Raw genomic sequence first — 57,068 nt, 5'->3', positions numbered from 1 at the left:
GGTTGGCCTGGTCCACAAACTGGGCGCCGGTGTAGGCCAGGTCGCCGACCAGGGTCAGGCCCTCAAGAGCGGGCACATCCCATTCCACGCCCAGGTTGGCCAGCAGGCGCGAGGTGCCGATGGGCCGGTTGCCCACCAGCGCAGGCGTGGCCGAGCGCGTGATCTCGGGCTTGAGCCAGGTCACGCCACCGAGCAGGCGCAGGCCGCGCGCGGCCTCGCCGTAGGCATACAGCTCCATGCCCAGGTTGCGCTGCTCGCCATTGGTCTTGTAGACGCCCTGGTCCAGGCCGCCGCTGGGTTTTTCAATGCTGAACAGGGCGGCCGTGGCCATGAAGCTGCCGAAGTCGTACTTGCTGCCCACTTCGTACTGGCGGCTCTTGTAGGGGCGCAGCACCTCGCCGTAGTTGCTGGCCGCAGGCGGCGCGATGTCGCCCTTGCTCAGGCCTTCGATGTAGTTGGCGTAGAGGCTCCAGTTCGGCGCCTGGCGCCAGACCACGCCCACGGCCGGCGTGGTCACGCGCTCGTCGTAGACATTGGCGGCGCCGCCCGTGAGCACGTTGTAGTTGGTGGACTTGATGGCCTGGTGGCGCAGGCCCAGCGACAGTTGCAGCCTGTCCTGCAGCAGCGAGAGCGTGTCCACCAGCGCCAGGCTGGTGTTGCGGTTGTCGTGGATGCGCGGAATGGCCGAAGGCCGCGCAATGCTCTGCGGCGCGTGGGCAATGGGCGCATAGATGTTGGACACCACGGTGGAGCCCGCCTGCAGCGCGCGGTGAAAATCCTCGCGGTAGCTGGCCAGCTGCAGCGTGACCGAATGCTTGACACCGGCCAGCGCAAAGCGCGAGCGCAGGCCCGCGTCGATGGTGCTGCGGTCCACGTCGAACACCGCGTAGGTGGGCGTGATGCTGGTGGCGCCTGCCGCACTGGTCAGGCGCGGGGCCGAGTCGTAGATGCGGTCCACATCGGCGCGCGACTGGCCGATGTTGGCGAACAGCGTGAGCTGCTGCGTGAGGTCCAGTTCGGTGCGCAGCAGCACGGCGCGCTCGCGATTCTTGGACCATTCCCAGGGCTGGGTCACGTTGCGCCGGCCATCCGGCGCGGCGGGCATGGAGGTGAGCCCCGTGGGCATGATGGGCCGGCCCACGCCGTCGATGCGCTCGTCCTGCGAGAGCAGGTCCAGCGTGGCACGGAAGCGCTCCACCTCGTAGTCCAGCGCCACGGCCAGCACATGGCCATCGGTGCTTTGATGGTCCATGGACGTATCGCCGCCGTACTTGCTGGCATTCACGCGGATGCCGTACTGGGCCTCGTCGCCAAAGCGCCGGCCCACGTCGGCGTGGGCACGCCAGAGGCTGTCCGAAGTCCAGCCCGTGGTCAGCCGCGCCACATCTTCATTGGCGCGCTTGGGCGCGATGTTGATCACCCCGCCCACCGAGCCGTTGGGCGACATGCCGAACAGCAGCGCGCCCGGCCCCTTGACCACCTCGATGCGGTCCACGTACTCGGTGCGCACGCGGTAGTTGGGGGCAATGCCGTAGATGCCGTCAAAGGCGATCTCGCCCGAGTTGCCTTCCCAGATCGGAAAGCCCCGGATATAGAGGTTGTCCACGTTGCCGCCCGGCAGCACGGTGTAGCGCACGGAAGGGTCGCGGTTCACCGCCTCGGCAATGGTGCCGGCCTGCTGGTTGCGCACGGCCTCGGACGTGTAGCTGGTGGTGCTGAACGGCGCCTGCATGTTGCCGGTATTGCCCAGCACGCCCAGGCGCACGCCCTTGGCCACCTGCCCGCCGGCGTAGGGTGCGGGCAGCAGGCTCACATACTGGTCGCCGGCCGTCACGGTGATCTCGGACAGGCGGTGCGCGTTCTCCGGCAGGTTGTCGGGCGCATGGGCCGCAGCGGGAAGCAGGGTCAGCGTGCCGCCCTCGATGCGCCCCTGCAGGCCGCTGCCCTGCAGCAATGCCGCCAGGCCCTGGCGCACATCGTGGCTGCCGTTGAGCGCCGGGGCCTGCCGGCCCTGCACCAGTTCGGAGGAGTAGGTGAGCTGCAGCCCCGCCTGGCGCGCAAACTGGCTCAGCGCCTGGGCCAGCGGCTGGGCCGGCACGTCGAAGGACACCGATTGCGCGGCGGCCAACTGCAGTTGCAGGCCCAGCACCAGGCCTGCACATGCATGAAAAACCGCTGTGCGGCGGAGACGGAGGCGGAATCGGGAGGACTTGGGAGCGGACATAAGGACTTTCTGGAAGACAGGCTCATTGCGAATCGCCGGCACAGGCAGGGCGCCCGGCCTTTCATATGCAAATACGAGTCACTCCCAAAAACCCTGAAAAAAACTTCACGGCTCCGCGCGCCCGCCGCGCCGCGCAATCCGCAGGCCGCCGTCGTCCAGCACGCTGACCTGCACCGGGGCGAACTGCGGCAGCCCGCGCAACCATCGCTCGGTCTGGGCAATGCGCACATGGCCGCTGATGGCCAGTTGCGCCGCGCCCTCCTCCATCACCAGGCGGCGCCGCGTGTAGCGGCCCAGCCGGTGGACGACGCGGCCCAGCGGTTCCTGTTCGAAGACCAGTTCGCCCTCGCGCCAGGCCGCAGGCCGTTGCTGGAGCTGCGGTTGCCATGCAGCGCCATCGGCATCTCCTTCGCCGCCGTCCAGGGGAATGCGCAGCGACTGGCTGTCCTGCAGCAACTGGCTGCGTCCGGTGGCCGCATGCTCCACCCGCACCTGGCCCGACTCCACCTGCACCCGCACCGCATCGGGCTCCAGTTCCACACCAAAGCGCGTGCCCAGCACGGTCACGCGCAGGGGGCCGGCCTCCACCACAAAGGGCCGTGCCGCATCGCGGGCCACGGCAAAGAAGGCGGCGCCTTCCAGCAGCCGTGCCTGTCGCAGGTGGGCACGGTAGGTCAGCGCCACGCGGCTGGCGGCGTCCACGCGCAGTACGCTGCCATCGGGCAATTCCAGGCTGCGCTGCACGCCCGTGGCGCTGGCCAGTTCACCTTGCCACAGCACGCGGCGGCTCCACATCTGCCAGGCGGGCCAGGCCGTGCAGGCCATGCCGGCCACGCCCAGCAGCGCACCCAGGGCACGCCGCCGCCGCTTTCTGGAAGAGGCCTGCAAGCCCGCCTCCACCCCGCCGCGCCAGCGCAGCAAGGCGGCTTCCAGGCAGGCATCGGCCTGCATCAGGTCGCGCTCCACGGTGTTCAGGGAGACCTGCAGACGCCGGGCGATGTCGGCCTGCCGCTCGCCATGCAGGCGGTGTGCCAGCAAGGCGGCCTGCATGCGCTCGGGCAGGCCGGCAATCGTGCGCTCCACCACGGCCAGCGCTTGGCGGTACATGGCGCGGTCGGCCACATCGCCTTCGGCCCCGGGCTGCAATTGCGCCCAGTCGTCCATGCAGCGCTGCTGCGCACCGCGCTGGCGCAGCCTGTCTATCGCCAGATGCTTGGCCGTTGCAAACAGGTAGGCCCGCGCGGCTTCGAGCGTGGGCGAGCTGCCATCGGGCAGTTGCGGCGGCGCATCGGCCAGGCGCAGCCAGGTTTCCTGGGCCAGTTCCTGCGCCTCATCACGGCTGCCGGTCTTGCCGGCCAGATAGGACACCAGTTGCTGCTGGCAGGCACAGAAAAGCTGGTGCCAGCGCGCAGCGGTCCAGGAGGCGGAAGGGGTGGGCATGGCCGGGGGGAGGTGAGGAATCGACAACGAGAATGACTATCATTCTAGTTTTGTTTGATCCAGGCCGGCCCGGCCGCCGGGCCATCGAAGGCAAACTGTCCCCTATCAACATCCGGACCACATGCCCATGATCTTCCTGGCGATCACATCTACCGGCTTGGCACAGGCACTTCGCGCCGCCACCGAAAACGACGCCACCTGGTGCGGCAGCGACGCGATTTCCGAGGCCGACTACGCCGCCCGACAATGGCCCAACCTCAGCCGCTTTGCCTACTCGCTGGAGGACCGCGTTTTGATCGACGATGCCGTGTCCACCATTGAGGAACACCATCCGGGGCAGACGATCTGGGTCGAGGCATCTTCCCTGCGATAGCGGGTTCTCTGGTCACCACCTTGAGGGCTTCAATTGAAAGCTTTTCTTCAATTCATGGCAGCCATACTTTTGTCCACTGCAAGCCACGGCATGGAACACATTGCCAGCCAAAGTGCGCTACCGCATCAAAACAAGGACGCGGAGTATTTATCTGCCTACGAGTGGAACCTGCAGCAGGCTTTCGATGCCGTAGGCAAAGAGAAAAAGAATTGGAAAACACCAGACAGCCCCTCAATAAAGCTCTGGTTCTCCAAAGATGGAGATTTCGGCACACAGATATGCAATTTCATGACCTGGAAATATGAGATGGATGCCGATGCAAGCCTCCAGATCAAGCCCGGAATCTACACGATGGCCGGGTGTCCCGAGCCATTGATGGAGCTCCAAAAATGGGCAAGTGACTTGCTGTCAAGGAAATTTCACTACACATTGACAACGGCAATCGCCGACGCACCGCCCCATCTGCAACTACGCTTTGCCGATGGTAGCCGCTGGGAACTGAAAGGCGAACCCACACCAAAAACGAAGTACGGAAGTGAGGGCCAGCCGATTCTTCTGGAAGTCGAAGCGCAACATGTGCCATGCAAGGACAGCACAGCCAAGGGCAGCGAGTGCCTGCGCGTTAGAGAGGTCAACTGGCATGTTCGCAACGGGAAAGGCGAATTCCACAACCATGGAAAATGGCAGACCGTCGGATTGACGGCGATTGATGGCTATTCACATCCAGCGGGCTGGCACGGTGTTCTGAATGTCACTCGCTTCAATTTGAAGAATCCGCCTTCCGACGAAATGGCATTTGCCTATCTATTTCAAGGAGAAACAACCCGATTCTCCCAATAGAAACGCCATGCCCGCCTACGCGCCCAATCCCAAAGTCATTTCCCGAGCCACCTGCGCAGCCTCCCTGCGCCTGACCTCGGCCTGATCGACAAAGCCGCAATCCAGCGATTCGGCGCTGGTGCACATGGTTTGCAATGCGCGGGAGATGGCTTCCAGGCACTGGCCGCTACCACCTCAACGCCGCCACCCTCAGCGCATCCACCGCCATGTCGATGAACGCCCGCACGCGATGCGCGGCGTGCCGCCCTTCCCTGTGCACCACATGAATCGGCAGCGGTGGCCGCTCGAAGGGCTCCAGCACCAGGCGCAGTGCGCCGTCCTGCACGGGCTTGGCGATCTGGTAGAGCGGCAGGCGCGTGATGCCCTGCCCGGCCAGGGCGCAGTCTGCCGCAGCCTCGTTGGTCATGGACATGAGGCGCGGCTGCAGGCGCACGGCCAGGGCCTTGTCGCCTTCGAGAAACCGCCATTCGGGTGTGGAGGTGAGGCCGGATGCGGTGATGGTGGTGTGCTGCGCTAGCTCCTCGGGCCGCTGGGGCACGCCGTGGCTGGCCAGGTATGCGGGCGAGGCGCATAGCACCTGTCGCACGCTGCCCACGCGGATGGCCTGCAGCGAGGAGTCGGGCAGATCGCCGATGCGCACGGCCACGTCCACGCCCTCGTCCACCAGGCTGACCACGCGGTCCACAAACCAGCAGTTGACGTCCACCTCGGGAAACCGGCCCAGGTAGTCGTGCACCACGGGCAGCACGTGCATGCGCCCGAAGTTGACCGGCGCCGTGAGCGTGAGCCGGCCGCGCAGTGCGGCATGGGCGCTGGCGGCATGCTCGTCGGCCTCTTCCAGCTCGGCCAGGATGCGGCGGCAGCTGTCCGCATAAGCGGTGCCGGCCTCGGTCACGCGCACGAAGCGCGTGGTGCGCGTGAGCAGGCGCACGCCCAGGCGCTCCTCCAGGTCGGAGACGGCCCGCGTCACCACCGAGGGCGAGACCTTGAGCCGCCGTGCGGCCGAGGCGAAGCCGCCCATGTCCACCACCGCGAGAAATGCCGTCATGGACTGGAAGCGATCCATCTGTGCCTGCCTTGTCTGTGTCGTATTTCTGCCCGGCTGCGAGCGGCCCGCGCAGGACTGCCCAGGTTTTCGCCGGCGCTTTGTTCGCGTTCCCGCAAGAGTGACTTGCCGCCGCCAGGGATTCTAAAGATGCGGGCGGAGAAGGAGGATACGTCCCGTGGCGCCGACAACCGGCGCCTTCACCAACCCCAAGGAACCGCAATGAAGCTCTACCACTTTCCCCTGTCCGGCCACGCCCATCGCGCCCGCCTTTTCCTCGGCCTGCTGGGCGTGGAGCATGAGCTGGTCCATGTGGACCTGGCCAACGGCGCGCAGAAGAAGCCCGAATTCCTGGCGCTGAACCCACTGGGCCAGGTGCCGGTGCTGGACGACAACGGCACGGTGATTGCCGACTCCAACGCCATCCTGGTCTACCTGGCGCGCAAGCTGGACCGCCAGGACTGGATGCCCCTGGGCGCACAGGCCGAGGCCGAGATCCAGAAATGGCTGAGCATCGCCGCCGGCCCTATCGCCTTCGGCCCGGCGGCGGCCCGGCTGGTCACGGTGTTCAAGGCCCCCTTCCAGGCCGAGGAAGTGATAGCCCGCGCCCACGCCATCCTCGGCAAGATCGAGGCGCAATTGACCACCCGCCCCTTCCTCACCGGCGCTACGCCCACGATTGCCGACGTGGCCCTGTACAGCTACATCGCCAGCGCGCCCGAGGGCAATGTGGACCTGCAGCCCTACCGCGAAGTGCGCGCCTGGCTGGGCCGCATCGAGGCGCTGCCGGGCTTCGTGGCATTCGCCCAGACACCGGCCGGCCTGCGGGCCTGAGTGCCTGAGCCACACCTCCCCTGAACCCCCGGCAAAGGAGCGCACCATGCAACCGCAACCCCTGCAAAACCCTGCCTCGCCCTGGCATGCGGGCGAACTGGCGATCCAGCAAAGCGTTGGCGTCGTGGGCCGCATGGACATGCCGGGCCGCAAGTTCCTGCGCCCCTTCCTGCTGGACCAGCACCGCGAGTTCTATCCGCTGCTGCATTTCGTGGTGCTGGGCAGCGTGGATGCGCAAGGCGACGCCTGGGCCACGGTACGGGCCGGCGAGCCGGGCTTCCTGCACTCTCCCGATCCATCGACCCTGCATGTGGCAGCGGGCCGCGATGCGGCCGACCCGGCCGAGCCGGGCCTGGCTGATGGCCATGCCGTGGGCCTGCTGGGCATGGACCCCATGACGCGCCGGCGCAACCGGCTCAACGGTACGGTGCGGCGCAAGACAGGCGTTGATGGGGCGGGCGCCTTCGACATCGGCGTGGTCCAGAGCTTCGGCAACTGCCCGCGCTATATCCAGAACCGCAGCGTCCGGTTTGTCCGGCCTGCGGACGAGCCCACGCAGGTGCCGGCGGTCGAACTGGCATCGCTGGACCAGCGCGCACAGGCACTGATTGCGCAGGCGGATACGTTCTACGTGGCGTCCTACGTTGATGGGGAGGATGGCCTGCGGCAGGTCGATGTCTCCCACCGTGGCGGCAAGCCGGGCTTTGTGCGGATCGACGCCGATGGAACGCTGACCATCCCCGACTTCTCGGGCAACCTGTTCTTCATGACGTTGGGCAACTTCCTGGTCAATCCCAAGGCGGGCCTGCTGTTCATCGACTCCGAAACCGGGGAGATGCTGCAGATGACGGGCGAGGCCAGCGTCATCCTCGACTCCCCGGAAATCGCGGCCTTCGAGGGCGCCGAGCGCCTGTGGACCTTCAAGCCCCGCCGCATCGTGCGCCGGCCCGACGCCCTGCCGCTGCGCTGGAGCATGGCAGCCGACGGCTGGTCGCCCCACCTGCAGATGACCGGAAGCTGGGCCGATGCCAGCCAGCGCCTGGCCGCCGCCCGGCTGGGGCGACAGTGGCGGCCGTTCCGGGTGGCGCAGGCCGTGGATGAGAGTTCCACCATCCGCTCGCTCTACCTGGAGCCGGCCGATGGCATGGCCACGGTGGCCCCCCTGGCCGGCCAGCATCTGCCGCTGCGCCTCACGCTGGCGGACGGCAGCCATCTGCAGCGCACCTATACGCTGTCGCTGGCGCCTTCGGACGGGCGCTTGCGCATCAGCGTCAAGAAGCAAGGCCGTGCGTCCAGCCATCTGCATGGCCTGAAGCCAGGCGATCTGGTCGAGGCCCGCCCGCCCGCTGGCAGCTTCACCGCCGATGCGGCCCTGCGCCGCCCCGCCGTGCTGCTGGCCGCGGGCATAGGCATCACGCCCTTGCTGGCCATGCTGCGCCACATCGTCCACGAAGGCCGGCGCACCCGCAGCCTGCGGCCCACCTGGCTGTTCCAGGCGGCTCGCACGCGCAGCGAACGGGCCTTTGACACGGAGATTGCCGAACTGGTGAAGGCCGGCAATGCCGAGGTGCATTGGGTGCGAACGCTCAGCCAGCCCGGCACGGCAAAGGCCGGCCGCGACTACGACCATGAGGGCCACATCGACATGGCCCTGTTGAAAGCCACCCTGCCCTGGGACGACTACGACTTCTACCTCTGCGGCCCGGACGCCTTCATGCAGGCCACCTATGACGGCCTGCGCGAACGCAATGTGCCCGACGAGCGCATCCACGCAGAAGCCTTCGGTCCCTCGGCCCTGAAGCGCTCCATGGCCGGTGCAGCCCCCGCCGCCGAACTGCCTGCACCCGCCACGCAGCCTGTCCGCATCATCTTTGCCGACTCGGCCAAGGAAGCGCGCTGGAAGCCCGGCGACGGCAGCCTCCTCGAAGTGGCCGAGGCCAGGGGGCTGGAACCCGCCTTCGGCTGCCGGGGCGGCAGCTGCGGCGACTGCCGTGCTCGCGTGCTGGAAGGCGGCGTGACCTATGCATCCCCGCCCTCCTTCGCCGTGCCGGCGGGCGAGGCCCTGATCTGCTGTGCGGTGCCTGCGCAGGGGACGGGGGAGGCTTTGCATCTGGCGTTGTGAGGGACGGCCGCCTGGCGTAGATACACTCGACGCCATCGCCGCTCTCACCCTCGCCCCATGAAGCCTGCCACTCACCTGCCGGCCCTGCTTGCCGCAATCCTCGCCTGCCACATCGGCGTAGCCAGTGCACAGCAAACCACACCAGCGCCAGGCACCTATGTCCGCAAAGGCGGGGGCGGTGATCTGGTGGTGCAGGCTGGCGGCAAGTTCCACATCCAGACCGTGGGCGCCAATGGCCATACCTGCGAATTGGAAGGCACCATCACCAACGGCCGGGCCAGGATGGCGAATTCGGCCTGCGCCGTGGACTTCACGCCTGCCGGTCAGCGCGTCGGGGGCGACACGGCCACCGCTGATGCATGCAGGGACTTCTGCGGCATGCGGGCCTGGTTCGGTGGCGATTACCTTCGGCCCACGCCCGGCTGCACGGACAAGGCCATTGCCGCATCGCGCAGAAACTTCAAGCGCGCGTACGACGCCAAGGACTACCGCCTGGCGCTGACCACGCTGGCGCCGGTGCTGCAGGACTGCGATGAGGTGCTGACCGGCGTCGCCAAAGGCTGGCTGCGCAACGACCTGGCGCTGGCGCAGCTTCGCTCGGGCGACGCAGCCGCCTGCCGCCAGACCCTGGCCCCGCTGGCCGAGGAAGCCGGCAAGACGGATCAGGAACTGCGCGAGGCCTATCCGCCCACCGATGCCGATGTGGTGCTGCCCATGCTCAAGGCTGCGCGCACCAATCTGCGCTTGTGCAGTTGAGCGGAGCCATCGCCATGAAAGATCCCGCATCGCCCAACGCAGGAATCTCCGGGCATTTCCGGCGTGAGGCGAAGTGGATGCTGTGGGTGCTTGGCGTGCTGCCCTTGGCGCTTGCCGTGCTGGCAGCGTGGCTGGCGCCGTTGATCCTGAACCATGTGGAGAAAGACAAATGCCTGAAAGCTGGAGCACAGATCTCCAGGCAAACCGGCAGGTGCGAACGCACTGAACAGGCGCCCCTGAAGGAGTGACTTGCGGGCTATCCCGCGTTGCCCGCCCGGCCTAAGACGATGCCCTGTGCTTGGGCGTGGTGCCCATGCTGTAGCGGATCGGCGGCGGCCCGGGCGTCTTGCCCTATCCTTGTGCGCTTTCATTCCAACTGAGTAGCGCCCTTGAACAGGGCTTGACCCCTTGCCACCCATGACCGATATCCGTCCCGCCCACTTTCCCGAAGACCTCGACGCCGTGGTCCGCATCTTCCGGGAATACGTGGCCAGCCCCACCGTGAGCCTGGACTTCCAGGACTTCGAGACCGAGTTCGCCGCCCTGCCCGGCAAGTACGCCGCACCCGAGGGCTGCGTGCTGCTGGCCTGGAAAGACGGCCAGCCCGTGGGCTGCGCCGCCCTGCGCCAGGTGGATGCGCAGACAGGCGAAATGAAGCGTGTCTACGTGCGCCCCACGGTACGCGGCGAAAACCTGGGTCGCCGTCTGGTGGAAGGCATCCTGGACACCGCGCGGCATGCGGGCTACACCCGCATCTGCCTGGACGTGCTGCCCGAGTTCCAGGCCGCGCAGCGGCTGTATGAGTCCCTGGGTTTTGCGGATGCAGAGCCGGTGAGCTTCAATCCCGTGCCGGGCACGCGTTATCTCGGACTGGATCTTTGAGGCATGCACCCTCCGGCAGGCGGCCTTCAGCGCCTGCACGGCTTCCGATGCGCTGAAACCCGGTCCCTGAGTCCTCGTCTGCAAGCATTCAGCACGGTGAGACCGTAGCCCATACCCCGGTCCAACAGCCTGCCCGCAAGCGCAGCGGCGGTACGGACCACCTCTCCCCGCATCCTTCATCCGCAAATGCCCGTGGCCGAGCCGGGCAGCCTGCGCTTGTGCCCCGTGAATACCGCCCATGGCGAATGGCGCTGCCTGGGACCAAACGCTCATTGGCAGCACCTCTATTCACCTGACATTTCAAACCTGATTTTAGGAATTGTCCTAAGGATAATTCTGAAAATGATCTGTGGGCGACTTCTTTGATTGACCTCGTGCAGGCCATGAAATCAAATGAGGACTCTTCGCAAAGCAAACATCAGAAACCCGCTTGGACACTGACAGCGGATTATTTTCCTGCTTGCAACCACTCATTTCCGTCAGATTGCCTTTATTGATCAAGGCGCATTGGCTGGAATCCTCTATTCCGCTTCTGATCCAGCGTCTCCATACACCATGCCAGCCTCCATTGCCGCCACCTTCTATCAGATCGGCTATGCCGACATGCTTGCTCGCCAAATGGAGCAAAAACAGATAGATGCCATTGTGCTCAAGCCACAGGAATATGCAGACATACTGAGCGACAAGGCGCGTAACAATCCTCGCCTGGCGGCCACGCTGCATGCCATGCTGGCCCACAGTGCGCTTGGGCGATACTGGACACACACCGCCAGCCCGAATGCAGGCAAACCCTGGGTCGCTCCCGCCTCTCTGATGGTCAGCGACGCGTACCTGATCACCAAAACGCTGATTGCATTGGGCCTGGCCGGTGCCCGCTCCTATATCAAGACAACCGCCACAGGCACCTATATCATCATCACGGGCTACGCGGGACTTCGCCGCCAGCTGCTGCAAGGCACGCGATTCCTTGCCGCCAATCCACGCATGGTCCAGATGGGCCTGGGTATTCGCGGTCTGCAGAATGTGGCCAAGGGCGGGTTTCTTCTGAGCCTAGTGGTGGGCACCGGGATAGAGACAGTGGACTTCATCTTCAATGACGAGAAGACCATGCATGATCTTGTGGGAGGGATTGGGGTGGAGGCAGTCAAGGCGGGATTGGCGACGATGGTAGGCCTTGGCTTGGGAATAAAGCTTGCAACGGCAACGTCCCTTGCAATTCTTCCTTTGGCTGCTGTGGCAGTGGCCGTACTTGTCACAGGAATCATCTTGAATCAAATAGACGATGATTTAAAAATCAAACAACGTGTGATCAATATGCTGCGCATTTCCACCAGTAGCATACCTCAAGGCATATATCGGATAAATATCGACAAACTCAATTTTGATAATCAGAAACCTTATCAGCAGATAGAGTATAAATTTAACAATTGTTCCACAGAAATTTTCAAAAATGAATTTATGTGCCGCACAAATCGTAAAAACTAATCAAGAAAATGTTGGACGCAGAAAAAATAAGGAAAACCTTGATATGGGGCATTCCATTAAATGTTTTCATTTTTGTTCTTTGCATTTGGTACATTAAGCATGCAATATTTAATGATATTAAAGATCTCATTGAACTATCAGCGTCAATAAGAATAACACCCGGTGCACCAGTCGTAGCATATTTTCCCGTAATATTGGCAGTCGGTCTAATTTCCTCATTATCTAAGGCAATACCATGCAAAACATCAATTTTAAAGGTAACCGAACGCACCTTTAACGCAACCATGCTGGCAGGATTAATAATCATGGCTTCTTGCCTTGCACTCATAACTCCTTTGCAATACTATGCAATGCCCAAACTTGGTTATACACGCTGCAATATCCTGGAAGGGCATCCCACCATATATTTCACAGACTGGGTCAAAAACCCCGAATGGTGCGTTCGCGGAAAATCCAGAGAATGGGTCAAGGATCAAGCCCTTCTGACCGGCAATTCAGAAATAAATCCATGAAATAGAAAAGTGGGGACCGCTTGGCCTTCGCTTTTGATATGTCTCTTGTCAGACAGGTGCTTTGCCTGCTTGCGCAGAATGCCTCCTCGCTATCACGAGCCACGCGGGACTTCGCCGCCAGCTGCTGCAAGGCACGCGATTTCTTGCCGCCAATCCACGTATGGTCCAGATGGACCTGGGCATTCGCGGTCTGCAGAATGTGGCCAAGGGCGGGTTTCTTCTGAGCCTGGTGGTGGGCACCGGCATAGAGACACGGGACTTCATCTTCAATGACGAGAAGACCATTCATGATCTTGTGGCCGGGATTGGGGTAGAGGCCGTGAAAGCAGGACCGGGAACACTTGCTGGGATAGTGGCGGCCACCATAACCGCTGGAATGACGACCGTGGCAGTGATGCCGCTCTTTGCCATGGCTGTAGCCGTACTCATCACCGGCTTTGCGCTCAATCAAGCCGATAAATATTGGCGAGTCAAATTCAGAAAAAAATAAAAACAATTAAAGAAGATGAAAAATCGCACAATCACAAACAGAAGAAACTCCATATGGGGAATTCCATTCCTAATTCTCATATTCATTGTCAATGTTCTCATTTGTATTAATGATACGCTTCCTAATATTAGGGACCTTCACAACAATGAAGCAATTGTAAAAATAGTCCCAATCACACCACTATTAATCTCTTCACTTCCAACACCAGTGATTCTCTTACTAACGATGATCGCAAATACAATTCCTTGCAAAGAAAGAGTGCTAAAAATTATGGAGCGCATTTTGATAATTATGCTTTCCATTAATTTTGCAAGCATAGCCATTTCATTTATTATATTAATTCCATTGCAGTACTATGCATTGCCAAAGCTTGGATATACCAATTGCAGCATCCTAAGGGATCACCCAACCATATATTTCACAGACTGGGTCAAAAACCCAGACTGGTGCATTCGCGGAAAAACCAGGGAATGGGTCAAAGAGCAGGCCAGGCTCTCCGGCAACCTTGAAAATCCCTGAAATAAAAAAAGCGCAGACCACATGGTCCGCGCTTTTTTGCATCCTCCGGCAGCCGTGCTGCCAACTCCCTCAGAACGCCTCTTCACTCATCTGCGCACAGGTCATGTCGCGCTCACGCACGACCTTGAGCCAGGCGCCGATCTTCGGCAGTTCGTAACCGAAGAAGTAGCGCATGGCGGCCATGCGGCCAGCGTTGGCGGGAGCGGTCAGGCCCGGGTCTTTGTCCAGCACGGCCAGGGACACGTCCAGCCAGGTCCAGGCCAGTACCGTGTGGCCGAAGGCCTGCATGTAGGGCACGGCATTGGCCAGGGCCTGTTGCGGGTCGTCGGTGGCCCATGCGGCCTTGGTGGTGGCGCCGACTTCCTGCAGGGCCTTGGCCAGTTCATTGGCATAGCCGGCCAGTTCGGGCCGGGCCATGGCGCGCTGGATGGTGTCGTTGATGCGCGTGGCCAGCAGCTGCAGGCCCTTGCCGCCTTCCATGAGCACCTTGCGGCCCAGCAGGTCCATGGCCTGTATGCCGTGCGTGCCTTCATGGATCATGTTCAGGCGGTTGTCGCGCCAGTATTGCTCCACGGGGAAGTCGCGCGTGTAGCCGTAGCCGCCATGGATCTGGATGGCCAGGGAGTTGGCCTCCAGGCAGAACTCGCTGGGCCAGCTTTTGGAGATGGGGGTGAGCACTTCCAGCAGCAGCCTTGCCTCGGCCACGGATTCGGGCGTGCCGGTGTGCTGCTCATCGACCAGGCGCGCGCAGAACAGGTTCAGCGCCAGCGCGCCTTCGCAATAGGACTTTTGCGCCAGCAGCATGCGCTTGACGTCGGCGTGCTCGATGATGCGCGACTGGGGGCGCGTGGCATCCTTGCCGGCTGCACCCGGCGCCCCCTTGATCGGCCGGCCCTGCGGGCGATTCTGCGCATAGTCCAGGCTGGCGTGGTAGCCGGCCAGGCCCAGCATGGTGGCGGCCATGCCGATGGAGATGCGGGCCTCGTTCATCATGTGGAACATGCATTTGAGGCCCTCGCCGGGCTTGCCGACCAGGTAGCCCACGGCCCCGGCACCGCCGCGCACGGGAAAGCGGCCTTCCCCGAAGTTCAGCAGCGTGTTGGTGGTGCCGCGCCAGCCCAGCTTGTGGTTGAGGCCGGCCAGGGCCACGTCGTTGCGCTCGCCGGTGAGTTGGCCTTCGGTGTCCACGAGCTTCTTGGGCACGATGAACAGCGAGATGCCCCGCACGCCGGGCACGGGCTTGCCATCGGGCCCGGGGATCTTGGCCAGCACCAGATGGACGATGTTCTCGGTCAGCTCATGGTCGCCCGCGCTGATCCACATCTTGTTGCCCTTGAGGCGGTAGCGCGGACCCAGCGCATCGCTCTCGAAGTCGGCGCCATCGGGCTCGGCACGGGTGGCAATGTCGCTCAGCGAGGAGCCGGCCTGGGGTTCGGACAGGCACATGGTGCCGGCCCAGCGGCCATTGAATTCATTGGTGGCGAAGACCTGTTTTTGCATGTCCGTGCCGTGGGCCATGATGGCATTGGCATTGCCCGAGGTCAGCATGTTGGAGCCGATGCTGATGGAGGCCGCCGCGAAGAAGCTGTTGGCTGCCGCCTCCACGGTATAGGGCAGCTGCATGCCGCCGATGTCGTAGTCCTGGGCGGCGCTGAGCATGCCCGAGTCGGCATAGGCCTGGCGCGCATCGTGGGTGCACTGGGGCAGGATGACTTTCTCGCCGTCGAACTGCGGCTCCTGCGTGTCCACGGTGCGGTTGAAGGGGGCGTATTTCTCGCGGGCGATGCGCTCGCAGGTGTCGAGCACGGCATCGAAGGTGTCGCGCGAATGGTCGGCAAAGCGCTCGCGCTCGCCCAGCGCATCGGCGCGCAGCCATTCATAGAGCAGGAAATCGATGGTGGAACGCAGGCGCATGGTGATGTCCGGAATCAAAAAAGAAGCCGCAGGCGCCGCCAGAGGGAGCGCGTGCGGCCAACAGGAGTAACGGGAACAGGCGGTGGCGGCCGCAGCCGCCACCTGCACTTACAGCACTTCGAACACGCCGGCGGCACCCATGCCGCCGCCGATGCACATGGTCACGCAGACACGCTTGGCACCGCGGCGCTTGCCTTCGATCAGGGCGTGGCCCGTCAGGCGCTGGCCCGACACGCCATAGGGATGGCCCAGGGCGATGGCGCCGCCGTTGACATTGAGGCGATCGTTGGGGATGCCCAGCTTGTCGCGGCAGTACAGCACCTGCACGGCAAAGGCTTCATTGAGCTCCCACAGGTCGATGTCCTGCACCGTCAGGCCCAGCTTCTTGAGCACCTTGGGCACGGCGAAGACGGGGCCGATGCCCATTTCGTCGGGCTCGCAGCCGGCCACGGCAAAGCCCAGGAAGCGGCCAAGAGGCTTGAGGTTGTTGCGCGATGCATAGTCCTCGCTGACCACCACGCAGGCGCCTGCGCCATCGGAGAACTGGCTGGCATTGCCGGCCGAGATCACGCCGCCGGGCAGCGCGGGGCGGATGCCCGAGATGCCTTCCTTGGTCGTGCCTTCGCGCACGCCCTCGTCCTTGCTGCAGGTCACTTCCTTGGTGATCAGGCCGCGCACCTTGTCGGCCACGCCCATGGTCACGGTAATGGGCGCGATCTCGGCGTCCAGCAGGCCGGCGGCCTGGGCCGCGCAGGCCTTTTGCTGGCTGGCGGCGCCGTATTCGTCCATGGCGTCACGGCCGATGCCGTAGCGCTTGGCGACCTGTTCGGCGGTCTGCAGCATGCTCCAGTAGATCTCGGGCTTTTGCTTGGCCAGGGCCAGGTCCTGGATCATGTGCAGGTTCATTTCCTGCTGCACACAGGAGATGGACTCCACGCCGCCGGCCACATAGACATCGCCCTCGCCCGCGATGATGCGTTGCGATGCGGTGGCAATGGTCTGCAGGCCCGAGGAGCAGAAGCGGTTGATGGTCATGCCCGATGCGGTGATGGGCAGGCCGGCCTTGAGCGCGATCTGGCGCGCAATGTTCATGCCGGTGGCGCCTTCGGGGTTGGCGCAGCCCATGATCACGTCATCGACGGCGGCAGGGTCGACGCCTGCGCGCTGCACGGCGTGCTGCACGGCATGGCCGCCCAGCGTGGCGCCATGGGTCATGTTGAAGGAGCCCTTCCAGCTTTTGGCCAGGGGCGTGCGGGCGGTGGAAACGATCACGGCGGATGTCATGGATATTCCTTGTATGGCGGGTTTGCGGTGGTTCGCAAAAAGTTCGTGCGCCGCACGTCTCAGCTGAATTGCTTGCCTTCGGCCGCCAGCTTCGCCAGCAGCGGGGCCGGCTGCCAGAAATCGGCGTCGTCGTTGGGGTTCTTGGCGAAGCGGTTCATGGCCTGGACCACGTTGAACAGCCCAACCTCACCCGCGTAGTGCATGGGGCCGCCGCGCCAGATGGGGAAGCCGTAGCCGGTCAGGTAGACCATGTCGATATCGCCCGACTTGCCGGCGATGCCGTCTTCCAGGATGTGGGCGCCTTCGTTGACCAGGGCGAAGACCAGGCGCTGGACGATTTCCTCATCGGAGATCTTGCGCGGGGTGATGCCCAGCTCCTTGCGGTGAGACTCGATCATCTGGTTAACCAGCTCGGACGGGATGGCGTCGCGCTTGCCCGCCTGGTAGTCGTACCAACCCGCGCCGGTCTTCTGGCCGAAGCGGCCCAGCTCGCACAGCTTGTCGGCCGTGCGGCTGTACTTCATGTCGGCGCGCTCGACGGCGCGGCGCTTGCGGATGGCCCAGCCGATGTCGTTGCCGGCCAGATCGCCCATGCGGAACGGTCCCATGGCGAAGCCGAACTTCTCGATGGCCTTGTCCACCTGGGCGGGCGTGGCGCCTTCGTCCAGCAGGAAGCCGGCCTGGCGCGAGTACTGCTCGATCATGCGGTTGCCGATGAAGCCATCGCAAACGCCCGAGACCACGGCGGTCTTCTTGATCTTCTTGGCCAGCTTCATCACGGTGGCCAGCACGTCCTTGGCGGTGTGCTTGCCGCGCACCACTTCCAGCAGCTTCATCACGTTGGCGGGGCTGAAGAAGTGCATGCCCACCACGTCCTGCGGGCGCTTGGTGAAGGCGGCGATCTTGTCCACGTCCAGCGTGGAGGTGTTGGAGGCCAGGATGGCGCCGGGCTTGGCAACCTCGTCCAGTTGCTTGAACACGGTTTCCTTGACGCCCAGCTCCTCGAACACCGCCTCGATGATGAGGTCGGCGCTCTTGAGCGCGTCATACGACAGCGTGGTGCTCAGCAGCGCCATGCGCTGGTCGTACTTTTCCTGGGTGAGCTTGCCCTTCTTGACCTGGGCTTCGTAGTTCTTGCGGATGGTGGCCACGCCACGGTCCAGCGCTTCCTGCTTGGTCTCCAGAATGGTCACGGGAATGCCCGCGTTCAGGAAGTTCATGGAGATGCCGCCGCCCATGGTGCCGGCACCGATGACGCCCACGGTCTTGATGTCGCGCACAGCCGTGTCCGAGGGCACGTCGGCGATCTTGGAGGCCGCGCGCTCGGCCATGAACAGGTGGCGCAGCGCGCGCGACTCGGGCGACCACATCAGTTGCATGAAGGCATCGCGCTCCAGGACCATGCCCTCGTCGAACTTCTTGCGCGCGGCGTTCTCCACCGTGTCCACGCAGCGGGCCGGGGCCGGGTAGTTCTTGGCCATGCCCTTGACCATGTTGCGCGCGAACTGGAAGTAGGCGTCGCCCTGGGGATGCTTGCAGGGCAGGTCGCGCACGCGCGGCAGCGGACGCTTGTCGGCCACTTCCAGCGCAAACGCCTTGGCCTCGTCCAGCAGGGACTCGGGCGAAGCGGCCATCTTGTCGAACAGCTTCTGGCCGGGGATGGAGGCCAGCAGCTCGCTCTTGACGGGTTCGCCGCTGACGATCATGTTCAGCGCGGTCTCCACGCCCAGCACGCGCGGCAGGCGCTGCGTGCCGCCTGCACCGGGCAGCAGGCCCAGCTTGACTTCCGGCAGGGCCACCAGGGTGCCGGGAGCGGCCACGCGGTAGTTGCAGCCCAGCGCCAGCTCCAACCCGCCGCCCATGCAGACGGTATGGATGGCGGCCACCACGGGCTTGCTGCCCTGGTCCAGCGAGTTGATCAGCGAGACCAGGTGCGGCTCGCGATACGCCTCTTCCTTGCCGAACTCGTTGATATCGGCACCGCCCGAGAAGGCCTTGCCGGCACCCGTGATGACGATGGCCTTGATGGCCGGGTCGGCGTAAGCCTTGTCCAGCCCCTCGACGATGCCGCGGCGCGTGGAAAGGCCCAGGCCGTTGACGGGGGGATTGTTGAGCGTGATCACGGCAACCGAGCCGTCGACCTTGTATTCAGCCGTCATGCAATGTCTCCTGAGGTTTAAGCAAATAGTACGGACGTGCTTTTTCCATTCTAGGAAGGCTTGACCGGCAGCGCCATGCCGTTGGCGGTGCAAGCTGTCCCGGTCGGGACAAGTTTTGCTGCGCTGCAGCGTCCAGCGGGTCTCGCCGGGGTCCGCGCCCGCGCCAGCTTACGGGGAGGCGGTCTCGCAAAGTCATGCAAGCGCCAAGGCGCCAGTGTTTGTACCGACAGGGAAATCCAGCTTGAGGACTTGACCTTCCCACCGTAGCAATGCCCAGACTGCATGGACCTTCAACTCCCAAGGAGTTTTCCATGCAGTTTTTTCTTGAAGACATGACCTGTGGCGGCTGCGCCCGTTCCGTGACCAAGGCCATCAAGACCGTCGATCCGGATGCCAGGGTGGCCACGGACCCGCTGACCCGTGGGGTGGAGGTGCAGACCAGCGCCACCGAGGAGCAGATCGCCACCGCACTGCGCCAGGCGGGCTACCCGCCAGGCAAGGGATGACACGCCGCCGCAATCCGTCGGCAAGGCCGATGGATTGCGGCCCTCCCACGGACGCGAGCCCCGCGCCAGCCTCCTCGGAGGGTCACCGGCCCTCCTTGGCGTGATTGATCGTGTAGCGGGGAAGCTCCACGGTCAGATCCTCCCGCCCCACGATGGCCTGGCAGCTCAGGCGCGATTGCGCCTGCAGCCCCCAGGCCCGGTCCAGCATGTCTTCCTCCTGCTCCTCGACGTCGTTCAAGGAGCCGAATCCCTGGCGCACGATGCAGTGGCAGGTCGTGCAGGCGCCGACCTGCTCGCAGGCGTGCTCGATGGCAATGCCGTGGTCCAGCAGGGCTTCGCAGATCGACGTGCCCGCAGGCACCTGCAACACCGCCCCCTCCGGGGCCAGTTCGGCGTGCGCGATCACGGTCAGTTGTGGCATGGTGGCGGCCCTCCCTTCAGTGCGGGCAGGCGCAGCGGCCCGCAACTTCGTTCGTCTTGCCGCACGCATGCGGGTGGTTCTTGCGCGGTACGGCGCCTGTGCGCCGCGAGGGTTCCCTCTTGCCGCTATCGGGCTGCTGCAGTCCCTGCAGGATAGGGCAGGCCGGCGACTGATCGCCTGCGCAGGATCTGGTCAGCGCCTTCAGGGACGAGGCCACCTGCCGCATGTCATCGATGCGCTGCTCCAACGCCGCGATGTGCTGCTCGGCCACGCGCTTGACGTCCGCGCTGCGCCGCGATGGATCGGTCCACAGGTCCAGCAGGTCCTTTATCTCGTACGCCGAAAAGCCGAAGTCGCGCGCGCCGCGGATGAAGTGCAGCCGCAGGATGTCGGGACCGCCATAGACGCGGTAGCCCGCTTCGCAGCGATTCGCCGGGGGTATCAGCCCGATCTGCTCGTAATAACGAATCATCTTGGCCGAGATACGAGATGCCTTGGAGGCTTCTCCGATGTTCATGGTCTATCTCCTGTTTCAAAGTGCCGTGGCGTGGCCTGCCCCGCAGGACCAGCCTCACGGCGTGCACAGCTTGATCCTTCACACAACGTCAAGGTCAAGTGCCCTCGCGGCCCGGAGTTCTTTTGGCAAAGCTTGACCTTGCCGCCGTTGTAAGCCCCAGCCTTTGCGCATGTCGATGCAGCGACGCGCCGGATGGTCCGGGGCCCTGCAGCCGAGAAAGGGGCACTTCCATGCGTGAAAAAATCAGAATCGCCGCGCTTGCCGGCGCCATGGCGGGGGTACTGGGCATAGCCCTCGCCACCCGCGAGGCCTCGGGCGACCAGCCAAAGGCGGCCGCACCCGCCGGGCCGCAGGTGCCGGTGGCCGAAGTCATTACGCGCACGGTCACGCCATCGGCCGAGTTCACGGGCTTTCTCGCCGCGCCCAAGACGGTGGAGCTGCGCTCGCGCGTGGGCGGTGCGGTCGAGGCCGTGAGCGTTCCCGAGGGCAGTCTGGTGCGCAAGGGCCAGTTGCTGTTCCAGATCGACCCGCGCCCCTTCCATGTTGCGCTGGACAATGCGGCCGCACAGTTGCGCCAGGCCCAGGTGCTGGCCAGCCAGGCCCAGGCCGATGTCGAGCGCGCCGAACGGCTGGCGCCCACGGGCGCCGTCTCGCGCAAGACCCATGACGATGCCGTCTCCGCGCACAACGCCCGCCAGGCGCAGGTGCAGGCGGCCCAGGCCGCCGTGGCAGCGGCGCGGCTGGACCTGTCCTACGCGCGCATCACGGCGCCTATCTCGGGCCGCGTGGACCGGGTGCTGGTGACCGAGGGCAACCTGGTCGGCGGCAGCTCGGGAGGTTCGGCGGGCGCGGCCACGCTGCTGACCACCATCGTCTCGGTCGATCCCATGCACGCCTATTTCGACATCGACGAAGCCACCTATCTCACGGCCGTGCGCCAGGCCCGGCCCGAGGCGCGTGGCGGCAAGGCGGCGCCGCGCGTGGCGCTGGGGCTGGTCACGGACCAGGGCTTTCCCCATGAAGGCGTGCTCGACTTCGTGGGCAACAGGATGGACCGCGCCACCGGCACCATCCGCGCGCGCGCCGTGGTGCCCAACCCCAAGGGTGTACTGGCCCCGGGCCTGTTCGTACGGGCCAGGCTGGCCACGAGTGCTGCGCGCGAGGCCATCCTGATCGATGACCAGGCCGTGGGCACCGACCAGGGCAAGAACTATGTGCTGGTCGTGGCAGAGGACAACCAGGCCCAGTACCGCCCGGTGCGGCTGGGGCCGCTGGTGGATGGCCTGCGCGTGATCGACGAGGGACTGAAAAGCGGCGAGAAAATCATCCTCAAGGGGCTGGTGCGTCCCGGCATGCAGGTCACGCCCCGCCCGACCCCCATGCAGCAGACGGCCTCCGCTGCCGCCTCACCCGCAGCGGCTGGCGCCGCCAATGACCGGGTGGAGGCACGCCAATGAACTTTCCCCGCTTTTTCATCGCGCGGCCGATCTTCGCCATCGTGCTGTCGCTGCTGATGCTGCTGGCCGGCGCCATCGCTTTCTGGCAATTGCCGCTGAGCGAGTATCCGGCCGTCACGCCGCCCACGGTGCAGGTCACGGCCAGCTACCCTGGCGCCAATCCCGAGGTCATCGCCGACACCGTGGCCGCGCCGCTGGAGCAGGTCATCAACGGCGTGGAGAACATGCTCTACATGAGCTCCCAGATGACCACCGACGGCCGGATGGCGATCAGCATCGCCTTCAAGCAGGGCACCGACCCGGACATGGCGCAGATCCAGGTGCAAAACCGGGTCTCGCGCGCCCTGCCCCGCCTGCCGCAGGAGGTGCAGCGCATCGGCGTGGTCACGCAAAAGACCTCGCCCGACGTGCTGATGGTGGTGCACCTGGTCTCGCCCGGCAAGCGCTACGACCCGCTGTACCTGTCCAACTTCGCCCTGCGCCAGGTGCGCGACGAACTGGCGCGCCTGCCCGGCATCGGCGATGTGCAGGTCTGGGGCGCGGGCGAATACTCCATGCGCGTGTGGCTGGATCCGGCCAAGGTGGCCACGCGCGGGCTCAGTGCCAGCGATGTGGTCGCCGCCATCCGTGAGCAGAACGTGCAGGTCGCGGCCGGCTCGGTGGGCCAGCAGCCCGACACCTCGTCGGCCTTCCAGGTGACGGTCAATACCATGGGCCGCCTGGCCAGCGAGGAACAGTTCGGCGACATCATCGTCCAATCCGGCGCCGACGGCCAGGTCACGCGCCTGCGCGACGTAGCCCGCATCTCGCTGGGCGCCGACGCCTACACCCTGCGCAGCCTGCTCGATGGCGAGCCGGCACTGGCCATGCAGATCATCCAGAGCCCCGGCGCCAATGCCATCGACGTCTCCAATGCCGTGCGCGCCAGGATGCAAGAGCTGCAAAAGGGCTTCCCGCAGGACATCGAGTACCGCATCGCCTACGACCCCACGGTCTTCGTGCGCGCCTCGCTGCAATCGGTGGCCGTCACGCTGCTGGAGGCCATCGTGCTGGTGGTCATCGTGGTGGTGCTGTTCCTGCAGACCTGGCGCGCCTCCATCATCCCGCTGGTGGCCGTACCGGTGTCACTGGTGGGCACCTTCGCGCTGATGCAGATCTTCGGCTTTTCGCTGAACACGCTGTCGCTGTTCGGGCTGGTGCTGTCCATCGGCATCGTGGTGGACGATGCCATCGTGGTGGTCGAGAACGTGGAACGCCACATCGCCCTGGGCGAATCGCCGCGCGACGCGGCGCGCAAGGCCATGGACGAGGTCACCGGTCCCATCCTGGCCATCACCTCGGTGCTGGCGGCGGTCTTCATCCCATCGGCCTTTCTGTCGGGCCTGCAGGGCGAGTTCTACCGCCAGTTCGCGCTGACCATCGCCATATCGACCATCCTGTCGGCCATCAACTCGCTGACACTGTCGCCCGCGCTGTCGGCCATCCTGCTCAAGCCCCACCACGGCGGGGCAAGGCCCGACCGACTCACGCGCGCCATGGACGCCGTGTTCGGCGGGTTCTTCCGCCTGTTCAACCGCTTCTTCGACGGCGCCTCCAATGCCTACGTGGGCACGGTACGCCGCGCAGTGCGCGGCAGCGCCATCGTGCTGCTGCTGTATGGCGGCTTCGTGGCCCTGGCCTGGCTGGGCTTCCAGCAGGTGCCCGGTGGCTTCGTTCCGGCCCAGGACAAGTACTTCCTGGTCGGCATCGCCCAGTTGCCCACCGGGGCCTCGCTGGACCGGACCGAGGCCGTGGTCAAGCAGATGTCCGAGATCGCGCTGGCCGAGCCCGGGGTGGAGAGCGTGGTGGCCTTCCCGGGCCTGTCCATCAACGGCTTCGTGAACGTGCCCAACTCGGCCGTCATGTTCGCCATGCTCAAGCCCTTTGCCGAGCGCAAGGACCCATCGCTGTCCGCCAATGCCATCGCGGGGAAACTGATGGGCCGGTTCAGCCAGATCCCCGACGGTTTTCTGGGCATGTTTCCGCCGCCGCCCGTGCCGGGCCTGGGCAGCATGGGCGGTTTCAAGATGCAGATCGAAGACCGCGCGGGCCTGGGCCTGGAGGCGCTGGTGCAGGCCCAGGGCGCCCTCATGGCCAAGGCCATGCAGACGCCCGAGCTGGCCAGCATGTTGGCCAGCTTCCAGACCAACGCGCCGCAGCTGCAGGTGGACGTCGACCGGACCAAGGCCAAGTCGCTGGGCATCTCGCTGACCGACGTGTTCGAGACGCTGCAGATCAACCTGGGCTCGCTGTACGTCAACGACTTCAACCGCTTCGGCCGCACCTACCGCGTCATGGCACAGGCCGACGCGCCGTTTCGCATGCAGGCCGAGGACATCGGCCGGCTCAAGCTGCGCAACGCGGCCGGGGACATGATCCCGTTGAGCGCCTTCGTGCGCATCACCCGCAGCTCGGGCCCGGACCGGGTGATCCACTACAACGGCTTTCCCTCGGCCGACATCAGCGGCGGGCCGGCGCCCGGCTACTCCTCGGGCCAGGCCACCGACGCCATGGAGCGGATTGCGCGCGAAACCCTGCCCGAAGGCATGACCTTCGAATGGACGGACTTGGTCTACCAGGAAAAGCAGGCCGGCAACTCGGCGCTGTACATCTTCCCACTGGCCGTGCTGCTGGCCTTCCTGATCCTCGCGGCCCAGTACAACAGCTGGTCGCTGCCCTTCGCCGTGCTGCTGATCGCCCCCATGGCGCTGCTGTCGGCGATCGCCGGGGTGTGGCTGACCGGCGGCGACAACAACATCTTCACGCAGATCGGCTTTGTGGTGCTTGTGGGGCTGGCCGCCAAGAACGCCATCCTCATCGTGGAGTTCGCACGCGCCAAGGAAGACGAAGGGGCCGACCCGCTCGCCGCCGTGCTCGAAGCGGCGCGCCTGCGCCTGCGCCCGATCCTGATGACCTCGCTGGCCTTCATTGCCGGAGTCGTGCCCCTGGTGCTGGCCAGCGGCGCCGGTGCCGAGATGCGCCATGCCATGGGCGTGGCCGTGTTCGCCGGCATGCTGGGCGTGACGCTGTTCGGCCTGGTGCTCACGCCTGTGTTCTACGTGCTGGTGAGGCGCTGGACCACGCGCCGCCAGCGCCCTGCGGCCACGCCATCCACCTCACCCGCGCAGCAGATCGGAGTACGCCATGCGGACTGAACGCCCCCTGAAAAAACTGTCGCTGCTGGCCCTGGCCAGCCTGCTGGCCGGCTGCTCGCTGGCCCCCAGATATGAGCGCCCGCCAGCGCCCATCGACACCATCTACCCCAGCGGTCCCGCCTATGGCGATGCCGATGCGGCCCCGCAGGCCGTGGCCGACATCGGCTGGCGAGACTTCCTGCGCGACCCGCTGCTGCAGGAACTGGTGGCCCTGTCCCTGGCCAACAACCGCGACCTGCGCAAGGCCGCGCTGAACGTGGAGATGGCGCGGGCCCAGTACCGCATACAGCGCGCCGACCTGCTGCCGCGCATCGGCTTGGGCGCCGACGGTTCGGCACAGCGCCTGCCAGCCGACCTCAACCCCAGCGGCACAGCCGGCATCCGTCGCAATTTCCAGTTCGCGGGCGTCGTCTCGTGGGAGCTGGACCTGTGGGGCCGCATACGCAGCCTCGGCGAACAGGCGCTGGCCGCCTACCTGGCCCTGGACGAAACCCGCACGGCCGGGCAACTGAGCCTGGTCGCCGAAGTGGCCAACGCCTATCTGGCGCTGCGCGCAGACCAGGAACTGCTGGGCCTGACGCAGCAGACGCTGGAGGCCCAGCAGCGCTCCTTCGCACTGACGGCCCAGTTGGTGGAGGCTGGCAGCGCCAACCGCATCGACCTGCGGCGCGCCGAGATCGCCCTGCGCACGGCGCAGGCCAACCGGGCGCTGTACACGCGCCAGGCGGCACGGGACCGCAACGCCCTGGTGCTGCTGCTGGGCCAGCCGCTGACACCCGAGCTGTCACACCAGCTCGACAGGGCCCTCACGCTGCCAGACGACCTGGTGCCCGCCAATCTGCCCGCAGGCCTGCCCTCGGACCTGCTGATGCGCCGCCCCGACCTGCGCGCCGCGGAGCACCGGCTGCGCGCAGCCAACGCCAGCATCGGCGCCGCGCAGGCAGCGTTCTTCCCCACCATCGGGCTGACGGGCGTTGCCGGCACGGCCAGCGCCAGCCTGGGCGGCCTGTTCGACGCAGGCTCGGGCACCTGGAGCTTCATTCCGCGCATTGGCCTGCCCATCTTCCAGGGCGGCTCGCTGCGGGCCCAGCTAGACGTCGCCCGGGTGCGCCAGCGCGCCGAGGTCGCCAGCTACGAGCAGGCCATCCAGACCGCCTTCGCCGAAGTGGCCGATGGTCTGGCCGGCAAACGCACGCTGGACGAGCAGATGCAAGCGCAGCAACTGCTGCTGGACGCCAGCGAACAGGCCGAGGAACTGGCCGCCCAGCGCTTTGCCGAAGGCCTGGACGACAACCTCAGCCTGCTGGATGCGCAGCGCACGCGCTACGGATCGCAGCAGGCGCTGGTGCTGACGCGGCTGGCGCGCCTGGGCAACCTGATCGATCTGTACAAGTCATTGGGTGGCGGCTGGACGGAGCGTACGCAGGCAACGAGCGCCCTGGCCAGTGCACCCTGAGCAGAGAACAGGCAGGTATCAGACCTCCAGCCACTCCTTGCGTACTTTCTGATCGGCGCGCAGCCCGTCGGGCGTGCCGTCGAAGACGATGCGCCCATGGCCCATGACCAGGGCCCGGTCGGAGATGCTCATGGCAATGGTGAGCTTTTGCTCGATCAGCAGCACGGACACGCCGCGCTGCTTGATCTTTTGCAGGTACTCGCCCACCAGCTCGACGATCTTGGGTGCCAGGCCCTCAGTGGGCTCGTCGATGATGATCAGGTCGGGGTCGCCCATCAGCGTGCGGCACAGGGTCAGCATCTGCTGCTCGCCGCCCGACATCACGCCGGCCTCGGTGTGCTGACGCTCCTTCAGGCGCGGGAACATGGCGTACATGTCGTCGAAGCCCCAGCGGCTGTCCCGGCCCTTGCCCTTCTGTCCCAGCAGCAGGTTCTGGTGCACGGTGAGGTTGGGGAACACGTCGCGGCTCTCGGGTACGTAGCCCACGCCCAGGTGGGCGATCTCGTAGGCCTTGCGGCCGGTCAGGCTCTGGCCCTTCCAGTCCAGCGAGCCCTCCCAGTGCACCAGGCCCATGATGGCCTTGGCCGTGGTGGAGCGGCCCGAGCCGTTGCGCCCCAGCAGCGCGACGATCTCGCCGGGCTGCACCGAGAAATCCACGCCATGCAGCACATGGCTTTTGCCGTAATAGGCATGCAGGTTGTTGATGTTCAGCATCCGTGCTCCCTCAATGTGCGCCAGCTTGTTGATCCGCCACAGACGAGCCCAGATAGGCCTCCTGCACGCGCGGATTGGCACGCACGGCCTCGGGCGTGTCGTAGGCGATGACTTCGCCGTAGACCACGACGGCGATCTTGTCGGCCAGGCCGAAGACCACGCCCATGTCGTGCTCCACGGTCAGCAGGGTCTTGCCTTCGGTGACCTTCTTGATCAGTTGGATGAAGTGGGCCGTTTCGCTGTTGCTCATGCCGGCCGTGGGTTCGTCCAGCAGGATGACGCCAGCGCCGCCGCCGATGGTGATGCCGATCTCCAGCGCACGCTGCTCGGCATAGGTCAGGTTCACCGCCAGCGTGTCGCGCTTTCTGTGCAGGCCGATCATCTCCATCAGCTCATCGGCGCGGGCGTTGGCGTCGCGCAGCTTCGACAGGAAGCGCCAGCAGCTGTAGCGGTAGCCCAGGCTCCACAGCACGCTGCAGCGCAGGTTCTCGAACACGCTGAGCTTGGGAAAGATGTTGGTGATCTGAAAGCTGCGCGACAGCCCCATCCGGTTGATTTCATAGGGCTTCTTGCCGTCGATGCGCTGGCCGTTGAGCAGCACCTGCCCGCTGGTGGGCTCGAAGCGGCCACTGATCAGGTTGAACAGCGTGCTCTTGCCCGCGCCGTTGGGGCCGATGATGGCCACGCGCTCGCCCGGCTTCACGGCCAGCTGGGCGCCACGGATGATCTCGGCCTTGCCGAAGCGCTTGTACAGGTCGCGCAGCTCCAGCGCATAGGTGGCCTCGCCAGCCACGGCGGCGGCCGCGGTGCCCGGACGTTCGATTGCAATGCTGGACATGGTTCAACCCTCCCCGCGCTTGATGGCTTCTTCGATTTCTTCCTGGATGCGCTCCCAGCGGCGCAGGCACCAGCGCCTGGCCACTTCCAGCAGGCCCAGGCCCACCACGAAGATGGCAACGGCCACGGTCCAGGTCGATGCCGAGCTGGTATCGAGCTGCACGCCCATGAACGAGACCTGGGGACCCAGGGCCGCATTGAGCTGCAGGTGGTAGATCATCTCGACGATGGCCGCGCCGCCCACGATCATGACCAGGGCGCTGGCCGCGATGGCCAGGTAGGGCTGGGCCAGCCGGCGCCACTTGCCGAAGCGCGCCACGCGCAGGTTCATCATGATCAGGCTGGCAACGCCGCCCGGTGCGTACATCACCATCAGCAGGAACACCAGGCCCAGGTACAGCAGCCAGGCCTTGGTCAGCTCCGACAGCAGCACCGAGGCCAGCACCAGCAGCACGGCGCCGATGATGGGCCCGAAGAAGAAGGTGGCGCCACCCAGGAAGGTGAACAGCAGGTACGATCCCGAGCGCATGACGCTCACGCTGTCCATGGCCGTGATGATCTCGAAGTTGATGGCTGCAAGCCCCCCGCCCACGCCTGCGAAGAAGCCCGCGATGATGAAGGAGAAGTAGCGCACGCGCTGCGTGTTGTAGCCAACGAACTCCACGCGCTCGGGGTTGTCGCGCACGGCGTTGAGCATGCGCCCCAGCGGCGTGCCCGTGAAGGCGAACATGGCGGCCGTGCAGATGAAGCAGTAGGCGGCGATCAGGTAGTACACCTCCATGCCCGAGCCGAAGGTCAGCCCGAAGAAGGGCTTGCCATAGACGCGGTCGGTGGTGATGCCGCCCTCGCCCCCGAAGAACTCGGGGAACATCAGCGCCATGGACGCCACCAGCTCGCCGATGCCCATGGTGATCATGGCGAAGGTGGTGCCCGACTTCTTGGTGGTCACATAGCCCAGCAGGGCCGCGAAGAACATGCCGCCCAGGCCGCCGATGATGGGAATCAGCACCAGCGGAATGCCCCAGTCGCCGGAGCTGGCCCGGTTCATCGCATGGATGGCGATGAACGAGCCCAGCCCCGTGTAGACCGCATGGCCGAAGCTCAGCATGCCGCCCTGCCCCAGCAGGATGTTGTAGGACAGGCAGATGATGATGAGATAGCCGATCTGGCTGAGCATGGTCAGCGCCAGGCTGCTGGTGAACACCAGCGGCGCGACGATCAGCGCCAGGGCGAAGGCGCCCCAGATCAGGATGCGGCCGATGTTGAGCGGCTGGAAGCTGTAGTGGCGCCCTGCGCCCGCAGCCCCCGAAGCGCCCGGAACGCCTTTTGCGGCAGTGGATGTCATGGTCGTTTTGGTGATCGAGGACATGGTGTCAATCTCCCCGCGTGCCCAGGAGGCCCTTGGGCCGGAAGATGAGGATCAGCACCAGGAACAGGTAGGGCAGGATGGGCGCGACCTGGGAGATGGTGAGCTTGAGCAGCGGCCAGCCAAAGGTCTGCTCGCCGACCGGGCTGCCCAGCGAGGTCAGCAGGCTGGCCAGCGACCAGTCGATGGCCACGGCAAAGGTCTGCACGACGCCGATCAGCAGCGAGGCCACGAAGGCCCCCGCCAGCGAGCCCATGCCGCCGACCACCACCACCACGAAGATGATGGAGCCGACCGACATGGCCATGGCCGGCTCGGTCACATAGGTGTTGCCGCCGATGACGCCGGCCAGCCCCGCCAGCGCGCAGCCGCCGCCGAACACCATCATGAACACGCGCGGCACGTTGTGGCCCAGCGCCTCCACCATCTCGGGGTTCTTGAGCGCGGCCTGGATGACCAGGCCGATGCGCGTGCGCGTCAGCAGCAGCCAGACGGCCACCAGCATCAGCAGCGCCAGCAGCATCACGAAGGAGCGCGAGCGCGGGAACTGCGTGCCGTACAGCGTGAACAGGGGGCCCTGCAGCGCGGGCGGCAGTCCGTAGGGCACGGTGCCCCGGCCCCAGACCAGCTGCACCACCTCGAGGATGAGATAGGACAGGCCGAAGGTCACGAGCAGTTCGGGCACATGGCCGTACTTGTGCACGCGGCGCAGGCTGTAGCGCTCGAACATGGCGCCCAGTGCGCCCACCAGCAGGGGCGCGACGAACAGCGCGCCCCAGAAGCCGATGATGCCGCTGAGCGTGTAGCCGAAGTACGCGCCCAGCATGTAGAAGCTGGTGTGGGCGAAGTTGAGCACGCCCATCATGCTGAAGATCAGCGTCAGCCCCGAGCTGAGCATGAACAGCAGCAGTCCATAGCTCACGCCGTTGAGCAGCGATATGGTGAAGAACTCAAGCGTCATCGAAAGGCCTTGGTCTCGGTGCGTTGGGAACAGGAAGCGGTGCGGACCGCTCTCAGGACGGGCGCTTCATCTGGCAGGAGGTGGGCGTGCTGGCCACGTAGGGCTCGTAGTACTTCACCGGGGCGAAGGTGTAGCCCGTGTTCTCGGCGTCATACGGGCTCTTGCCGCCGGCCTTTTCCCAGCGCGTGATGTACAGGCCCTGCTGCAGCTGGTGGTCGCTCTTGCGCATCTCCACTTCGCCGTTGAAGCTCTTGAGCTTCATGCCCTCCAGCGCGGCCGCCACCTTCACGGGGTCCGTGCCGCCGGTCTTGACGAAGGCCGCGTCCAGCAGCGCGAACACGTGGTAGATCGAGCTTTGCGTGAGGTCGTCGTTCATCTTCTTCTTGAACTCGGCCATCAGCGGCTGGATGGGGCCGCCCATGTTGTAGTGGCCATAGCCCACGGTGTAGACCTTGCCGTCGGAGGCCGCGCCCATGGCCGTGGGCGAGCCCGAGCCGAAGGCGTAGTAGGTATAGAACTTGACGTTGTTCAGGCCCGCGTCGTTGGCCGCCTTGAGCAGCAGCGACAGGTCCGAGCCCCAGTTGCCCGTGATCACCGTGTCGGCCCCCGATTGCTTGATCTTGGCGATGTAGGGAGCGAAGTCGCGCACCTGGGCCAGGGGCGCGAAGTCGTCGCCCACCACCTGCACGTCGGGCCTCTTGGCCTTGAGCATTTCCTTGGCGTACTTGGAGACCTGCTGGCCGTGCGAGTAGTTCTGGTTGATCAGGTAGACCTTCTTGACCTCCGGCACGTCCTTCATGTACGTGGTCAAGGCCTCCATCTTCATGGAGGTGTCGGCATCCAGGCGGAAGTGCCAGTAGCTGCACTTGCTGTTGGTGAGGTCCGGGTCCACGGCCGCATAGTTGAGGTAGACCACCTCCTTGCCCTTGTTGCGTGCGTTGTGCTTTTCCAGCGCATCCATGATGGCCAGGGCCGGGCCCGAGCCGTTGCCCTGCACCACGTAGCGTGCGCCCTGGTCCATGGCCGAGCGCAGCACAGCCGTGGTCTCCTGCGGGCTGAGCTTGTTGTCCAGCGGGATGATCTCGAACTTCACGCCCGAGGCATTTTTCCTGTTGAACTCCTCGGCCATCAGCTGGAAGGTCTTGAGCTGGTTCGTGCCCACGGCGGCCATCAGACCCGACAGCGGATCGATCCAGCCGATCTTCACCGTCTCGCCCTTTTGCGCCCAGGCGCCCGATGCACAGGCCAACATGGCCGAGGCGGCCACCGAATGCACGATCCACTTCATTTTTCTGTCTCCTTTTTCCGGTTGATTCGGATATCTGTATTGGCGCCAGACTAACGCCTGAATGACAATTTCCCTCTGGGGAATGCCTTAGAAACTATCGCGCATGCGACTTGGCTGCGGCCCTGGACACATTGGCGACAGATCGCCATCGATCAGGCCAGAAAACCGTGTTTTGCCTGATTTCAGGCAAAAAAAGGGGCGCCTCGCGCCCCTTTGCGAAGTCATGCGTTCTCCCGTATATCAATGAGCCATGGCGATCAGCCAGAAACAGGCCTGTCGCAACGATGAGGCACCGAGGAAGGGCCGCCCCGCACCGAGGGTGCCGTCCCCCTCCCGCGAAGCGAGAGAGGGGGAAGCGGCGCAGCCGCTCAGGGGGTGGCTTTTCATTTCAGGAGGGACGCTTCATCTCACAAGAAGTCGGCGTGCTGGCCACATAGGGCTCGTAGTACTTCACGGGTACGAAGGTGTAGCCGGTGTTCTCCGAGTCCATCGGGTACTTGCCGCCCGCCTTTTCCCAGCGCGCGATGAACAGGCCCTGCTGCAGCTGGTGGTCGCTCTTGCGCATCTCCACTTCGCCGTTGAGGCTGTTGAACTTCATGCCTTCCATGGTGGCCGCCACCTTGGCCGGGTCCGTGGTCTTGGCGCGCAGGAAGGCCTGGTCCAGCATGGTCAGGCCCGAGTACAGCGAGCCCGTGTACATGTCGTCGTTGAACTTGGCCTTGTAGCCCTTGGTGATGCGGTCCAGCGGGCCGGGCAGGTTCATGTGGCCGTAGCCCACCATGTAGACCTTGTCGGCGGCGGCCGCGCCCATGGCCGTGGGCGCGCCGGTGGCGATGGCGTAGTAGGTGTAGAACTTGACGTTGTTCAGGCCTGCATCGCTGGCGGCCTTGATCAGCAGCGCCAGGTCCGAGCCCCAGTTGCCCGTGATCACCGAGTCGGCACCCGACTGCTTGATCTTGGCGATGTAGGGTGCGAAGTCGCGCACCTGGGCCAGCGGCGAGAAGTCGTCGCCCACGATCTCCACATCGGGGCGCTTGCGCTTGAGCATCTCCTTGGCGTATTTGGAGACCTGCTGGCCGTGCGAGTAGTTCTGGTTGATCAGGTAGACCTTCTTGACCTCGGGCACGTCCTTCATGTACGTGGTCAAGGCCTCCATCTTCATGGAGGTGTCGGCATCCAGGCGGAAGTGCCAGTAGCTGCACTTGCTGTTGGTCAGGTCCGGGTCCACGGCAGCGTAGTTGAGGTAGACGACTTCCTTGCCCTTGTTGCGCGCGTTGTGCTTTTCCAGCGCATCCATGATGGCCAGGGCCGGGCCCGAGCCGTTGCCCTGGAAGACGTAGCGCACGCCCTGGTCCATGGCCGAGCGCAGGGCCGCCGTGGTTTCCTGCGGGCTGAGCTTGTTGTCGATGCCGATGATTTCGAACTTCACGCCCGAGGCCGTGCCCTTGTTGAGCTCCTCGGCGATGTACTGCAGGCTCTTGAGCTGGTTGGACCCCAGCGCGGCCATGAGGCCGGACAGCGGGTCGATCCACGCAACCTTCACCGTCTCGCCCTTCTGGGCCATGGCGCCCGTGGCGCAAGCCAGGGCCAGGGATGCCGTCAATGCCTTGATCGCAAACTTCATGAAGCGTCTCCTCTTGTGGTGGTTTCTGGGCGAGGCCCAGGGTAATGGCCCCTGTGCCCTGCCCTGATCGGTGATTGCCCCTAGCGGCTATCGCCGACGAGACTCGGACCGGCCGCCCCGGCCAGGCCATGCCCCCGCATGCCCTGGCCCGGTGGCCGCCCGCAACGGCTCAAAGCCCCGGCAGCCGGTAGCCGGCCAGCTGCTCGCGCAGCCGGGTCTTGAGCATTTTTCCGGTGGCGCCCAGCGGAATGGCATCGACGAAGACCACGTCGTCGGGGATCTGCCACTTGGCGGTCTTGCCCTCGTAGAACTTGAGCAGTTCCTCGCGCGTGACCTCGGCGCCGGGCTTCTTCGCCACGGCGACGATGGGGCGCTCGTCCCACTTGGGATGCGGCATGCCGATGCAGGCGGCCATGGCAACGGCCGGATGGGCCATGGCGATGTTCTCGATGTCGATGGAGCTGATCCACTCGCCGCCGGACTTGATCACGTCCTTGCTGCGGTCGGTGATCTGCATGAAGCCGTCCGGGTCGATGGTGGCCACGTCGCCCGTGGGGAACCAGCCGCGGCCCTGCGCGTCCTTGACCAGCGGGCTCTCGCCCTTGAAGTAGCTGTCCACGATCCAGGGGCCGCGCACCAGCAGGTCGCCGTAGCTCTTGCCGTCCCAGGGCTGGTCGGTGCCGTCGCTGTCGACGATGCGCATGTCCACGCCGTAGATGGCGCGGCCCTGCTTTTGCAGGATCTTCATCTGCTCGTCCTTGGGCAGCTGCAGCTGCTTGTTCTTGAGCGTGCACAGCGTGCCCAGCGGGCTCATCTCGGTCATGCCCCAGGCATGCAGCACCTCCACGCCGAACTCGTCCTGGAAGGCCGTGATCATGGCCGGCGGGCAGGCGGAGCCGCCGATCACCGTGCGCTTGAGCGTGGAAAACCGCAGGCCGCCCGGCCTGATGTGGCCCAGCAGCATCTGCCAGACCGTGGGCACGCCGGCCGCGTAGGTGACGCCCTCGGCCTCGATCAGCTCGTACAGCGACTTGCCGTCCAGCGCCGGGCCGGGGAACACCAGCTTGCAGCCCGTGAGCGCGGCCGAGTAGGGAATGCCCCAGGCGTTGACGTGGAACATGGGCACGACGGGCAGCACCGAGTCGCGCGCCGATATGCACATCACATCGGGCAGCGCGGCCGCGTAGGCGTGCAGCGTGGTGGAGCGGTGGCTGTAGAGCACGGCCTTCGGGTTGCCCGTGGTGCCGCTGGTGTAGCACATGCTGGAGGCCGTGTTCTCGTCGAATTCGGGCCACTGGTACTGGTCGGACTGGCCGCCAATCCAGTCCTCGTAGCTGACCAGGCCCGGAATGCCGCTGTCGGCGGGCAGGCGGTCCGCATCGCACAGCGCCACCCACTGGCGCACAGTGGGGCATTTGGCATGCACGGCCTGGATGATGGGAAGGAAGGTCAGGTCAAAGCACATGACGCGGTCTTCCGCGTGGTTGATGATCCACGCCACCTGGTCGGGGTGCAGGCGCGGGTTGACCGTGTGCAGCACGCGGCCCGAGCCGCTGACGCCGAAGTACATCTCCATGTGGCGGTAGCCGTTCCAGGCCAGCGAGGCCACGCGGTCGCCAGGCTGCAGGCCCAGGCCGTCCAGCGTGTTCGCCAGCTGGCGCGAGCGCCGTGCCAGGTCGCGGTACGTATAGCGATGGATATCGCCCTCCACCCTGCGCGAGACGATCTCCGCATCGCCATGGTGGCGGTCGGCGAAGTCGATCAGCGACGAGATCAACAGTGGTTGGCTTTGCATCAGACCCAGCATCTATAGGCTCCTAAGGTGATTGAACTTGGTGAACGTCGTGAACTGCGGACCGCGGATTCGCGCAAGGCCAAGGCCCTGGTGCGCGATGCCGCTGCCCGCATGGAGGGTGGCTCAGGCCGGCGCCCTGGGTCCGATCCCGGCAGGGACAGGCGCATCGTTTTTCCGGCATGGTTGACGCATTGTCTTGTCGCAACTCGGCAGCGTCTTCGCATGCTCGTATGGGATATACCCTAGGACGATGCTGGAGGCATGCGCCGCGTCATGCCACAGCGTGTTCGTGGACGGCGTCTTGTCGTTGCCGAAGATCCAGTATCCAGTCTGCGATGGCGAATCCACTGTCACGCGAATGCTTGAACCGGCGCGGAACACATGCGCGAATTTCTGGATCTCCACCCGCATCAACTGGGGCTGGCCGGCAACCAGTGGCACATCCTTGTCCCGTGTGTAGGCACCCCAGGGACGCAGCGCCGTGGATCGGCTCTCATCGAGTGCACGCTTGGAGGCACGCAGCCAGCCGCGCTGCACGAACATTTCCTGCCCGTCCGGCCGCACCTCGGACACGGTGACCTGGATGTCGGTATTGGCGGCCGTGGCGCTGAGCCACAGGTCGGCCGAGCCTTCGCCATAGAAGCTCAGGTCCTGCGGCAGGGCCGCCGTGGTGAAGACCAGTTGGCCATCCTTTTCCGACGCGGGCACGGCGGGCCAGCCTTCGGCCGCCGGGTTGTTCACCTGCGGGCTCAGGGCCGGATAGCGGTAGCTGGACGAAGCCGTGCCTGAGGCGGGGGCGCTGTCGCCCAGCGCCTGGCCCGGCTGCATCCACAGGCGCAGGGGCTTGACCTGGACAGGCAGCCGGTCAAACCGTGCCTCGCCCGTGGGCATGAGCTTGGCGCCGCCATTGAGGGCCTTGGCGTCCGTGGTCTGCATCTCCTGCAGCAGGCGCACGCGCGGCTCCTTGTCGAAGCCGTTGTCCTCGCCCTTGACGAAGCGCGCCAGGAAGCGCTTCAAGGTCTGGTCGATATGGTCCGAGGTGATGTTCGTGTGGTGGTCGCCGTTGGAGCTGACCAGCCACATCCTGTCGGGCGCAATGGTGTCCTCGTAGTAGCCCGAGCGCGGGCCGATCTGCTCGTCCTGCCAGGACTGCGTGCCCAGCGTGGGGATATTGATCTTGCCGCTTTGCAGCATGGCGCTGCGCTCCAGGTACAGGCCATCGGCATAGGGGTTGTCCAGCCACTTGATCAGGTCCAGCTCGGGCCGCTTGATCTTCTCGATGTTGTCGGCCACGGTCTTGGCGCATTCCGTGTCGCCACCGTTCTTCACCGCCAGGTCGGCGGCGGTGCGCCAGATGCGCGGGAAGCCGTTCCACCACTGCGCCGGAAAGCCAATGTTGGCAATGCCGCCCGGATAGCCCACGTCCCGGTAGGGATCGCCCACATTCTTGCTGGGCGTGATCGCCAGCAGCCCCTTGGGCCGGTGTGCCGCCACCCACAGCTGGTTGTAGCCCGAGTACGAGTAGCCGATCATGCCGATGCGGCCGTTGGACCAGGCCTGCCGCCCGGCCCATTCGATGGCAAAGGCACCGGCCGCACCTACGCTGGCGTCAAACACCTTGTCATCCCCCGTGGAGCAGCCCGTGCCCGGCACGTTCAGCCCCATGACCGCATAGCCTTCCTTGGTCCAGGGACTGCTGATGTTGGGGTACGAGCCCGAGATATAGCCGTCGTACTCGACCAGCAGCGGGAACGGGCCCTGCCCCTCGGGCAGCAACAGCGAGTAGCGCATCCTGCTGCCGTCCGGCAGGGTGATGTAGCCCGATTGCTGGCCCGGCCCCATGGGCGCGGGCATGCCCGACGATCCCCCTCCGCAGGCGGCCAGGCCCACGGCGGCGGCCGCAATGGCCCCCGCCAGCGGCCAGCGCCAGGCATGTGTGAAAACGGTCTTGACTGTCATGGGTACTTGTCTCCTTCGTTGTTGTTGGCTATCTCTTGGGGCTTGCCGCAGCAAGCCCCTGCTCGCTCATCTGCTCGCTCAACGGCTCTCTCACTGCAGCCGGATGCTGGTCGCTCCCGGCTCGGCGTCGAAGATCAGGCTGGACGGCCAGGGCTTCCAGGCCTGGCCCAGGGCCGCGTTCTGCGGATTGCCCGTCTGCATGAAGGCCTTGAGGCTGGCCATCATGGCGTTCGACAGCGCCAGCCGGCCCGGGGCATTCGCCGTGCTGTTGGTCACGCGGGAGAACACGGACGGCCCGAAGTTGCCGAAGAGAAAGGGCAGATCGAACGCATGGGCCGCGCCGTAGACCGTGTTCCAGGGGGCGGGCTGGCGCGCCCAGTCGAAGCGGTAGCTCCAGACCTCGGCCTGGCGCGTGCGCAGCGTATTGAGCAACTGGTCGCGGCTGGGATCGGCGAACAGATGGGTCAGTTGCGCCATGCGGGCGTTGTAGCCGGTGACCGGCGTATCGACGGGCAGGTAGGCGGCATCAATGATGTCGGCCAGGCCCGGCGCGTTGGGCGACTGCGCATCGAAGGACTGCATCATGCGAAAGCGCGCCGCATCATCGATCCTGAAGCCCGGCTTGCCGCCCAGCGCCGCCAGCAGGGGCGCGAACAGCTTGCCCTCCTCGGCCGTGTAGCCGGCCATCACGGGCATGCGGTTGTATTGGCCCGCAGCCAGCGCAGCCATGGGATCGGTGGGCAGCAGCAGGCCGTCGGGAATCGGTCCCGCGCCCGTCAGGCCCTTGGCCACCAGGGTCTGCAGCAGCACGCGCGCATCCTTGCCGCGCAGGTAGGCCGCAATCTGCGCCGGTGTCCAGCCGGCAGCCACCGTGGCCGCAGCCGCCACATCGGCAGCCAGCCCATCGGCCACCATCAGATGGGCCAGCAACAGCGCGGACTGGGTGGCGTAGGCCGAAGCCGGCTTGAGCGTGGCCAGCACGCCGGCCGGCAGGTTGGATGGAAGCGACAGCCCGCCGCTGATGGGCACCAGCCTGTGGAACAGGCCGCGCGCCGACTCGGCCGCCAGCAGCGCCAGCACATTGGTGGCACCCGCCGACTGGCCCATGAGCGTGACATTGCCCGGATCGCCGCCAAAGCCCGCGATATTGCGCTGCACAAAGCGCAGCGCCTGCAGGTTGTCCAGCAGCGCGAAGTTGCCCGTGGCCGGCGCGCCGGCCTGCATCTGCGGCATGTGCATGTAGCCCAGGATGTCCAGCCGGTAGTTGGCCGTCACCACCACGGCATTGGCGGCGCGTGCCAGGGCCGCGCCGTCATACAGCGGATCGGCCGTATAGCCCGAGATGGCGCTGCCGCCGTGGATGAACACCAGCACCGGCAGCTTCTCGGCACCGCTGGCCGGGCGCCAGATGTTGAGCGTCAGGCAGTCCTCGCTGCCCACGGGCTGGCCCAGGGTGGAGGCAATGGTGTCGTCGAAGCGGTTGTTGGCTCCCGGGCCGTACATGCGCCCGATCTGCAGGCAGGCATTGCCGAACTGGCGCGCCTCGCGCACGCCCTCCCAGGCCTTGGGCTCGGCCGGCGGCTGCCAGCGCAGCGCGCCCACGGGCGCCTGGGCAAAGGGCACGCCCTTCCAGTAATAGGTGCCCGTGGCCGCGCCATCGTCCACGCCGCGCAAGGGGCCGTAGGCCGTCTCGCGCAGTTCGGGACCTCCGCCGCCCGAGCCGCCGCAGGCCGCCAGCCACAAAGCCATTGAAGCCACGGCCAGGCGTATGCCGCCAGCCATCCACCGCTGTCCTGTGCGCATGCTTGTCTCCTGAATGGTTTTTGGGGTTTCCCGTATGGGCCGCGCCGGGCCCATGGGTCACACTGCGCAGTCGTTCGCCGCGCTGCAAAAATTCTAGGAACAGCGCGGCAAAACGCCGCTATCGCAACCACGCCAAAACAGTGACTTCAGAACGCAAACAGCGCCCCGAATGGCCCAGGAAAACCCGGTCATGACAACGCAGCGCAGCAGCTCCGCCGCCTGGGTGCGCGGCATCCTGGACATGATGGCCACCGAAGGGCTGGCCCCGCAAAGCCTGTGCGCCGCAGCCGATATCGACCTTGCCGCACTGCAGCATTCGCAGGCCCGTACCGATGTGGACCGCGTGAGCCGGCTCTGGGAGCTGGCCGTGGCCCAGTCCGCCAATCCCACGCTGGGGCTGGACCGGCAACTGGCCGCGCGCCACGGCAACATCGATCTGGTCGGCTACTCGCTGGCTTCGGGCCCGCACCTGCTGGCCGGCTTCCGCGACCTGGAACGCCACATGGCCGTGATCTCGGACGCAACGTCCTTCACGCTGGAGCGCGATGCGCGCGGCTACTGGTTGTCCATACATCACATCGGCGCCACACGGCCCGTGCCGCGCCAGCGCGTGGAGTTCGCCGTGCTCACGCTGCTGGTGCTGTGCAACTGGCTGACGCGGCGCGATGTCCGGCCTCTGGCCGTGGAATTCATGGCCGAGGCGCCCGCCCCCTCGCACGAGGCCGCCTACCGCGCGGCCTTCGGCCTGCTGCCGCGCTTCGGCGAGGACGCGAACCGCTTCCTGCTGTCCGAGGCCGACCTGCTCGCCCCCATTCCCACACACAACCCCGAACTGCTGGCACTGCACGAAAAGCTGGTCGAAACCGAGCTCGACCACCTGGGCCAGGCCGGCGTGGGCGCGCGCGTGCGCCACGAGATCGCGCGCCTGCTGCCCCAGGGCGAGCCGCGCCGCGAAGACGTGGCCAGCCTGCTGGGCCTGACCGACCGCACCTTGCAGCGCCGCCTGCAGGCCGAAGACACCAGCTACCAGCAACTGCTGGACGAAACCCGGCGCGAGCTGGCCTTGCAGTACCTGGGCGAACCGCGCCGCAGCCTGGCCGAGGTGGCCGACCTGCTGGGCTTTGTGGACCAGAGCAACCTCTTTCGCGCCTGCCGCCGCTGGTTCGGCATGCCGCCGGGCCAGTACCGGCAGCAACTGCGTGCGTGAATGCATGCGGTGAATGTGCGCATGAACCTTGCGCCCCACGGGGCATAGGCGCTGGGGGACAATTCCCGCATGAACCTGCATGCTGCCGCCGAAGGCCAGGCTCCGGCGACCTCCCCACGCCCACCCATCTCCTGGCAAGACGGCTTCGCCGCCCTGGGCCCGGACTTCTTCACCCATCTGCGCCCCACGCCGCTGCCCGAGCCGCACTGGATTGCCACCAGCACCGGCACCGCCGAGCTGCTGGGCCTGGACCCGCAGTGGCTGGCCTCCGATGAGGCCCTGCAGGCGCTCACCGGCAATGCCGTGCTGCCCGGCAGCCATCCGCTGGCCAGCGTCTACAGCGGCCACCAGTTCGGCGTCTGGGCCGGCCAGCTTGGCGACGGCCGTGCCATCTTGCTGGGTGAGACCGCCTCGGGCCACGAGATTCAGCTCAAGGGCGCGGGCCGCACTCCCTATTCGCGCATGGGCGACGGGCGCGCCGTGCTGCGTTCGTCCATCCGCGAGTTCCTGTGCAGCGAGGCCATGCACGCCCTGGGCATTCCCACCACGCGCGCGCTGAGCCTCACCGGATCGCCCGCCCCCATTCGCCGCGAAGAGATCGAGACCGCTGCCGTGGTGGCGCGCGTGGCGCCCAGCTTCATACGCTTCGGCCACTTCGAGCACTTTGCGGCGCGCGACCAGATAGCGCCTTTGCGCCAGCTGGCCGACTACGTGATCGACCACCATTACCCCGAATGCCGCACGGCCGAGGCACTGGCCGGCAACGCCTACGCCAACTTCCTGCAGGCCGTGAGCGAGCGCACGGCGCGGCTGCTGGCGCACTGGCAGGCCGTGGGCTTTTGCCATGGCGTGATGAACACCGACAACATGAGCATCCTGGGCCTGACCATCGACTACGGGCCCTTCCAGTTTCTCGATGCCTTCAACCCCGGCCACATCTGCAACCACAGTGACACCCAGGGCCGCTACGCCTTCAACCGCCAGCCCCAGGTGGCCTACTGGAACCTGTACTGCCTGGGCCAGGCCCTGCTGCCGCTGATCGGCGAAGAGGAACTGACCATTGCAGCGCTGGAGTCGTACAAGCAGGTTTTTCCGCAGGCCTATGGCGCCCTCATGCTGCGCAAGCTGGGCCTGCCCGAAGATGCGCCAGGCACGCCGCCCGCCGAGGGGCGCTTTGCCGCCCTGGTGAACCCGCTGCTGCAGCTCATGGCCGACAACGCGGTGGACTACACCATCTTCTTCAGCCGCCTGACCGATGCGGTGGCTGCCGATGCCAGTGCCAGTGCCGGTACGGACCTCGACCTCGAGCCCGTGCGCGACCTGGCGCTGGACCGCGAGGCCTTCGACCGCTGGGCAGCCCTGTACGCACGGCACCTGGCAGGCACGGATGCAGCGGCAGCCGCCGCTTTGATGCAAGAATCGAATCCGCGCTTCGTGCTGCGCAACCACCTGGGCGAGATGGCCATCCGCGCCGCAAAGGCCGGTGACTTCGCTCCCGTGCGTCAATTGCTGGCCGTGCTGCAGACTCCGTTCGCCCCCCACGCCGAGCATGCCGAATGGGCAGGCTTCCCGCCCGACTGGGCTTCCTCCATCGAGATCAGCTGTTCATCATGAGCTTTCCCATCCACAAGACCGAACAGGAATGGCAGGCCGAGCTGCAGGCCAAGGGCGCCGAACCTGCCGCCTTTCAGGTGACACGCCATGCAGCCACCGAGCGCCCGTTCACCGGCCGCTATGAACAGTTCTGGGCCGATGGCAGCTACCACTGCATCTGCTGCGGCAGCAAGCTGTTCGACTCCGACACCAAGTTCGATGCCGGCTGCGGCTGGCCCAGCTTCGACCGCGCCATCCCCGGCGCCATCACCGAAATCGTGGACCGCAGCCACGGCATGGTGCGCACCGAAACCGTCTGCAGCCAGTGCGGCGCCCACCTGGGGCATGTATTCCCCGACGGCCCCTCCGACACAGGACTGCGCTACTGCATGAATTCCGCATCGCTGGAATTCGAGCCGCCCAAGGCCTAGGCTCCAGGCCCGCAAAAACCCCAGGCCACGCGGCCCTGCACCGATGCCGGGCCGCGCCGGCTGCGCCACAATGCGCCTGCCAAGCTCAGGCCCCATGCCTGACTCCAAGCCCATCGAAACCTTCCAATGAAGTTACTGATCGACTTTTTCCCCATCATCCTGTTCTTCGTCGCCTTCAAGGTCTGGGGCATCTACACGGCAACGGCCGTGGCCATCGTCGCCACCATTGCCCAGATCGCCTACCTGCGCGTGCGCCACGGCAAGGTCGAGCCCATGCAATGGGTGAGCCTGGGCGTGATCGTGCTGTTCGGCGGCGCCACCTTGCTGGCCCACAACGACACCTTCATCAAGTGGAAGCCCACCGTGCTGTACTGGCTTATGGGCAGTGCCCTGTTGATAGGCCAGCTGGTGTTCCGCAAGAACCTGCTGCGCTCGGTCATGGGCGCACAGCTGCAACTGCCCGACAACGCATGGCGCACCCTGAACTGGAGCTGGGCGGCGTTCTTCGCGGTCATGGGCGCGCTCAACCTGGTCATCGCCTACCGCTTCGACACCGACACCTGGGTCAACTTCAAGCTGTTCGGCGGAATGGGGCTGATGCTGGTCTTCGTGATCGGCCAGGCCATCTACATGAGCCGCTTCATGCAGGAAGACAAGGGCGAGGCAGCAGCCGCCACGCCCGACGCCCTGCCCCCGTCTGGCGTGCAGCAGGACAAGCAGCCATGAGCGTGCCCGCCCATCCGCTGCCCATCACCGCCGAAGCCATGCAGGCCGTGCTGCGCGAGCGCCTCGCCCCCGATCACCTGGAAGTGATCGACGAGAGCCACCAGCACGCCGGCCATGTGGGCGCCAACGGCACCGGCTTCGGCACGCATTTCCGCGTGCGCATTGCGTCACCTTTGTTTCAAGGCAAGCCACGCGTGGCACGCCATCGCCTTGTGTATGATGCGCTGCAAGAATTCATTGACCAGGGCGCACACGCCATCGCCATCGAGGTTCTTTGAACTTTTACAGGCTCCGACGATTCGGAGCCTGTTGCGTATCCGCGCTATAGAATCAATTTTTCCTTCATATCTGGAATTCGCATGAAAAAACAGCTTCTGACCAGCCTGGTGACTGCCGCCGTGCTGAGCACCGCGGCCCTGTCCGCCTCGGCCCAGAACATCGCCGTCGTCAACGGCAAGGCTGTGCCCAAGGCACGCGCCGAAGCGCTCAAGCAACAGATCGAGCAAAGCGGCCGCCCCGTGACGCCCGAGCTGGAAGGGCAGATCAAGGAAGAAGTCATCGCCCGCGAGATCTTCATGCAGGAAGCCAACAAGCGCAGCCTGGCCAACAGCGAAGCCTACAAGCAGCAGTTGGAACTGGCCCGCCAGACCATCCTGATCCGCGCGTTGTTCGAGGACTTCCAGAAGAAGAACCCCGTGACCGACGCCGAAGCCAAGGCCGAGTACGACAAGGCCGTCGCTGCCAACAGCGGCAAGGAATACAAGGCCAGCCACATCCTGGTCGAATCGGAAGACCGCGCCAAGGCCATCATTGCCGAGATCAAGGCCGGCAAGAAGTTTGAAGACATCGCCAAGAAGGAGTCCAAGGACCCCGGATCCGGCGCCCGTGGCGGTGACCTCGACTGGGCCAACCCCGGCAACTACGTGCCCGAGTTCTCCGAAGCCCTGATCAAGCTCGAAAAGGGTGGCATGACCCAGGAGCCGGTCAAGACCCAGTTCGGCTACCACATCATCCGCCTGGACGACGCACGTCAGGCCGAGCTGCCCAAGTTCGAGGAAGTCAAGCCCCAGATCGTGCAGCAGCTGCAACAGCAAAAGCTGGCGCAATTCCAGGAATCGCTGCGCGAAAAGGCCAAGATCCAGTAAGATGCGTACGAGTCGGCGGTTTTTGCCGCCGGCCTGACCATCACCAGCCCGCCTTGTGCGGGCTCTTTTTTTGTCCGACGCCCCTATCAAAAACAAAAGCTGCCCTCTGGGGGCAGCTTGCACGCATTGTTACCTGCGGCCGACGCGCTGAGCATCGGGCCCCAGGCAATCCGGCACTTCAGAACTGATAGAGCGCCGTCAACCGGGCCGTGCGGCCTTCGCCGTATTCAACGGCCGAGGAACGCGACTGCTCGCCCAGGCGCTGGCGCACGCCGGCCACATAGGCCTTGTTGCCGATGTTTTCGAGATTGAGCCTGAGCTTCCATTGCCGGTTGAGTTCATAGCCGACCATGGCGCTGTGCACCCAATAGGCAGAGAGTTTCCCATCGCCTGCCGAGGTGACATTGCGCGTGCCCACGAAGCGCACCCCATAGCCCACCGTCCAGCCTTGGGGCAATGCATAGGTGGTCCACAGGTTCAGCGAATGGCGCGGCGTATTGCCCAGCGCCTGGCCCACACGCGCAGGCTCGTTCAATGACTTGAGGGTCTTGCTGGCCATGAAGGTGTAGTTGGCGAAGACGTCCCATTGCGGCGTCACCTTGCCTGCGGCACCGAGCTCCAGCCCGCGCACGCGCTGCTCTCCGGCCAGCAGATAGCTGCCATCGGCCATCTGCTCGCGGGCATTGGTCTTGTCCACCTGGAACAGGGCGCCGGTCAGCGCCAGCTGGCGGTCCAGCACATCCCACTTGGTTCCCAGTTCCAGGCTGGTGTTCTTCTCGGGTGCCAGCGAGGCCGTGGCCGCATCCAGGCCGGAACCATTGGAGACCAGGAATTCGGCGGAAGGGTTGAAGGCCGTGCCATAGGCCAGGTAGATGCGGCCGTTGTCGGCGGGCTTGAAGCTCAGGGCCGTGCGGCCGCTGAGCCGGCCGTCGGAGCTGTCCACCGCGGTGCGCACGCCAGCGGCCGTTGTGGCGTTGGAGCGCCCGTCGATCCAGTCATAGCGCAGGCCCAGGTTCAGATCCCAGCGCGGACCCAGCGCAATGGAGTCGGTGGCATACAGCGCGCGGGTGTCCAGGCTGGTTTCGTTCCTTCCGCTGTTTTGCAAGTCCGTCGTGCCCGTCCAGTATCCGGGCGGACGGGCCAGCGGATAGCCGCCGGCCGGGAACTGCCGGTTGATGTTGTAGGAAGAGGTGGTGCGGTCATAGGTCTCGCGTGCGATCTCGAAGCCCGTGATCAGCGTATGCCCCAGCACGCCTGTGTCGAAGCGCTGGGTCAGGTTGGTCTGGTTGATCCACAGGGTGGTGGCCGCATCGCGGCCATAGGCCTGCGGCCCTGCGGGCCGATAGTAGCCAGGCTGCATGCCCCGGAGATCGACATGCGAGGCAGAGATCACGGTATCGCGGCTCAGCCGCGAGTAGCGCGAGAGGTTCTGCAGCTTGGCGCCCGAGGCGAAGTCATGCTCGATCTTCGCGGTCAGGGCATCCTGGCTGATCTTTTCCCGGTCAAGGTTGCGCCAGCCGAAATAGGCATTGCGCGAGACGCCATCGAGCATCTTGCCGCGAAAGGCCGGCACGCCGAAGTCGGGAAGATTGTCATCGTTCTGATGCAAGAAGCTGAGAGTCACGCGCGTGGGCGAATTCAGGCCCAGGGCCAGCGAGGGCGCCACGCCCCAGCGCCGCTTGAAGATGGTGTCGCGCCCGGCCACGTCGCTGTCATGGCCCATGAGGTTCAGGCGCATGGCGGCCTTGCCGCCAGCCAGCACCCGGTTGGTGTCGAGCGTGAGGCGCCGGTAGCTGGCCGTGCCCAGGCCTGCGTCGGCCTCGGTGAAGTCATGGGCCTTGGGCTGCTTGCTGATCATGTTGATGCTGCCGCCCGAGGTGCCTGCCCCGCCAAAGACCGAGTTCGGGCCCTTGATGACTTCGACAGACTCCGTGTTGAAGAGGTCGCTGCGGTTGTTCTGCCCACTGTCGCGCAGCCCGTCGATCTGCAGGTTGGCGTTGGCGCTGAAGCCGCGGATGTTGATGCTGTCGCCCGAGCCCGCACCGCCCTCGCCCGCATTGAAGGTGATGCCCGACACATTGGACAGCGCCTGCTGCAGGCTCAGGGCGTTCTGCTCCTGAAGCACCTGCCCCGGTACCACCGTAATGGTCTGGGGCACGTCCAGCAGCGGCTTGGCGTACTTGACCGAGTCGGATGCCTCGGTGCGCGAGCCGGTGGTGCGCGGTCCCGAAACGGTGACCGGCGCCAGCTGGACCTGGCGATCCTCAGGGGGCACATCCTGCGCGTATGCGGGTGTGACCAGCGCCGCAGCGAAGACCGAATAAAGGCATGACTGGGGGCCGGAAACGAAAGGTCGGGAACGGCAATCTGAAGTGCGCATGGCAAGGGCCTTTGTTGAAAATGGAAATCATTTGCAACAAGACCTTTCCCAAGCAATCAGATCCGTCTGATTCTGGTGTTCAGACCTCGATTTCAGGCGTTTTCGCTTGCGCCGATCAGCGCGCTCCCGCCTCCTGCAGCAGCCGCTCCACCTCATGCTGGCTACGCTGGCGGGCGTGGGCCAGGGCCGTGACGCCGTCCTTGTCGGGCAGGCTGAGGTCCGCCTTCGCCGTGATCAGCTGGCGCACGATGTCCTGGTAGCGCGGGCCACCATCGCCCAGCAAAACGGCTTCGAGCAGGCAGGTCCAGCCCAGCCGGTTCACATGGTCGGCCCGCACACCGGCAGCCAGCAAGGCCTGCACGGTATCGACGTGGCCGCGCTCGCAGGCGGGGATCAGCGCCGTGCCGCCATAACGGTTGACGCTTTGCAGGTCGGCTCCATACGACAGTGTCATGCGCAGGATTTCCAGCCGGCCCAGGGCACCGGCCAGCAGATAGGCGCTGTCCTGCAGGTCGTTCTTGAGATTGGGATTGGCCCCGTGGACCAGCAAGGAGCGCGCGACCTCGACATGGTTGCCGCGCACGGCCAGCAGCAGCGGAGTGTTGCCCTGCCGGTCACGCACATCGACAGGTGCGCCGCGCTTGAGCCAGTCGCGTACCTGCAGCGCTTCGCCGGCCTGGGCGGCCGCCAGCAGCGCGGGGCCGAATTCGGGGCGGTTCACCACACCCTCCTGCGCCTTGGCAGCGTCGCGGCCCTCGGCGGCGGCGGCAACGGCCTGGGCATCCTGCGCCTGGACATCCGCCAGTCCTGCCGCAAGGCAGGCCGTCAGAATCGCCGCGTGCCGGCCCTGCGCGCCGGATCGGGAAACAGCATGGTGCATACAAGCCCTCCTGGAAAACACTGTGGTGCGGCAAGCGTACGGCAAGCCCGGGCGATTGCACGCGAACCCGGGGTGCCGCCCGTCAGTTTCATTCAGGAACTATAGCGGCATCGCCTGATCCCACGCGCTTTCCCTGGGCTCGGCCCGCGCTGGAAAGTCTCCGCGCGCCAGCCGACCTCGAACGAAAGGAGACCCGTTCCCGTGCCTTGCAATCAACGCCGTGCCGCCCGCTGGCTGGCCGCAGCCGCCACCGCCCTCGCCGTCCTCACCACCACCCTGGCTCCGGCCGTCGCCCATGCGCGCGAGTTCGTCAGCGTCAAGGGCGCCAGCGTCAATGTGCGGCAGCAGCCCACCACGCGCTCGGCCACGCTGTGGGAACTGGGCAAGGGCTATCCGCTGCAGGTGGTGCAGCGCAAGGGCCAGTGGCTGCGCGTCAGGGACAACGAGAGCACGCTGGGCTGGGTGCATGCGCCGCTGACCGGCAAGACCCCGCACATGGTGGTGACCGGGCGCACCGCCAACCTGCGCGCCGGCCCGGGCCAGAACCATCGCGTGGTGGGCAAGCTGGCTGAGATGGAAGTGGTGCGCACGCTCAGGAAACAGGGCTCCTGGGCCCAGGTCCAGCGCGACAACGGCCAAAAGGGCTGGGTGGCGCGCAGCCTGACCTGGGGCTGGTGACCTGGGCTGATTCCCTGGACGTCTGGCTGGACGTTCAGCCGTTGACCACGACCTGCGCGCGCGGCGCATAACCGTGGTTCAGCGGGCCATGGCCGGCGCCCGTGAACACATCGGCGCCGGCCGCAATCGCGCCCAGGATGTACTCGCGCGCCTGGGCCACGGCCGCCTCCAGCGGAAGGCCCAGCGCCAGGTGAGAGGCAATCGCCGAAGACAGCGTGCAGCCCGTGCCGTGCCCGTTGTGCGTGGCAATGCGCTGCGACTGCAGGCGCAGCCGCTGGCCGTTGCCATGGCCCAGCAGGTCCACCACCAGATCGCCCGACAAGTGCCCGCCCTTGAGCAAGGCGGCAGGCGCGCCCAGCGCCAGGAGTTCCTGCACGGCGCCGTCCAGTGCGTCTATGCCATCAATGGAGTGGCCCAGCAGCAGCGCCGCCTCGTCCAGATTGGGCGTGACCACGGTGGCCAGGGGGAACAGTTCGCGCACCAGCACGGAGGCGGTTTCCGGGGCAATCAGCCGGTCGCCGCTGGTGGCCACCATCACGGGGTCCAGCACCACGTTGCGCAGCTGGTGGCGGCGGATGGCATCGGCCACCACCTGCACCACTTCGGGCGTGGCCAGCATGCCGATCTTGACGGCATCGGCGCCGATGTCCTCGACCACCGCATCGATCTGGCCGCGCAGTATGTCCACGGGAATGCCGTGGATGCCGCTGACGCCCAGCGTGTTCTGCACGGTGATGGCCGTGATGGCCGTCATGCCGTAGCAGCCCAGGGCGCTGCAGGTCTTGAGGTCGGCCTGTATGCCGGCGCCGCCGCCGCTGTCGGAGCCCGCGATGATGAGCACGCGGGCATAGCGCTTGCGCGCGGCGGGAGCCGGTTCGGGGGATGCGGCGGTCGAAGGGGAGTGGTCGGCAGTCATGGGCGAAAATTATCACCCATGCGCATGGTCAATACCGGCAGCTGCGGGATGTGCTGTAATGCCTGCTGACGGACGAAACAGGGGTGTCCCGTCGGTGAAACAGGGCCTGGCCCGCCTCACCGATGCGTGACTGAGAAACACCCTGGGGCCCCGGGGCGACCAGCCCCCTGCCGCACAAGCCTGCACCACAGGCACCTTGCCGCGCAGCGCCCCTGCACCCGATCCAGGTCATGCTGGCGTGGGGAGTTTCAATCAATCGGGGTGGTACGCCGCGTTTTGTCCAGCACATGCCCTGTGCGCGGACAGCCGGCCGGCAGTCCCACGGGCATGGGCGCACTTGACCACCAGATGCACATGTCCGTTCTACAAGCTTCTTCCCGCATCGCCATTCTGGGCGGCGGCCTCATGGGCCGGCTGCTGGCATTGGCGCTGGCCCGTCGCGGCCACGGCATTGCCGTATACGACGCCCACGGCCCCGAAGGCGATGGCGCTGCCGCCCGCGTGGCAGCCGCCATGCTCGCGCCCCTGGCCGAATCGGCCATCACCGAGCCCGGCGTGGTGCGCATGGGCCAGCACGGCCTGACGCGCTGGCCCGAACTGCTGGCCCAGCTCGATGCGCCCGTGTTCTTCCAGCAAAACGGCACCCTCATCCTCTGGCACCGCCAGGACGCGGGCGATGCCCAGCGCTTCTTCGGCCTGCTGGAGAAAAACCGCCGCATCAACCCCAGCCTTCCCGCGCTGCAGCCGCTGGCCGACCAGGCCCTGCACGACTGCGAGCCCGCGCTTGAGCGGCGCTTTGCCCAGGCCATGTACCTGCAGGGCGAGGGCCAATTGGACAACCGCCAGCTGCTGGCCTCACTTCACGCCACGCTGACCCGCCTGGGCGTGGAGCAGCACTGGAACCAGCCGCGCGAGCTGGCCGACTTCCAACCCGGCACGCCGGGCCAGCCCGACTGGGTGCTGGACTGCCGGGGCCTGGGCGCACGCGGCCAGTGGCCCGCGCTGCGCGGCGTGCGCGGCGAGGTGGTGCGCATCCACGCGCCCGAGGTCACGCTGCAGCGGCCCACGCGCCTGATCCATCCGCGCTACCCGATCTACATTGCGCCCAAGGAGGACCACCTCTTCGTCATCGGCGCCACCGAGATCGAGTCCGACGACATGTCGCCGGCCAGCGTGCGCTCCACGCTGGAGCTGCTGAGTGCCGCCTACACCGTGCATCCGGGTTTTGCCGAGGGCCGCATCGTCGAGATAGCCACCCAGTGCCGCCCCACCCTGCCCGACAATCTGCCGGCCGTGCGCTGGAGCGCGCCGCGCGTGATGGAGGTCAACGGCCTGTACCGCCATGGCTTCATGATCGCGCCGGCCATGCTGGACGTGGTGCTGGAGTTGCTCGACGGCGGTGATTCCGAACTGGCCCGCCGCTTCGATGTTGCCGTCGAGCATGCGCCATCGCAGCACAAGGCAGCCGCCTGAACGGCACGCACGGCACTTTCACGCACAACAGACCGGACATGCACGCAGGGTCGCCAGGCCCGGCCCTGCCTAAGATCGAACAAGCCCCCGTACCCGCCTTTCGTTTCCCCCCAGCCGCCATGAACATCACCATCAACCAGCAAGCGACCGAACTGAGCGACGGAGCCACCGTGGCCGACGCGCTGGCCCAGCTTGCGCCGCGCCCGCCCTTTGCCGTGGCCATCAACACCGTCTTCGTGCCCAAGACCCGCTATGCCGAGCAGGCGCTGAACGACGGCGACCGCCTCGAAGTGATCTCGCCCGTGACCGGCGGCTGATGCCCCATCCGACTCTCCCATTGCCTCACGCCATGACGACTTCCGCCTCTTCCTCCGACGACAGCCTGGTCCTGTACGGCCAGCGCTTTGACAGCCGCCTGCTGCTGGGCACCTCCCGCTATCCCTCGCCCGCCGTGCTGGAAGCTGCCGTGCAGCGTGCCCGCCCGGCCATGGTCACGGCCTCGCTGCGCCGCCAGGGCAGCAATGCCGCCGAGACCGGTGCCAGCTTCTGGGAACTGCTCAGAAAGCTCAACGTGCCCGTGCTGCCCAACACCGCCGGCTGCATGACCGTGCAGGAAGCCGTGACCACGGCCCAGATGGCGCGCGAAGTCTTCGAGACGCCCTGGATCAAGCTGGAGCTGATCGGCGACGACTACACCCTGCAGCCCGACACGCTGAACCTGGTCGAGGCCGCCTCCATCCTCATCAAGGACGGCTTCCAGGTCCTGCCCTACACCACCGAGGACCTGGTGCTGTGCCAGCGCCTGGTGGATGTGGGCTGCCAGGCCGTCATGCCTTGGGCGGCGCCCATCGGCACGGGCCGCGGCCCCGTCAACCCCTATGCCATGCAGACGCTGCGCGAACGCCTGAAGGTGCCGCTGATCGTGGATGCGGGCCTGGGTCGGCCCTCGCATGCCTGCCAGGTCATGGAGTGGGGCTATGACGCCGTGCTGCTGAACACGGCCGTGGCCTTGTCCGAAGACCCGGTGGCCATGGCCGGCGCCTTTGCCGATGCCGTGAATGCCGGCCACGCCGCCCACCGCGCCGGCGCCATGGCCGAGCAATCTGCCGCCCAGCCCAGCACGCCCGTGCTGGGCACGCCGTTCTGGCACCACGGCTGAGGAGACCGGCCATGAGCAACGACTCCATCCAATCCTGGGCAGATGCCATCGTGCGCCTGCACGGCGCCACCTTCGCCCCTGAAGGCTCCGCCCTGCCCTCGCAGCCCGTGCCGCAGACACAGCGCCAGGAGCCGGCCTATCTTGCGGCACTGCAGGCCTGCAGCGCGCTGGGCTTCATCACCATCGACGCCGAGACGCTGGCCTGCGCCTGGCAGGCGCAGACGCTGCGCAGGGGCCGCTTCGAGGCCACGCTATGGCCCGACGATCCGCGCGACTTCGGCCTGGACGGCTCCGATCCCGCACTGGCCTTCCCGGACTGCCCAAGGTCCCTGGGCCTGTACGGCGTGCTGCCCGACGCGCAATGGGTGGGCCGCATGGCCCGCGCCGGTGTGCCCACCGTGCAATTGCGCTTCAAGTCCGAGGACCGCGACGCCATCGCCCGCGAAGTGCGTGCCGCCGTGGCCGCCGTGGAAGGCACGGGCGCCCTGCTCTTCATCAACGACCACTGGCGCGAGGCCATCGATGCCGGCGCCTATGGCGTGCATGTGGGCCAGGAAGACCTGGACGCGCTGGCCGGCGCCGACCTGCAGGCCATCCACGCCTCGGGCCTGCGCCTGGGCGTGAGCACGCATGGCTATGCCGAAATGGTGCGCGCCCATGCGGTGCAGCCCAGCTACATCGCGCTGGGCGCCGTCTTCCCCACCACACTCAAGAAAATGGCCACGGCTCCGCAGGGCCTGGCGCGCCTGGGCTCCTATGTGCGGCTGATGCAGCGTTACCCGCTGGTGGCCATCGGCGGCATCTCAGCCGACCAGTTCCCGGCCGTGCGCGCCACGGGCGTAGGCTCGGTGGCCGTGGTGCGGGCACTGGTCAATGCCGAGGATCCTGAAGCGGCGGCGCAGCAGTTGCTCGCAAGCATGCACGCTGCCGACTGAGTTCTTGCTGGGCACTCCAACAAAAAAGGGAGCAGATGCTCCCTTTTTTTTCACTGCCTCAGCCCTTGGGCGGATCCTTGTCGTCTGCCTGCGGCGACGGAGCCTGTGGTGAGCTACGAAAGGCCGGGTCGGTCTCGCGCGACAGCAGCATGTCCACCGAGCGGCTCAGCGGCTCGTCCAGGCCACGGTGCTCACGCACGGTGTCGGGCGGCTCCAGCTCCCACTTGTCCAGCGCCAGGTCCATGTCCAGCGGCGCCTTGAGATTGTGGCTGCTGAAACCCACGGCACCCGAGCCGGGCATCGACAGCGTCACGGGCGGAAAGCGCGAGGGCACATCGACATGCGGTAGCTCGTTCTCGCCCAGGTCCGTGAGGTCTATGTCCAGCAGCGGTGCCGACTCATCGTGGATGAAGGAAGGCGCCTCGCCCAGGGGCACGGCGCGCACCTGGCCTGCGGGCAGTTGGCCGGCCTGATCCAGATCGAAGTTCAGGGGCTGCAGCTCGAAGTGCAGCGGTGCGGACAACGAGTCCGGTGCGCTGCTTGCAGGCCTGTCGCCGCCACCGACAGCACCCGTGGACAGGGGCAGCGTGTCCATGGGGGTGAACTCCAGGCCCGGCTCCAGCGGCGTCACTGAGCCCGGCTGCGGCTGTGCAGGTTCTATCGGCGGCTGCAGCTCTGCCATCCAGTCCACGCCCGTGGCCGCGGATGCAGGAGCCTGCGCCGGCGTGGTTTCTGCAGCCGCTGTGAAGGCCGCCGCGCCGGCCGTGGCTGCGCCGGCTGCGGCTGCGGCAGTGCCCGTGACCATGCGCGGCGTGGTGCGCTCGCGCGGGCCGGGTTCGCCGCGGGTTCCGGCAGGTGAGGTGCGCGCAATGGACAGCAGCAGCAGCAGGTCGTCGAAGGCCGCCAGGTCGAAGGGGGCCGGCGCATCGGGGTCGGGTGCACCGTCCTGCTTGAACAGGTAGTGCGCCAGGCAAGCTTCGACTTCTTCCACGGGCCACAGGGCCTCGATGCGCGCCAGTTGCTCGGGGTAGCCCTGCAGCAGGCTGCTGCCCTTGTCGGTAAAGCCCGGCATGGCCGGCACACGGGCGTTGAAATGCCGGGCAAAACGCGCGCGCAGCTGGTCGAAATCGTCGCGGCGGCTCAGCGTGTAGTACAGGTGAAGCAGCTCCAGATAGGCCAGCGGCGAGGAATCCTCATGCGTGTCGATATGCGAGCGCAGCAGTTCGATGGCCTGCTGGTGCTCGCCCACCGAGATGAAGAATTCCGCCTGTTGCTGCACGTCGAACAGTTCGCCGGGCTGCACCATGCGCCTGGCCTTGATGGCCTCGGGCGCGGATGTGCGCACAGGTGACGGTGCCTGCGGCGCAGGCTCGGTTTCCAGCTCGGCATGCACGGACACAGGCACGGGAATGGTGGCCGGCCCGAAGTCGCCAGGGTCCACATCCTCGTGCAGCTCATAGGTCACGCCGGGGCGCATCTGGGCGCCGCGCTGCACATAGGGCGAAGCCAGGGTATCCGGTCCCCGGCGGTCGTCCTGCTGCGGTGCCGCAGGCCGGTGCTCACGCAGGCTGGGAGCCATGGGCCGCGTGGGCCGATGGGGATCCAGGGAATGCGGCAGGGTGTGGATCTCGTCATCGCGCACATGCGGCGGGGTCGACGGCACGGGGTCCTGCGACGAACGCTCCACCGATTCCCGCCAGGCGTTCTGCTCGCGCGAGAACAGCGAAGCACCCGAGCGCATGCGCCAGGCCATCCAGCCGATCACGGCCACGGCGGCAATCAGGGCCAGCAGCAGCGCATTGAACAGCCAGGATGAGCCGCCGGACTCCTGGCGCATTGCGTCCAGCTCGGCCCGCAACTGGGCCAGTTGCCCACGGTCCACGCCGTCGCGCTTCTTGAAGGCCGCCATCTCGGCCTCCAGCGCCTGCACGCGCTTGTTGGCCTCGGCCAGCTGCTCGCTGCCGGCATCGAACATGGGAGCCGCAGATGCGGCGACGCCTTCGGGTGTTCCGGCTGCTCCATCGGCGCCCGGGGTTCCGCCCGTGCCCAGCCACTCCTCCACCGGCTCCATGCGCAGGCGCGGTTCGATGCGCAGGCCCGCCTGCAGCTGTCCGGCCTGGGCCTGGGCGGTCACACCCACGGGAGGCTTGGACTTTTCGGCCGCGGCCTTGGGTTTCGGCCTGGGCTTTGGTTTGGGCTGGGGCTGCGCCTCCTTGGGAGCGGGCGCCGTGGCAGGCCGGGCATCCGACCGGGCACTGCGGGCAGCGGCCGCGCGGGAGGGTGTCGAAGAAGATTCAGAAGCGGTGCCAGCCACACCGGCTGCACCAGCACCAGCGCCAGCACCGGCTGCTGCTGCGGCGCCCACGGTCGGCAGCGCAGGCTGCGCTGCTGCCAGTTCACGCACATTGATGGGCTGGTTGCCTGTGGCGTCCACCGAATCTGGCAGCTGCGCCAGCAGCGTATAGCTGCGGCTGATGCCGCCACCTTCGCAGCCCGCCCACAGCTTGAGCGTCACGATGGGCTCGTCCACCGTATAGCGGGCCTGCACCCGCACGGCCTTGCCCGACGAGGTCGGGCTGACACTGACGCGCGAGGATTCGATGGGCCTGTCACCGGCCAGCAGCTCGGCGCGCACACAGGAGCTGCCGGCGTCGTTTCCGCTATCGGGCTGCAAGCCCACCACCAGGTCGAACGGAGCGCCCAGCACCACGTTGCCCCGAGGACTGCCCAACGACAATGCGGACGCGTTCCAGGCCATGGAGGACAGGGCGACGCCGAGAATGGTGCTACAAATTCTCACATCAGCCTTTCTTTGAACGCTTGCATTTTTGCATAGACACCTGTAGGACACCTCCTCTATGTATATGATCCAAAACAACATTTCTCCTATCAGAAACGTCGGATTGATAGGCGCAGGCATCATGGGGCAAGGCATTGCCCAGTTGGCCGCCCAGGCAGGCGCCAGGGTGCTGTTGCAGGATGCCCGTCCCGGTGCTGCCGCACAAGCGCAACAACAGCTGCTTGCGCTGTGGGACACACTGCAGAAGAAACAAAAAATAACAAGTGAGCAGGCCGCAGATTGCAAGGCCCGGCTGACGGTGACGGACGGTCTCGATGCCTTCAGGAACTGCGACCTGGTGATAGAGGCCATCGTCGAGCGCATGGATGCCAAGCAGGCGCTGCTGCGCGAGCTGGAGGCCATCGTTGCGCCCGGGACCCTCATCGCCAGCAATACCTCGGCCCTGTCCATCACCACGCTGGCCACGGCGCTCAAGCACCCGCAGCGCTTTGCCGGCTTTCACTTCTTCAACCCGGCCCCGCTGATGAAGGTGGTGGAGATCGTGCGCGGCCTGGCCACGGACGAGGCCACCTGCGCCACGCTGGCACAGTTCGCGCGCAGCTTCGGCCACACGCCCGTGCGTGCGCAGGACACGCCGGGCTTTCTGGTCAACCACCTGGGCCGAGGCTATGTGACCGAGGCGCTGCGCATCGTGCAGGAAGGCATTGCCGACTTCGCCACCATCGACCGCATCCTGCGCGAGCAGGTGGGATTCAAGCTCGGCCCGTTCGAGCTGATGGATCTCACCGGCCTGGATGTCACCCATGCCGTGATGGAGCACATCTACCACCAGTACTACCAGGAGCCGCGCTACCGCCCCAGCCCCATTGCCGCGCAGCGCGTGGCGGCCGGCCTGCTGGGCCGCAAGACCGGCCAGGGCTTTTACCGCTATGCAGAAGGCCGCGCCGAGCAGCCTGCCGAGCCTGCCGTGCCGCAGGTGCAGACGCTGCCACCGGTCTGGGTGTCCGCACGCGCGGCCCGGCGCAACGAGATCTACCAGTTGCTCAAGAGCCTGGGCGCGCGCATTGAAACCGCGCAGGTACCGACCGAGCAGGCCTTGATCCTGGTGGCGCCGCTGGGCCTGGACGTGACCACGGTGGCTGCCGTGGAGCGGCTGGACTGCACGCGCACCATGGGCATCGACATGCTGATCGCCGACGCCGACACGCGCCGCCGCGTGCTGGCCACCACGCCGGCCACGCGCACCGACATGCGCGATGCCGCCCATGCGCTCTTTGCCAGCGACGGCAAGGCCGTCAGCGTGATCCGCGACAGCGGCGGCTTCGTCACGCAGCGCGTGGTGGGCTCCATCGTCAACATCGCCAGCGACATCTGCCAGCAGGGCATCGGCAGCCCGGCCGACCTGGAAAAGGCCGTGACCCTGGGGCTGGGCTATCCCATGGGCCCGCTGACCATGGGCGACCGCTGGGGGCCCACCAACATGCTGGAGGTCCTGTTCAACCTGCAGACCGTCTACGGCGATCCACGCTACCGCCCCAGCCCCTGGCTGCGCCGCCGTGGCGCGCTGGGGCTGAGCCTCACGCACGAGGAGCCATAAGCCCTGCAAAGCCGGCGACCCGATGCACGACGGGTCGCCTTTTTTTCGCCGCCCTGCCCCGTTTTCGGCAGGCCCAGACACCGAAGTGACAGGCCCGCCGGCGGCATGCTGCGCCGCGGCGGTCCCACACGCGACAATGTGACCGTCATCAGTCACGCAAAAGACAGGCCATGGACGACCCGATTCTTACCATCGAAGAACGTGAAGCGATCAATTCCGGTCGCTGGTTTTCATCACTTTCTCCATCGCTTCGGCACGACATTCTTCGATGCGCTTACGTCAAACGGTTCAAAGATGGCACGCTCATCTGCGCACGCGGAGAACCGCCCGAGGAATGGATCGCCTGCGCCCGGGGTGCGGTGCGCGTGAGC

47 protein-coding genes and 2 pseudogenes (2 of these 49 running past the window's edge) are annotated in these 57,068 nt (G+C 65.9%); 27 read left to right on the top strand and 22 right to left on the bottom strand.

The features are described 5' to 3' along the window. Positions 1–2,149 carry the 5' portion of a TonB-dependent receptor gene (locus DA1_RS17050; RefSeq protein ID WP_230590771.1) on the bottom strand. It extends 197 nt beyond the left edge of the window, so the window shows 2,149 of its 2,346 coding nt (coding positions 1–2,149); its start codon is at positions 2,147–2,149; its stop codon lies off the left edge, out of view. Positions 2,150–2,329: 180 nt separating this feature from the next. Next, the gene (locus DA1_RS17045; RefSeq protein ID WP_034392721.1) at positions 2,330–3,664 is read right to left on the bottom strand and encodes a sigma-70 family RNA polymerase sigma factor; all 1,335 of its coding nucleotides are present in this window, start codon (positions 3,662–3,664) and stop codon (positions 2,330–2,332) included. A 121-nt stretch (positions 3,665–3,785) separates the two neighbouring features. Between DA1_RS17045 and DA1_RS17040 the strand changes: the two genes are divergently transcribed. Further along, a complete protein-coding gene (locus DA1_RS17040; RefSeq protein ID WP_230590770.1) occupies positions 3,786–4,037 on the top strand; it encodes a hypothetical protein in 252 nt (83 codons plus the stop codon). Positions 4,038–4,127: 90 nt separating this feature from the next. After that, entirely contained in the window at positions 4,128–4,877 is a 750-nt protein-coding gene (locus tag DA1_RS29795) for an META domain-containing protein (RefSeq protein WP_162269882.1), read from the top strand. Positions 4,878–5,043: 166 nt separating this feature from the next. Here DA1_RS29795 and DA1_RS17030 read toward each other — a convergent pair whose 3' ends face one another. Beyond that, positions 5,044–5,943, bottom strand: a complete 900-nt coding sequence (locus DA1_RS17030; protein WP_034392718.1) for a LysR family transcriptional regulator — start codon at positions 5,941–5,943, stop codon at positions 5,044–5,046. Between the two features lie 201 nt (positions 5,944–6,144). On the opposite strand from DA1_RS17030, the gene DA1_RS17025 reads away from it, so the two are divergent. From DA1_RS17025 to DA1_RS17000, 6 genes are all read left to right on the top strand, one after another. Then, positions 6,145–6,756, top strand: a complete 612-nt coding sequence (locus tag DA1_RS17025; RefSeq protein WP_034392716.1) for a glutathione S-transferase family protein — start codon at positions 6,145–6,147, stop codon at positions 6,754–6,756. Positions 6,757–6,802: 46 nt separating this feature from the next. Next, positions 6,803–8,878, top strand: a complete 2,076-nt coding sequence (locus DA1_RS17020; protein WP_034392713.1) for a 2Fe-2S iron-sulfur cluster-binding protein — start codon at positions 6,803–6,805, stop codon at positions 8,876–8,878. 57 nt (positions 8,879–8,935) lie between these two features. Further along, entirely contained in the window at positions 8,936–9,634 is a 699-nt protein-coding gene (locus tag DA1_RS17015) for a hypothetical protein (RefSeq protein WP_034392710.1), read from the top strand. A gap of 14 nt (positions 9,635–9,648) precedes the next feature. After that, entirely contained in the window at positions 9,649–9,882 is a 234-nt protein-coding gene (locus DA1_RS17010) for a hypothetical protein (RefSeq protein ID WP_034392707.1), read from the top strand. 169 nt (positions 9,883–10,051) lie between these two features. Next, positions 10,052–10,516, top strand: coding sequence for a GNAT family N-acetyltransferase (locus DA1_RS17005; protein WP_034392704.1), 465 nt, complete (start codon positions 10,052–10,054; stop codon positions 10,514–10,516). A 555-nt stretch (positions 10,517–11,071) separates the two neighbouring features. After that, positions 11,072–12,001 carry a hypothetical protein gene (locus DA1_RS17000; RefSeq protein ID WP_034392701.1) on the top strand — a complete coding sequence of 310 codons (930 nt, stop codon included), beginning with the start codon at positions 11,072–11,074 and terminating at the stop codon, positions 11,999–12,001. Here DA1_RS17000 and DA1_RS30885 read toward each other — a convergent pair. Next, positions 11,973–12,308 (bottom strand): hypothetical protein, encoded by a 336-nt coding sequence (locus DA1_RS30885; protein WP_218017179.1) that lies wholly within the window; start codon positions 12,306–12,308, stop codon positions 11,973–11,975. The genes DA1_RS17000 and DA1_RS30885 overlap by 29 nt on opposite strands. A 290-nt stretch (positions 12,309–12,598) precedes the next feature. Between DA1_RS30885 and DA1_RS16995 the strand changes: the two are divergent. Continuing rightward, positions 12,599–12,988 (top strand): annotated as a pseudogene (locus DA1_RS16995) (hypothetical protein); the annotation flags it as partial. Positions 12,989–13,018: 30 nt separating this feature from the next. Then, complete coding sequence (locus DA1_RS31350) at positions 13,019–13,522, top strand: hypothetical protein (RefSeq protein WP_230590769.1); 504 nt, start codon at positions 13,019–13,021, stop codon at positions 13,520–13,522. 69 nt (positions 13,523–13,591) lie between these two features. Here the strand turns inward: DA1_RS31350 and DA1_RS16990 are convergent, their stop codons facing one another. From DA1_RS16990 to DA1_RS16980, 3 genes are all read right to left on the bottom strand, one after another. Further along, complete coding sequence (locus DA1_RS16990; protein WP_034398432.1) at positions 13,592–15,436, bottom strand: acyl-CoA dehydrogenase; 1,845 nt, start codon at positions 15,434–15,436, stop codon at positions 13,592–13,594. Between the two features lie 108 nt (positions 15,437–15,544). Then, positions 15,545–16,720, bottom strand: a complete 1,176-nt coding sequence (locus DA1_RS16985) for an acetyl-CoA C-acyltransferase (protein ID WP_013802768.1) — start codon at positions 16,718–16,720, stop codon at positions 15,545–15,547. A gap of 59 nt (positions 16,721–16,779) precedes the next feature. Beyond that, positions 16,780–18,879, bottom strand: coding sequence for a 3-hydroxyacyl-CoA dehydrogenase NAD-binding domain-containing protein (locus DA1_RS16980; protein WP_034392698.1), 2,100 nt, complete (start codon positions 18,877–18,879; stop codon positions 16,780–16,782). A 311-nt stretch (positions 18,880–19,190) separates the two neighbouring features. Between DA1_RS16980 and DA1_RS16975 the strand changes: the two genes are divergently transcribed. Continuing rightward, a complete protein-coding gene (locus tag DA1_RS16975; protein ID WP_034392696.1) occupies positions 19,191–19,385 on the top strand; it encodes a heavy-metal-associated domain-containing protein in 195 nt (64 codons plus the stop codon). Between the two features lie 82 nt (positions 19,386–19,467). Here DA1_RS16975 and fdx read toward each other — a convergent pair whose 3' ends face one another. Both fdx and cueR read right to left on the bottom strand, forming a co-directional pair. Next, on the bottom strand, positions 19,468–19,806 hold the full coding sequence (gene fdx, locus DA1_RS16970; protein ID WP_034392695.1) for an ISC system 2Fe-2S type ferredoxin: 339 nt from the start codon (positions 19,804–19,806) through the stop codon (positions 19,468–19,470). Between the two features lie 127 nt (positions 19,807–19,933). Further along, a pseudogene (gene cueR, locus DA1_RS16965) lies at positions 19,934–20,323 on the bottom strand (Cu(I)-responsive transcriptional regulator); the annotation flags it as partial. A gap of 230 nt (positions 20,324–20,553) precedes the next feature. Between cueR and DA1_RS16960 the strand changes: the two are divergent. Genes DA1_RS16960 through DA1_RS16950 form a run of 3 tightly spaced genes read left to right on the top strand, consistent with a single transcriptional unit; the run spans position 20,554 to position 26,430 of the window. Next, positions 20,554–21,780 (top strand): efflux RND transporter periplasmic adaptor subunit, encoded by a 1,227-nt coding sequence (locus DA1_RS16960; protein ID WP_034392694.1) that lies wholly within the window; start codon positions 20,554–20,556, stop codon positions 21,778–21,780. Beyond that, positions 21,777–24,974, top strand: coding sequence for an efflux RND transporter permease subunit (locus DA1_RS16955; RefSeq protein WP_034392691.1), 3,198 nt, complete (start codon positions 21,777–21,779; stop codon positions 24,972–24,974). The genes DA1_RS16960 and DA1_RS16955 overlap by 4 nt, the downstream gene beginning before the upstream one ends. Further along, on the top strand, positions 24,964–26,430 hold the full coding sequence (locus tag DA1_RS16950; protein WP_034392689.1) for an efflux transporter outer membrane subunit: 1,467 nt from the start codon (positions 24,964–24,966) through the stop codon (positions 26,428–26,430). The genes DA1_RS16955 and DA1_RS16950 overlap by 11 nt, the downstream gene beginning before the upstream one ends. 18 nt (positions 26,431–26,448) lie before the next feature. Here the strand turns inward: DA1_RS16950 and DA1_RS16945 are convergent, their stop codons facing one another. The 9 genes from DA1_RS16945 to DA1_RS16905 form a co-directional block, all read right to left on the bottom strand. Further along, entirely contained in the window at positions 26,449–27,144 is a 696-nt protein-coding gene (locus DA1_RS16945) for an ABC transporter ATP-binding protein (protein ID WP_012205150.1), read from the bottom strand. Between the two features lie 10 nt (positions 27,145–27,154). After that, positions 27,155–27,982, bottom strand: coding sequence for an ABC transporter ATP-binding protein (locus DA1_RS16940; protein WP_051940671.1), 828 nt, complete (start codon positions 27,980–27,982; stop codon positions 27,155–27,157). Between the two features lie 3 nt (positions 27,983–27,985). Then, positions 27,986–29,350: a branched-chain amino acid ABC transporter permease gene (locus DA1_RS16935; protein ID WP_013802771.1), complete on the bottom strand. Its 1,365-nt coding sequence runs from the start codon at positions 29,348–29,350 to the stop codon at positions 27,986–27,988. A gap of 4 nt (positions 29,351–29,354) precedes the next feature. Continuing rightward, complete coding sequence (locus tag DA1_RS16930) at positions 29,355–30,308, bottom strand: branched-chain amino acid ABC transporter permease (protein WP_013802772.1); 954 nt, start codon at positions 30,306–30,308, stop codon at positions 29,355–29,357. A gap of 52 nt (positions 30,309–30,360) precedes the next feature. Beyond that, a complete protein-coding gene (locus tag DA1_RS16925) occupies positions 30,361–31,596 on the bottom strand; it encodes a branched-chain amino acid ABC transporter substrate-binding protein (RefSeq protein WP_034392686.1) in 1,236 nt (411 codons plus the stop codon). A gap of 388 nt (positions 31,597–31,984) precedes the next feature. Then, a complete protein-coding gene (locus tag DA1_RS16920) occupies positions 31,985–33,220 on the bottom strand; it encodes a branched-chain amino acid ABC transporter substrate-binding protein (protein WP_013802774.1) in 1,236 nt (411 codons plus the stop codon). Positions 33,221–33,389: 169 nt separating this feature from the next. Continuing rightward, entirely contained in the window at positions 33,390–35,027 is a 1,638-nt protein-coding gene (locus DA1_RS16915; protein WP_034392681.1) for a 3-(methylthio)propionyl-CoA ligase, read from the bottom strand. 111 nt (positions 35,028–35,138) lie between these two features. Beyond that, complete coding sequence (locus DA1_RS16910; RefSeq protein ID WP_034392679.1) at positions 35,139–36,974, bottom strand: CocE/NonD family hydrolase; 1,836 nt, start codon at positions 36,972–36,974, stop codon at positions 35,139–35,141. Positions 36,975–37,064: 90 nt separating this feature from the next. After that, positions 37,065–38,777, bottom strand: coding sequence for a carboxylesterase/lipase family protein (locus tag DA1_RS16905; protein WP_034392677.1), 1,713 nt, complete (start codon positions 38,775–38,777; stop codon positions 37,065–37,067). A gap of 190 nt (positions 38,778–38,967) precedes the next feature. Between DA1_RS16905 and DA1_RS16900 the strand changes: the two genes are divergently transcribed. The 6 genes from DA1_RS16900 (at position 38,968) to DA1_RS16875 (ending at position 43,879) form a co-directional block, all read left to right on the top strand. Next, on the top strand, positions 38,968–39,984 hold the full coding sequence (locus DA1_RS16900; RefSeq protein ID WP_012205141.1) for an AraC family transcriptional regulator: 1,017 nt from the start codon (positions 38,968–38,970) through the stop codon (positions 39,982–39,984). Between the two features lie 69 nt (positions 39,985–40,053). Continuing rightward, entirely contained in the window at positions 40,054–41,598 is a 1,545-nt protein-coding gene (locus tag DA1_RS16895; RefSeq protein WP_034392674.1) for a protein adenylyltransferase SelO, read from the top strand. Further along, positions 41,595–42,008: a peptide-methionine (R)-S-oxide reductase MsrB gene (msrB, locus tag DA1_RS16890; protein WP_012205139.1), complete on the top strand. Its 414-nt coding sequence runs from the start codon at positions 41,595–41,597 to the stop codon at positions 42,006–42,008. Before DA1_RS16895 ends, msrB begins: the two co-directional genes overlap by 4 nt. A gap of 126 nt (positions 42,009–42,134) precedes the next feature. Next, the gene (locus tag DA1_RS16885) at positions 42,135–42,734 is read left to right on the top strand and encodes a septation protein A (protein WP_034392671.1); all 600 of its coding nucleotides are present in this window, start codon (positions 42,135–42,137) and stop codon (positions 42,732–42,734) included. Further along, positions 42,731–43,012, top strand: coding sequence for a BolA family protein (locus tag DA1_RS16880; protein ID WP_034392668.1), 282 nt, complete (start codon positions 42,731–42,733; stop codon positions 43,010–43,012). The genes DA1_RS16885 and DA1_RS16880 overlap by 4 nt, the downstream gene beginning before the upstream one ends. Before the next feature lie 81 nt (positions 43,013–43,093). Beyond that, complete coding sequence (locus DA1_RS16875; RefSeq protein WP_034392665.1) at positions 43,094–43,879, top strand: foldase protein PrsA; 786 nt, start codon at positions 43,094–43,096, stop codon at positions 43,877–43,879. A gap of 178 nt (positions 43,880–44,057) precedes the next feature. On the opposite strand, the gene DA1_RS16870 is transcribed toward DA1_RS16875, so the two are convergent. Both DA1_RS16870 and DA1_RS16865 read right to left on the bottom strand, forming a co-directional pair. Beyond that, positions 44,058–46,259: a TonB-dependent receptor gene (locus DA1_RS16870; protein WP_034392660.1), complete on the bottom strand. Its 2,202-nt coding sequence runs from the start codon at positions 46,257–46,259 to the stop codon at positions 44,058–44,060. A 115-nt stretch (positions 46,260–46,374) separates the two neighbouring features. Beyond that, positions 46,375–47,139, bottom strand: a complete 765-nt coding sequence (locus DA1_RS16865) for an ankyrin repeat domain-containing protein (RefSeq protein ID WP_034392659.1) — start codon at positions 47,137–47,139, stop codon at positions 46,375–46,377. Positions 47,140–47,340: 201 nt separating this feature from the next. Between DA1_RS16865 and DA1_RS16860 the strand changes: the two genes are divergently transcribed. Then, positions 47,341–47,817, top strand: a complete 477-nt coding sequence (locus DA1_RS16860; RefSeq protein WP_034392657.1) for an SH3 domain-containing protein — start codon at positions 47,341–47,343, stop codon at positions 47,815–47,817. Positions 47,818–47,851: 34 nt separating this feature from the next. Here the strand turns inward: DA1_RS16860 and thiD are convergent, their stop codons facing one another. Continuing rightward, positions 47,852–48,733, bottom strand: coding sequence for a bifunctional hydroxymethylpyrimidine kinase/phosphomethylpyrimidine kinase (thiD, locus tag DA1_RS16855; protein WP_034392653.1), 882 nt, complete (start codon positions 48,731–48,733; stop codon positions 47,852–47,854). A gap of 354 nt (positions 48,734–49,087) precedes the next feature. On the opposite strand from thiD, the gene DA1_RS16850 reads away from it, so the two are divergent. The 4 genes from DA1_RS16850 to thiE all read left to right on the top strand — a co-directional run bounded on the left by DA1_RS16850 (position 49,088) and on the right by thiE (position 52,300). Continuing rightward, complete coding sequence (locus DA1_RS16850; RefSeq protein ID WP_080736999.1) at positions 49,088–50,206, top strand: FAD-dependent oxidoreductase; 1,119 nt, start codon at positions 49,088–49,090, stop codon at positions 50,204–50,206. 119 nt (positions 50,207–50,325) lie between these two features. Continuing rightward, complete coding sequence (gene thiS, locus DA1_RS16845) at positions 50,326–50,523, top strand: sulfur carrier protein ThiS (protein WP_034392649.1); 198 nt, start codon at positions 50,326–50,328, stop codon at positions 50,521–50,523. 32 nt (positions 50,524–50,555) lie between these two features. Beyond that, entirely contained in the window at positions 50,556–51,365 is an 810-nt protein-coding gene (locus DA1_RS16840) for a thiazole synthase (protein WP_016446735.1), read from the top strand. Positions 51,366–51,376: 11 nt separating this feature from the next. After that, a complete protein-coding gene (gene thiE, locus DA1_RS16835; protein WP_034392648.1) occupies positions 51,377–52,300 on the top strand; it encodes a thiamine phosphate synthase in 924 nt (307 codons plus the stop codon). A 58-nt stretch (positions 52,301–52,358) separates the two neighbouring features. Here thiE and DA1_RS16830 read toward each other — a convergent pair whose 3' ends face one another. Then, entirely contained in the window at positions 52,359–55,100 is a 2,742-nt protein-coding gene (locus DA1_RS16830) for a type IV pilus assembly protein FimV (protein WP_255288134.1), read from the bottom strand. 58 nt (positions 55,101–55,158) lie between these two features. Between DA1_RS16830 and DA1_RS16825 the strand changes: the two genes are divergently transcribed. Beyond that, entirely contained in the window at positions 55,159–56,697 is a 1,539-nt protein-coding gene (locus tag DA1_RS16825; RefSeq protein ID WP_051940669.1) for a 3-hydroxyacyl-CoA dehydrogenase, read from the top strand. A 170-nt stretch (positions 56,698–56,867) separates the two neighbouring features. Beyond that, positions 56,868–57,068, top strand: the beginning of a protein-coding gene (locus DA1_RS16820; RefSeq protein WP_012205125.1) for a Crp/Fnr family transcriptional regulator. It continues 519 nt past the right edge of the window; the window shows 201 of its 720 coding nt (coding positions 1–201); the start codon lies at positions 56,868–56,870; its stop codon lies beyond the right edge, outside the window.

The organism is Delftia acidovorans NBRC 14950 (assembly GCF_001598795.1).
Lineage (GTDB): Bacteria > Pseudomonadota > Gammaproteobacteria > Burkholderiales > Burkholderiaceae_C > Comamonas > Comamonas acidovorans.
The sequence above is the reverse complement of the archived record's forward strand: the minus strand, read 5'-3'. Positions and strand labels throughout refer to the sequence as shown.

Bases quoted from the DNA above. Each gene is read 5' to 3' on its own strand.
- DA1_RS17045 (WP_034392721.1), bottom strand. From the start codon at position 3,664: ATGCCCACCCCTTCCGCCTCCTGGACCGCTGCGCGCTGGCACCAGCTT.
- DA1_RS17040 (WP_230590770.1), top strand. From the start codon at position 3,786: ATGCCCATGATCTTCCTGGCGATCACATCTACCGGCTTGGCACAGGCA.
- DA1_RS29795 (WP_162269882.1), top strand. From the start codon at position 4,128: ATGGAACACATTGCCAGCCAAAGTGCGCTACCGCATCAAAACAAGGAC.
- DA1_RS17030 (WP_034392718.1), bottom strand. From the start codon at position 5,943: ATGGATCGCTTCCAGTCCATGACGGCATTTCTCGCGGTGGTGGACATG.
- DA1_RS17025 (WP_034392716.1), top strand. From the start codon at position 6,145: ATGAAGCTCTACCACTTTCCCCTGTCCGGCCACGCCCATCGCGCCCGC.
- DA1_RS17020 (WP_034392713.1), top strand. From the start codon at position 6,803: ATGCAACCGCAACCCCTGCAAAACCCTGCCTCGCCCTGGCATGCGGGC.
- DA1_RS17015 (WP_034392710.1), top strand. From the start codon at position 8,936: ATGAAGCCTGCCACTCACCTGCCGGCCCTGCTTGCCGCAATCCTCGCC.
- DA1_RS17010 (WP_034392707.1), top strand. From the start codon at position 9,649: ATGAAAGATCCCGCATCGCCCAACGCAGGAATCTCCGGGCATTTCCGG.
- DA1_RS17005 (WP_034392704.1), top strand. From the start codon at position 10,052: ATGACCGATATCCGTCCCGCCCACTTTCCCGAAGACCTCGACGCCGTG.
- DA1_RS17000 (WP_034392701.1), top strand. From the start codon at position 11,072: ATGCCAGCCTCCATTGCCGCCACCTTCTATCAGATCGGCTATGCCGAC.
- DA1_RS30885 (WP_218017179.1), bottom strand. From the start codon at position 12,308: ATGATTATTAATCCTGCCAGCATGGTTGCGTTAAAGGTGCGTTCGGTT.
- DA1_RS31350 (WP_230590769.1), top strand. From the start codon at position 13,019: ATGAAAAATCGCACAATCACAAACAGAAGAAACTCCATATGGGGAATT.
- DA1_RS16990 (WP_034398432.1), bottom strand. From the start codon at position 15,436: ATGCGCCTGCGTTCCACCATCGATTTCCTGCTCTATGAATGGCTGCGC.
- DA1_RS16985 (WP_013802768.1), bottom strand. From the start codon at position 16,720: ATGACATCCGCCGTGATCGTTTCCACCGCCCGCACGCCCCTGGCCAAA.
- DA1_RS16980 (WP_034392698.1), bottom strand. From the start codon at position 18,879: ATGACGGCTGAATACAAGGTCGACGGCTCGGTTGCCGTGATCACGCTC.
- DA1_RS16975 (WP_034392696.1), top strand. From the start codon at position 19,191: ATGCAGTTTTTTCTTGAAGACATGACCTGTGGCGGCTGCGCCCGTTCC.
- fdx (WP_034392695.1), bottom strand. From the start codon at position 19,806: ATGCCACAACTGACCGTGATCGCGCACGCCGAACTGGCCCCGGAGGGG.
- DA1_RS16960 (WP_034392694.1), top strand. From the start codon at position 20,554: ATGCGTGAAAAAATCAGAATCGCCGCGCTTGCCGGCGCCATGGCGGGG.
- DA1_RS16955 (WP_034392691.1), top strand. From the start codon at position 21,777: ATGAACTTTCCCCGCTTTTTCATCGCGCGGCCGATCTTCGCCATCGTG.
- DA1_RS16950 (WP_034392689.1), top strand. From the start codon at position 24,964: ATGCGGACTGAACGCCCCCTGAAAAAACTGTCGCTGCTGGCCCTGGCC.
- DA1_RS16945 (WP_012205150.1), bottom strand. From the start codon at position 27,144: ATGCTGAACATCAACAACCTGCATGCCTATTACGGCAAAAGCCATGTG.
- DA1_RS16940 (WP_051940671.1), bottom strand. From the start codon at position 27,982: ATGTCCAGCATTGCAATCGAACGTCCGGGCACCGCGGCCGCCGCCGTG.
- DA1_RS16935 (WP_013802771.1), bottom strand. From the start codon at position 29,350: ATGTCCTCGATCACCAAAACGACCATGACATCCACTGCCGCAAAAGGC.
- DA1_RS16930 (WP_013802772.1), bottom strand. From the start codon at position 30,308: ATGACGCTTGAGTTCTTCACCATATCGCTGCTCAACGGCGTGAGCTAT.
- DA1_RS16925 (WP_034392686.1), bottom strand. From the start codon at position 31,596: ATGAAGTGGATCGTGCATTCGGTGGCCGCCTCGGCCATGTTGGCCTGT.
- DA1_RS16920 (WP_013802774.1), bottom strand. From the start codon at position 33,220: ATGAAGTTTGCGATCAAGGCATTGACGGCATCCCTGGCCCTGGCTTGC.
- DA1_RS16915 (WP_034392681.1), bottom strand. From the start codon at position 35,027: ATGCTGGGTCTGATGCAAAGCCAACCACTGTTGATCTCGTCGCTGATC.
- DA1_RS16910 (WP_034392679.1), bottom strand. From the start codon at position 36,974: ATGACAGTCAAGACCGTTTTCACACATGCCTGGCGCTGGCCGCTGGCG.
- DA1_RS16905 (WP_034392677.1), bottom strand. From the start codon at position 38,777: ATGCGCACAGGACAGCGGTGGATGGCTGGCGGCATACGCCTGGCCGTG.
- DA1_RS16900 (WP_012205141.1), top strand. From the start codon at position 38,968: ATGACAACGCAGCGCAGCAGCTCCGCCGCCTGGGTGCGCGGCATCCTG.
- DA1_RS16895 (WP_034392674.1), top strand. From the start codon at position 40,054: ATGAACCTGCATGCTGCCGCCGAAGGCCAGGCTCCGGCGACCTCCCCA.
- msrB (WP_012205139.1), top strand. From the start codon at position 41,595: ATGAGCTTTCCCATCCACAAGACCGAACAGGAATGGCAGGCCGAGCTG.
- DA1_RS16885 (WP_034392671.1), top strand. From the start codon at position 42,135: ATGAAGTTACTGATCGACTTTTTCCCCATCATCCTGTTCTTCGTCGCC.
- DA1_RS16880 (WP_034392668.1), top strand. From the start codon at position 42,731: ATGAGCGTGCCCGCCCATCCGCTGCCCATCACCGCCGAAGCCATGCAG.
- DA1_RS16875 (WP_034392665.1), top strand. From the start codon at position 43,094: ATGAAAAAACAGCTTCTGACCAGCCTGGTGACTGCCGCCGTGCTGAGC.
- DA1_RS16870 (WP_034392660.1), bottom strand. From the start codon at position 46,259: ATGCGCACTTCAGATTGCCGTTCCCGACCTTTCGTTTCCGGCCCCCAG.
- DA1_RS16865 (WP_034392659.1), bottom strand. From the start codon at position 47,139: ATGCACCATGCTGTTTCCCGATCCGGCGCGCAGGGCCGGCACGCGGCG.
- thiD (WP_034392653.1), bottom strand. From the start codon at position 48,733: ATGACTGCCGACCACTCCCCTTCGACCGCCGCATCCCCCGAACCGGCT.
- DA1_RS16850 (WP_080736999.1), top strand. From the start codon at position 49,088: ATGTCCGTTCTACAAGCTTCTTCCCGCATCGCCATTCTGGGCGGCGGC.
- thiS (WP_034392649.1), top strand. From the start codon at position 50,326: ATGAACATCACCATCAACCAGCAAGCGACCGAACTGAGCGACGGAGCC.
- DA1_RS16840 (WP_016446735.1), top strand. From the start codon at position 50,556: ATGACGACTTCCGCCTCTTCCTCCGACGACAGCCTGGTCCTGTACGGC.
- thiE (WP_034392648.1), top strand. From the start codon at position 51,377: ATGAGCAACGACTCCATCCAATCCTGGGCAGATGCCATCGTGCGCCTG.
- DA1_RS16825 (WP_051940669.1), top strand. From the start codon at position 55,159: ATGTATATGATCCAAAACAACATTTCTCCTATCAGAAACGTCGGATTG.